Raw genomic sequence first — 56,347 nt, forward strand, 5'->3', positions numbered from 1 at the left:
AAACCAAAGGAGATTCTGGAAGTGAATGCGATAGGGACGATCATGGATCTTGTCCGGCAAAACGTCGGCGTTTCCATTATTCCGCAACTCAAACAGGTCGCATGGGATCGTGAAAAATCGCTGACAGTTCTGCCGCTATTGGGTTCGACCTCGGGACGCGTAATCGGCATCTATGAAAGCCTCAAACAGCCGAAGAATGTCGCTGCAGTGAAGCGGCAGATTCTTCATGAACTTGGTTGAGGCTTGACGTGAAGCTCCGCGTTGTAGCGGCGCTGTGACTGTCATTCGCGTCCTTTGCGCTGCGAAACGTCGCCATCCTTCAGACCGCTACTTCCCTGTTTGGCCGGATCTGACGATACCCTCAACACCGTCCTGAACCCGATGTGAATCGTACCGAGCGTCGGATCCTGAGGCTGTCGCGAGGAAGGCCGGTAGCGCACGCAGAAGTTCGGTGCGCACAGGAACGAGCCGCCTTTGATGACGCGAGCCGGATGACGTTCGTTATCGAAAGGCGCGGACACTCTGACGACAAGCGGGTTCTCGGCTTCCTCGGCAGGATGCCGATCCTTGTAGGCATCTTTCGTCCACTGCCACACGTTGCCCACCGGATCGAGCAACCCATAACCGTTCGCCGGATAACAGCCGACAGGTGCGCTGTCCTTGTGGCCATCGCTCGCTTCGTTATGCGCCGGAAAGTCGCCCTGCCATGTGTTGGCCATGTACCTGCCGTTGACCTTAAATGTATTGCCCCATGGATACGTCTCACTTTCCCTGCCGCCGCGCGCCGCGTATTCGTACTCGGCTTCGGTAGGAAGATCATGGCCAAGCCACTTCGCGTACGCCAGCGCATCGCGATACGTCACCTGCACGACGGGATGATTCGCCTTACCGGTGATGCTGCTCCCTGATCCGTACGGATGCCGCCAGTTTGCGCCGGGCTGGAAGCGCCACCATCGGTAAGATTCCTCGAACTGCTCGGCGCCGTTCGGCCATACGAAGACTACCGAGCCCGGCCGCAGCTGCTCCGCGGGCACGCCGGGAAAATCGGCGGGATCGCGCTGGCGCTCGGCTTCGGTGACGTAGCCGGTCGCCTGGACGAACATCGCGAACTGCGCGTTCGTCACTTCATAAGCGTCGATCAGAAAGCCGTCCAGCTTCACCGGCTGCACGTTGCGCTCTTCCGGATAGCCTTCGGTCGAGCCCATCCGAAAACGGCCCGCCGGAATAGCGATCATGCCCGCGCGATTGGGCACGTCGCCGCGCATTGCGCCGAAGCCGTCGGGCACACCGCGATAAGCTTCGCACAGCGGCTTGTCCGCCGATGCGAACGCAGGCGAGCAGGCCGCCGCGAGCCACAACGCAGCGAGCACGCAGCGATTACTGATTCGTGTCGAGTTCATCTTGATAGTAGTGCGTGCCGTTGCTGTAACCGGGGCGCTCCGCAAGACCGGGAATGTCCTGCACGCCGTTCGCTGTCTGATACTTCTCGTAATCGGCGACGAGTTCCTTCAGCTTCGCCGGGTACTGCGCGGCGAGATCGTGCATTTCGGACCGGTCGACGCTCACGTGATACAGCTCCCAGCGATCCTTGCCCCACGGCTTGTTCGCATACGCTATCTTCCAGTCGCCTTTACGCATCGCGCGTCGGCCGTTCAACTCCCAGCCTTCGACGAACTGCCCGTGAACCTTGGCGCTCTGCCCGGACAGGAAGCCCAGCATCGATGTGCCCTGCATGCGGAACACCGGTCGCCCGTCGTAGCTGCCGTTGGGCGGCGAAACGCCTGCGAGTTGCAGAATGGTTGGCGCCACGTCCGTGACGTGGGCAGGCACACGGCTAATCTGTCCGGCACGTGGAGAGCGCGGCATCACGACGATGTTCGGCACGGCGATGCCGCCCTCGTGTGCGAACGCCTTGTACAGATGTAAGGGCGTCGCGCTGACCTGCGCCCAACCGGGACCGTACTCGACGAACGAGCCCTTGCGTCCGGTGTTAGCGATGCTGTTGTCGGCGTGGCGCCTGATCCAGTCGCGGTCGGCGGCTTCGTCGAGAATGCTGTTGCCGTCCGCGCCGTTGTCCGACATGAAGAAGATCAGCGTGTTGTCGTACTGCCCCGTCTCCTTCAGATGCGCGACGATGCGCCCGATCTGCGCGTCCATCGCCTCGACCATCGCAGCGTAGACGGCCATGCGCTTCGCTTCGATGTGCTGCTGCACAGTCGTCAGCGAGCTCCACTTCGGCCAGGCATCGTTGCCTTCATAGGACTGCATGTCCTTGGGCACGATGCCGAGTGCCTTCATACGCGCGAGACGCTGTGCGCGGATCACGTCATAGCCGGCGTCATACTTGCCCTCGTATTTCGCGATGTATTCGTCGGGAGCCTGCAGCGGCCAGTGCGGCGCGGTGTACGCGACATAGGCGAAGAACGGCTTGCCGTCGTCCTTGTTGCTGTCGATGAAGGACAGCATCTTGTCCGTATAGAAGACGGTCGAATAGAAGTTGTCCGGCAGATCGACAAGCTTGCCGTTCTCGCGGTACATCGCCTTCGGCGTCTTGTCGGGGTCGGTCGTGATGATGCCCGTCTGGTCGAAGTGGCTTGCGCCACCTTGCACCATCGCATACGACTGTTCGAAGCCGCGTTGCGCGGGGCTGTACTCCTCCGTCAGCCCCAGATGCCACTTGCCCACCATGTAGGTGTGATAGCCCGCGTTCTGGAGCAGGGTTGGGAATGTGACCACCGAATGCGTCAGATAGCCTTCGTAGCCGGCCGCGCTGCGCTGCTTGGGTGTCAGCAGTTCGGCCATGCCGCCCAGCCCGACGCGATGATTGTCGACGCCCGACATCAGCATCGCACGTGTCGGCGAGCAGAACGGCGATGCATAGAAGTCGGTCATGCGCAGACCTTCTTTTGCGAGGCGGTCGAGATTCGGCGTATTGATCTCACCGCCGAACGCGCCGATATCCGAATAGCCGAGATCGTCCGCGACGATCAGCAGGACGTTCGGTCGCCTGTCGGCGCCGTGTGCGCCGGACGTCGCGAGCATTGTCCATGCGATCGCGCATGCGCTGATGAAGTGCTTCATCGTGTCTCCTTCAATGTCTTTTTAATCTGAAGCGTCGAAGCTCAAGTCTCTTCGTCTTCACGCTTTCCCGCATTCGCGTGGTACGGATGCATGCTCAATTGTGTAGCGATATGCGATACGATTCGATGAAAGATGAGTGCTGATCGATAACCCTGCGGTAATGGATGAGAAATAGCGATGGCTGCCACGAAAAGACCGTCCGTATTGCTTCCCGACGTGGTGCCGGCCGGGGCCGACCGCAGTCGTATCGAGCACTTGCCGCACGTGTTGCGCAGGCTGCGCATACGGGATCTGGAGACGCTCGACTGGCTGGGACGCCATCGCAGCTTTGCGCGTACGGCCGAGGAAGCGTCCATCACGCAGCCGGCGCTATCGAAATGGCTGCGCGAACTGGAGGACACGCTGGGCCTGCCGCTGTTCGAGCGCACCTCGCGACGGGTTGCGCCCACGGCATATGGCGAAGCGATGCTCGAATGCGTCGCGCGCATCCTCACCGACCTGCGCACGATTCAGCCCGCGTTCGATGCGTTGAAACGCGGCACCAGCCTGCCATTGAAGGTCGGCATGCTGCCGTATATTTCCATGCGCCTGCTGCCCGGCGTGATCGAGTATCTGGCCACACACGCGCCGACGCAGCAGATCAACTACACGGAAAACACGCTCGACCATTTACTGCCGCTAATGCAGCGCCGCGAGCTCGATATAGTCGTATGTCGGCTCGAATCGTCGGTGCTGACCGCAGGCTTTTCCGTCACCGAGCTGTATAGCGATGAGATTCTGGTCGTTGCGCCGAAAAATCATCCGCTGCATAGGCGTAGTCACGTCACCTGGCGCGACGCGGCCGCCTGGCCGTGGATCATGCCGTCGATGGGTTCTCCCATGCGAACCGCACTCGAAGTCGAGTTCGCAACTGCGGGCGTTGCCGCGCCTCAGGTGCTGATGGAGTCGACATCGCATCTGACCAACTGCGCTGTGGCACGGCGCGTGCCGTGCCTGTTCGTCTCGACTCGCTTGCGGCGCGGCGAAACGGATTTGAATGGAGAATTGCGGCAACTGCCGTTGAAGGTGTCGACCGCAGTGCAGCGCATCGGTGCGTTGACGGCTGGGCCGCAAAGTACGGCGGTGTCTGTGGTGCTAGCCGCGCTGCAAGCGGCCAGCCGGGAGTCGGTGTCCGCACAGGCGTCATGACAGGCTCGTGGCCTGGCAAGTTGCCGGTGTCGATCGTAGTGAGTCACCTGGTGAGATTGCCCACCGCGTTTGAATCGCCACCCGATAGCCAGGGTATTCCTCGATGCGCAATTGATCGAACCCGTCACCCGAACGAGGTCGCGCATTTCACCTTTTCATCAACTTCCATCGGCTGCGGGGCTTCGCGTCGTAACGCAACGCGTCGACTCGTGCGGCGAGGAACCGCGCTATCAGCACATTCACAGGACCCAGGTGCCTGCGCCCGAACCCGCAGAGCGAAACTGGCACATCAGTTGCCTTAAAGGTACCGAAGCGCCCAGATTGCACGAAACCGTTGATTGACCGGGTTTCGCAAGAATGGCGCAGAGGCGGCGACGCGCCCGCGATCGCGCGACTGAACGCAGTTGGAGTGAATCATGAATCCCGGTGTGATGTCCTTGCGTATGTTGGTCGAAAAATGGTTTGCGCCCACGTCGACCAAGCCAGCTCGGCTCGTGCGTTTTGGTCGCATGACATCGGATCAAAGGCGCTACGTGTGCGTGGAATCTGCCCGGCCCGATGGAACGCTCGTGATTTTCTTCTTCCGGCACGACGACGGCGCGTGGCGCGTGTTTCCACCTGCTGCCCGGTGCGCAACCATGAGGGCCTAAACCCGCAACCCCCGGCTCTTCAGGCGGTAAACCAACTGCGGCCTCGTAATGCCTAGCGTACGCGCCGCCGCAGACAGATTGCCGTCGGCACGTTGCACCGCGCTCTTGAGTAGCGCGGTTTCGATGTCGTCGAGTGAAGTCAGTTGCGCTTCGTCGCCCGCAATGCCGAGCAGCAGGCTGTTCACCTTGCGCGTGACCCGATGTACCTCGTCGCCTTCCATATCGCCCGTCTGTGTCAGCAACGCACTCGATGCCGTGAGCGAACCATCGCCGCCGATGCCGAAGCTCCCCGTTTCGATGCTCTCGCCGCTCGTGAAGAGATGGCCGATATCGATCGCGCCGCCGTCGTTGGCGAGAATCACACCGCGCTCGACGATGTTCTCCATCTCGCGGATATTGCCCGGCCAGCCGTAGTTGAGCAACGCGTCCAGCGCACGCGGCGTGAAGCCGGTCACGTCGCGCTGGTGGCGCTCGCGATACTTGCGCAGCATGTGATTGAGCAGCACTGGCAAGTCCTCGCGGCGCTCGCGCAGCGATGGAACGCGAATCGGAAACACGTTCAGGCGGAAGTACAGGTCCTCGCGAAATCGGCCCGCGCGGATTTCATCGCGCAGATCGAGGTTGGTCGCGGCAACCACGCGCACGTCGATACGCTTCGTCTCCGTGCCGCCGACACGCTCGATCTCGCCTTCCTGCAGCGCGCGCAGGAGCTTGCCTTGCGCGGTCATGCTGAGAATACCGATCTCATCCAGAAAGAGCGTGCCGCCGTGCGCACGCTCGAAGCGTCCGGGACGGCTTTGTGTAGCGTCCGTGTAGCCGCCTTTCTCCACGCCGAAGAGTTCGGATTCGACCAGCGCTTCGGGAATCGCAGCGCAATTGACTGCGACAAAGGGACCGGCACTGCGCGTACTGATCCTATGCAGCGTTCGCGCGCACACTTCCTTGCCGACACCGCTTTCGCCGAGAAACAGCACGGTCGCACGCGTGCTCGCAACGCGCTTGATCATGTGACACACCGCATTGAAACCCGGCGATGCACCGACCATGTTCGCGTCGCCGAATGCGCCTTCGCTGCCTTGATCGACTTTGCCCGCTGCAGATAAGCCTTGTGTGAAGGCCTGCGCCTGCATGAAGCGCAGATCGTCGGCAGCTTCTTCGCCCCATTCCTCGACCGGCTTGCCGATGATGCGGCAGTGCGACTGACCCAGCGCGCGGCACTCCACTTCGCGATAGAGAATCGGGCGGCCCATGAAGACGCTCGTATAACCGGCCGCATAGCCGAGCTGTGTCCAGCACACCGGCTCCGCGCCAATGCCATAGATGCGCACGTGTTCTTCATCTTCCGCGCAGTTCTTCCAGATGAACTCGCCGTAGTACTTGCCGCGCTCGACATCGATTTCAAGGCGCACCGGCTCCACCACCGTCATGCCTTCGAGCATATGCAGTTGCGGACCGACCGCGAACATCTCGGTGATGCTGTTCTCCGGGCGCACGCGACGCGCAAGCTCGGCATCGCGTGCGCCGGAGTTGTAGCCCATGCGTGTCAGCAGGCCACGCGCGGCATCGATCCCGAGGCTTTCGATCAGCTCGCGGCGCATCGAGCCCACCGCGCCCGTGTGCACGAGCAGCATGCGCTGCTCGTCGAGCCAGATGCGGCCATCGCCCGGGGAAAAGTGCAGCCGCGACATCAGATCCGCGATGTCGGGATAGCGAAGGCTGTCAACGGGAGCGCCCTTGGGCGCGACCATCGACATGCCGTCCTGCGCGTTCGTGGGCGCTTTCTCGCGGCGTGGCATTGCTCGTGTCTCCTGCTGTCTGGTCATATCGTTGCGCCCACGATAGGCGATCTCCGTGCGTGGCGCAATGCATCGCCGCATGGTTCGTGGATGGCGTCGGTGGCGCTATCGGTGCGTTCCCTGATACGGATTTGATCGATGCGCGGCGCGCTTGATCACACGCTTTTCGAGCATTTCATCAAACCGATTGTGCGCGTATCCGGGCCGCGTTGCATGCGTCGGGAAACGAATCGATGTCGTCCTGGCCTCGTGGCGTAACGGTCTCGCGGCTTCGCGCCACTGCAATGGTTTCGCTCGCAACCGTGCGTTGGCATAGGTGTTGCCTTATAGGGTACGCAGGCCGGTTCCCGATCAAATCATTCAATGACAACGCCGGCCATGAAAGCAAAACCCAAGGAGACAGCGATGCAACTGCCCGCTTACGTGCAGCCCCCACGCGCGTTCGACATCACCCGGCGCTATGTGCGCTTCAAGGAACAGAGGGACGACGGCTTCGTCGAATTCGATTTCTCCATTGGCGATCCGGCTCTGAGCGTCGAACTCGTCATGCCGTTGCGCGCTTTCCAGTCGTTCTGCCGCGCGAATCGTGTGACCTATCTGACGCGCGACGAAGGCAGCCAGCTCGACATCGATCAGGCCAAGTGGCGCTACGGCCAGCCCGGACTCTCTGAATGACCACCCAGACAAAGGAGTGACGAATGCAGATCGACATCAAGACTACGGCAGTCGAGCAGGTGCGGCAGACCTTCTCGCATGTCGCACGACGGCTCGGCGCGGACAAGCCCGCGTCGCGCTATCAGGAAGCGACCTTCGACCTGCAGCCCGAGGTCAATTTTCACTATCGGCCGCTGTGGCAGCCGGAGTTCGAACTCTACGACAAGGGACGCACCGCCATCGTGATGAACGACTGGTATGCGTTCAAGGATCCGCGCCAGTACTACTACGGCGCTTACACGACTGCCCGCGCGAAGCAGCAGGACGCAATGGAGAAGAACTTCGAGTTCGTCGCGAAACGCCGTCTGCTCACTGATCTTCCCGACGAAGCGAAGGCGCATATCGCCGCGCTGATGGTGCCGCTGCGTCACGTCGAGTGGGCCGCCAACACGAATAACTGCTTCGTGACGGGCTATGGCTGGGGCACGGCCATCACGCAGGCGACGATGTTCCATTGCATGGATCGACTCGGTATTGCGCAGTACCTGTCGCGCATCGGGCTCGCGCTGGATGGCAATCAGGGCACGTCGCTTGTCGAAGGCAAGGAGCGCTGGTTGAGCGATCCGATGTGGCAAGGGTTGCGTCGCGTAGTGGAGGACACGATGGTCGTGAAGGACTGGTTCGAGACTTACGTCGCGCAGAACCTGGTGCTCGACGGACTGCTTTATCCGCTCGTGTACCGGCATATCGACGAACGCATCGCGCGTCTGCATGGTCCTGGCCTCGGCATGCTTAACGAGTTTGCCAGCAGCTGGTTCGATGAAACAAGCCGTTGGGTCGACGCGACCGTCAAGACGGCGGCAGCGGAATCGCCTGAAAACAAGGCATTACTTGCGCAGCGGGTCACGAAGTGGCGCATGGCCGTGCTCGACGCACTGAAGCCGCTTGCACTCGAAGGGCTCGGCGACGATGCGCATCACGCGCTTGAAGACATTGCGCAGGCCTTCGACGCACGCATCGCAAAGCAGGGCGTGGAGGTGAGCCATGGCTGATTCCGTGTTCATCGCGTTTCAGGCCAACGACGACTCGCGTCCGATCATCGAGGCTATCGAAGCGGACAACCCGCACGCGGTCGTCAACGCGTTTCCCGCGATGGTCAAGATCGATGCCGTGGGCAGGCTCGTGATCCGGCGTGCGTCGATCGAAGCGCTGATCGGCCGTGAGTTCGATTTGCGCGAGTTGCAACTGAACCTGATTTCACTCGGCGGCAACATCGACGAGACCGACGACGAATTCATCCTCGAATGGAAAGCCTGAGCGGCGAGACAAAGGAGACAGGACAATGAGCACACAGCAGGCAACGCCGAAGAAGCTGAGCATCAAGGAAAACTACGCGATGCTCACACGCGGACTCGGCTGGGAAACCACCTATCAGCCGATGGACGAAGTCTTTCCCTACGACCGCTTCGAAGGCATCAAGGTACACGATTGGGACAAATGGGAAGACCCGTTCCGTCTCACGATGGACGCGTACTGGAAGTATCAGGGTGAGAAGGAGCGCAAGCTCTACGCGATTATCGATGCGTTCCAGCAGAACAACGGCCAGTTCAACGTCACCGATCCGCGCTACATCAATGCGCTCAAGCTCTTCCTGACCGGCGTGAGCCCGCTCGAATACGCGGCACATCGCGGCTTCGCGCTTGCCGGACGCAACTTTCGCGGCGCTGGCGCACGCATCGCGTGCCAGATGCAGGCGATCGACGAATTGCGTCATGCGCAGACGCAGGTGCATACGATCAGCCACTACAACAAGTACTTCAACGGCTTTCACGACTTCCGGCATATGCATGACCGCGTGTGGTACCTGTCGGTGCCGAAGTCGTACTTCGAGGACGCGATGAGCGCCGGCCCGTTCGAGTTCGTGACGGCTATCTCGTTCTCATTCGAATACGTGCTGACCAACCTGCTGTTCATGCCGTTCATGTCGGGTGCCGCTTTCAACGGCGACATGGCGACGGTCACGTTCGGCTTCTCTGCGCAGTCCGACGAATCGCGGCACATGACGCTCGGTCTCGAAGTCGTGAAATTTTTGCTGGAGCAGGATCCGGGCAACGTGCCGATCATCCAGAAGTGGATCGACAAATGGTTCTGGCGCGGCTACCGGCTGCTGACGCTGGTCGCGATGATGATGGACTACATGTTGCCCAAGCGCATCATGTCGTGGCAGGAAGCATGGGAAACGTACTTCGAGAAAAATGGCGGCGCGCTTTTTCACGACCTCGAGCGTTACGGCATCCGCATGCCGAAGTATCACGAAGTCGCAATGAAGGAGAAGGACCGTCTCTCGCATCAGGCGTGGGGCATCTTCTACAACTACACGCACGCGGCCGCGATGCATACGTGGGTTCCGTCCGACGATGAAATGCAGTGGCTCGCGCAGAAGTATCCGGCCACGTTCGACACGCTCTATCGGCCGCGCCTCGAATACTGGCGCGAAGAACAGCAGGCGGGCCGCCGCTTCTACAACATGACGCTGCCGATGCTGTGCCAGATCTGCCAGATCCCGATGGCCTTCACCGAGCCCGACGATCCGACGAAGATCTGCTATCGCGAGAGCGATTATCTGGGCAACAAGTTCCACTTCTGTTCGGACGGCTGCAAGGACATCTTCGACAACGAACCGGAAAAGTATGTGCAGGCGTGGATGCCCGTGCAGCAGATCTTTCAGGGTAACTGCTTTCCAGAAGACGCTGATCCCGCCTCGCCCGATTTCGATCCGATGCAGGAAGTACTGCGCTATTACCACATCAAAGTGGGCCAGGACGGGCACGAGTTCGAGGACTCGCCCGACCGCAAGAACTGGCTGCGCTGGACGGGCAAACCAAGCCATGGCGGCGAGGAAGCCCCCGAAGCGAATCAGAAAGCCGCTTAAGTACAAGACATAAGCAACCCACTTTCATGGGACCGGAGTTACGCGCTAAAGCGCCAGCTCCGGTCGACACAGGAGACGAACCATGTCAGTCATCGCGCTCAAGGAAGGCTATACGGGTGAGATAAAGGACCGTGTAGAGAATTACCACGGCAAGCAGTTGCTCTTCGTCGGCTGGGAGGACCATCTGATGTTCTGCGCGCCGCATTGCATTCCCGTTGAAGCGGCCATGCTGTTTGGAGCACTCGTCGAGACGCTGCTGCCAGCGATGTACGCATCGCATCCCGACTGGCAGAAGGTCGATATTCGCGCCGCGGAGTGGTTCCGGTCGGGACAGCCGTTCACGCCCGACTTCGATGCAAGCCTCGGCGAGAACGGGCTCGGTCACAAGGCGGTCATCCGGTTTCGCACGCCGGGCCTGAACGGTATCGACGGATCGCGCAACTAGAAGGGAGACGATGCAATGAGCTACCAACTGACCATCGAGCCGATCGGACAGACGATCGAGATCGAGGAAGATCAGACCCTGCTCGATGCGTGCATGCGCGCGGGCGTGTGGTTGCCGCACGCGTGCTGTCACGGCCTCTGCGCAACCTGCAAGGTGCAGGTGCTGGATGGCGAGATCGAGCACGGGCAGGCATCGCCGTTCGCGTTGATGGACTTCGAGCGCGACGAGCGCAAGTGCCTCGCGTGCTGTGCAACGGCGCAATCGGACCTGACGATCGAAGCGGACATCGACGAGGATGAGGATGCGCGTCATTTTCCGGTGCGCGACTACACCGGCCGCGTGAAGGAGATGGTGGACCTGACGCCCACAATCAAAGGCATCTTCGTTGAACTGGCGGGCGACGGCATCGAATTTCAGGCGGGCCAGTACGTGAACGTGCATATTCCGGGTGAGAGCATGCCGCGCGCGTTCTCGCTCGCGGACAAACCGGCGTCGCGCACGCTGATCGAGTTGAACGTGCGACGTGTGCCGGGCGGCAAGGGCACAGGCTATCTCCACGAAGGCATCAGGTCGGGTGACGAAATCCGTTTCAGCGGCCCATATGGGCGCTTTTTCGTGCGCAAGTCGGACCCGCAGCCAGTCATTCTGATCGCAGGCGGATCAGGTCTGTCGAGCCCCAAGTCGATGCTGATCGATATGCTGGAAGAGAACGACGCGCGGAAAATCACACTCGTGTATGGCGCGCGCAATCGCGCAGAGCTCTATTACCACGATCTCTTTCTGCAGCTGAAAAGCGGGCACGCGAACTTCACCTATGTCCCCGCGCTGTCCGACGAGCCGGCTGATTCATCATGGGAAGGCGTTCGCGGCTATGTGCATGATGCGGCAAAGGCGCACTTCGACGGCGTCTTTCGTGGGCACAAGGCGTATCTGTGCGGGCCACCCGTGATGATCGAAGCGGCGATCCGTACGCTCATGCAAGGCCAGCTCTTCGAACGCGACATCTACACGGAAAAGTTTCTCACCAGCGCAGACGGCGCTGAGGCGCTCGCGAAGAGTCCGCTATTCAAGTCGATCTGAATCGTCTTTCTCAAGCGGTAGGTGCTGGTGAGTGTCGTCGCGGGCGCTGTCCTGGCGTCCGATGGCGACGTGCCAGGCTCGAACTCTGGTCCGATGGTCGGTTGTCTAACGAAATGCACGCATCTGCGAATGCATGAGCTGGAGTAGCCGGTTCGAGGCGACCGACAGCTTTCGTCCGACGCGCGTGACGAGTTGCGCTTCCGCGTTGGTAAGCAGCGGGTGATCGATCGGAATCGCGAAGAGTTCTCCTGCGTCCAGTTCGGTCGAGACGGAAAACGCCGGCAAACATGCAATGCCCAGCCCCGATTTGACGAACTGCTTGAGGATGGCAATCGAGTTGGTCGTGACGATCGGATCGAGGCGTATTTTCTCGGCATATTCGACGGCCTCGAGCATCTGTCTGGTACCGAAGGAGGGATGCGCCGCTGCCAGCGGAAAGGACCCGAGTTCCTGCACCGTCATGGCTTTTTCACGGCGCGCGCGAGGGAAGCCGGGGCCCACGATCGCCATCAGCGGCTGCATGCGCGACGCCCGCGTGACAATCTTGGGCTCGGGCGGCGGGTTGTAGACCAGCCCGATGTCGCCCTCGTCCTCGGTAATCTTGCGCATGACCTCGTTTGTCCCGGCGAGGTCGAGGTTGACCTTGATGCCAGGGTACTGTTTGCAAAACTGCTGCATCGGGCCCGACAGCATGTCGGACACGAAACCCTCGCCGAGCACGACGTTGACCTGCCCCGTACGCAAGCCGCGCAGTTCCTGCAAGCGGCTGATGAGGTCGTCTTTGTGCGCCATCTGCTCGCGGTAGTACTCGATCACGTACTGTCCGGCCTCCGTAGGTTTCACCCCGCGGGCATGCCGCTCCACCAGCGCGGCATCGAGTTCACGCTCCAGCAACCCTATCTGTCTGCTCACTGCCGACGGCGCGACGTTCAGCCAGTCAGCCGCCGCGCGAATGCTGCCGAATCGTACGGCTTCGTAAAAATAGACAATCCTGCTCTCCGTCAGACTCTCTGCCATGAGACCTCACCGTTCGAATTATTAGAACGCTTCGCAAATTGGCGTTTATTGATTATAGGTTTTCGAAAGTCCAGTATGGAAGCCAGGCAGTCGAAAACGTGGAGCGGCAGCCACGGGTATGGACTGCGAAATCAAGAGACCTGGAGCTAGAAACATGAAGACGGTTGGTGTAATCGGTCTGGGCAATATGGGGCGCGGGATGGCGCTCTCGCTCAAGCGCGGCGGTTTCAACGTGCTCGGCTATGACGCCGCGCCCGGCGTTGCGGACAAATTGCAGGAAGAAGGCGTTCAGGCGCGCGCTTCGATCGCTGACATCGCGCGTGATTCCGACGTGCTGATTCTTTCGCTTCCGACTTCTGATATCGTCGAGCAGGTCGTGCTCGGTGAAGCTGGCGTGGCCGCGAGCGCGAAGCCGGGGCTGATCGTGGTGGACACGACGACGGCGGAGCCGGGCAGCACGCGCAAGGTTGCTGCCGCGCTTGCTGAACGCAAGGTTGGCTTCGTCGATGGTCCCGTCAGCGGTGGACCTAAAGGTGCAGCGACGGCCACGATGACGATGGTGCTAGGCGGCTCCGACGAAGACGTCGCAGCCGTCGAACCGATCCTCGCCGTGATGAGCGCGAAACGCGTCCACGTTGGCCCCGTCGGCGCGGGTCACGTGACCAAGATCATCAACAACATGTTGACGGGCGTTCACCTGCTGGCCGCGAGCGAAGCCGTGCGCGCCGCCGAAGCGAACGGCGTCGACCCGGAAAAGCTGGTCGAGGCGCTCAACGGCGGCTCGGGCAAGAACAGTGCAACGCTGACGAACTATCCGACGTGGATCTTCAATGGCAAGTTCGACTCCGGATTCACGATGAAGCTCATGCGAAAGGACGTGCGCCTTGCGATGGCGCTGCTCGATAGCGCGCACGCTACCGCGCCGATCGCGAAGGAAGCGGGCCGTCTGTGGGCGGCGAGCGCGGACAGCATCGGCGATGCGGAGGACTTCAACCGCATCGTCCAGTTCATCGACAAACAGTAGTCGCCAGATATCCGGAGCCATTTTCAGATGAGCAAGAACGCAGAAGACCTTCTCGTAGCGTTTCAGCATTTCTTCCCGCACGCACAGACCATCGGTTCGTATGTCGGTGGCGAACTGATTGAAGGCGCGGGTGAGACGATTCAACTCTTCGATGCCGCGACGGGCGAGAAGAGCATCGCCTACAAAGACGGCGGCACGGCCGTGGTCGAACAGGCTGCCGCCGCAGCCGTGCGCGCGCAGAAACAGTGGTGGGCGCTCACGCATGCGGCACGCGGCCGGGTGATGTTCGAGATCGCCCGCCAGGTGCGCGCGGAAGCGGAAGCCCTCGCGCGGCTCGAATCGCTTGGCTCGGGCAAGCCGATCCGCGATTGCCGCGGCGAAGTCGCGAAGGTCGCAGAGATGTTCGAGTACTACGGCGGCTGGGCCGACAAGTTCTACGGCGAAGTGATTCCCGTGCCGACCTCGCACCTGAACTACACGCGCCGCGAGCCGGCTGGCACCGTGCTGCAGATCACGCCGTGGAATGCGCCCGTGTTCACGTGCGGCTGGCAGGTCGCGCCTGCGATTTCGATGGGTAACGCGGTGCTGCTCAAGCCGTCCGAACTCACGCCGACCAGCTCTATCGTCATCGGCCTGCTGTGCGAGCGCGCGGGTGCGCCGAAGGGCCTCGTGAACGTGCTGGCAGGTCTTGGACAGACGGTCGCGCAGTCGGCCATCGCGCACAAGGCGATCAAGAAAGTGGTGTTCGTCGGCTCGCCGGCGACGGGCGCGCGGATCGCCGAAGCGGCTGCGAAGCGTGTGCTGCCGTGCGTGCTCGAACTGGGCGGCAAGTCGGCCAACATCATCTTCGGCGACGCGGACCTGAAGCGCGCGGCGCTGACCGCGCAGGCAGCCATCTTCGCCGGCGCTGGTCAAAGCTGTGTGGCAGGTTCGCGTCTGCTGGTGCAGCGTAGCGTCTACGACGAATTCGTCGCGATGGTCGCCACGGGCGCCAGGAAAATCAAGGTTGGCCAGCCGCTCGACGACAGCACCGAGGTGGGCCCGATCAACAACCGCAGGCAGTACGAGCACGTCATGTCGATGATCGACAAGGGCGTGGCGGCGGGCGCAACGCTGGCATCGGGTTCGCAGGAGCGTTCGAACGCGGGCTACTTTGTTTCGCCGACCGTGCTGTCGAACGTCACCAACGAGATGGCCGTCGCGCGCGAAGAGATTTTCGGGCCGGTGGTGGCAGCCATTCCGTTCGACACGGAAGAAGAAGCCATCGCGATTGCCAACGATACCGAGTTCGGCCTTGCCGGCGCAGTATGGACCACCGACGTCGCGCGCTCGCATCGCGTGGCAGCGCAAGTCGATGCCGGCACCTTCTGGGTGAATGGCTACAAGACCATCAACGTGGCGTCGCCGTTCGGCGGCTTTGGTTTGAGCGGTTACGGTCGCTCGAGCGGTGTCGAAGCGCTCTACGAGTACACGCAGACGAAGAGCGTGTGGGTCGAGACCGCCAAGGAACCGCCCACGGCCTTCGGCTACCTTTAATCGGCAAGGTGTCCTCCCCGCGTTATCGGGGAGAACCATCAATCTGGGGAGACCTGACCAATGAACAGCATAACAATGCACTCGTCCGGCGGCCAAGGCGTTCGCACGGCCAAGCTACTCGTCTTCGCTGCGGGCGTGATCCTGCTTGCCGAACTGATCGGCTCCTTCACGTTCAAGATCGGTCCGGGCAAGGTAGTTCTGTTGCCGATGATCTGGGCGTTGCTGCTCGGTGCGGCAATCGGCGTGGCCAGTGCGCGATCGAATAGCGCCGCGCGCCTCGATGTGAAAACGCAGTTTTACGCTGCGGCCATCCTGCAGCCAGCGTTGCTGCTGTTCATTGCCAAGCTCGGGTTGATGATCGGCAGTGCGCTTCCCAAGCTTGCGTCCGCAGGCTGGGCGCTCGCCTTCCAGGAACTGGGCCATTTTGTCGGCACGATCCTGCTGGGCTTGCCGCTCGCGCTGCTGCTCGGTATCAAGCGCGAAGCGATCGGCGCTACGTTCTCGGTCGGCCGTGAGCCGAGTCTCGCGATCATCGGCGAGAAGTACGGGATGGATTCGGCGGAAGGGCGCGGCGTGCTGGCGGAATACCTCACTGGAACCATCTTCGGCGCGGTCTTTATCGCCATATTTGCGGGCTTCGTCGCGAGTCTGAATATCTTCGACCCGCTCGCACTCGCGATGGGTTCGGGCGTCGGTTCGGGCAGCATGATGGCAGCGGCGTCGGGCGCAATCGCCGCGCAGCAAACGCCGGAGGTTGCCAAGTCGGTGCTGACGTTTGCGGCCGCGAGCAATCTGATCACGACGACGGTCGGCACGTACTTCACGTTGTTCATCTCGCTGCCGATGGCACTGTTCGGCTATCGCATTCTAGAGCCGCTGATCGGCCGCACGACGAGTGCATCGAACGCGTCTGAAGCGGCAGAAGCCAGCCGGCCGAAACTCGGCGACGTACAGACGGAAGCGCCGCATCTCAGCTATGGCGGCAAAGTGTTGGCGTGGGTCGTCACCGCCGTGTTCGCGCTGGTATGCGACTGGATGGCGCACGGCACGACGCCGCTCGCAGGACTGCCGGGCATGTTGATCATGCTGCTTGCTGTCGTTGTCGGCGACGCGCTTTCCACGCTGACTGGCCGCAAGATTCCGGCAGTGTGCTGGGTTTCGTTTGCGGCGATGTACGCGACGTCTCCGTGGTGCCCCTGGGGCACACAGCTGGCTGAACTGAGCGCGCGCAACGATTTTCTGGGCGTGACCACGCCGATGCTCGCCTTCGCCGGACTCTCGATTGCGAAGGACCTTCCCGCTTTCCGCCGGCTGGGCTGGCGCATCGTGCTGGTCTCGTTCGTTGCAAACGCGGGCACGTTCCTCGGTGCGACCGTCGTCGCGCAACTGTTCCACATCTAGGCGGCCGGCACCGCCCGCGCAAACGCGGCGGTGCAACGCGCGCTACGGGCTGTGCAATCTGATGTTGACGTCGATTGCCAGCAAGAAAATCTTATCAAGTGACTATGAACGCTATTGCCGAAATCCAGGCATTCTCGGAGGAGATGACTGCCGTCCGTCGTGACATCCATGCACACCCGGAACTGGGATACAACGTGAACCGGACGGCGGATCTTGTCGCCAGCAAGCTGGAAGAGTGGGGCTTGCCTGTTGTTCGCGGAGTTGGCAAAACTGGCCTGGTCGCGACGTTGAAGCGTGGCAACAGTACGCGCGCAATCGGACTTCGCGCGGACATGGACGCGTTGCCGATGCAGGAAGCAAATGGGTTCGCGCATCGCTCTACGGTGCCGGGCGCCATGCACGCATGCGGGCACGACGGTCACACGACGATGCTGCTCGGCGCAGCACGATATCTCGCGACGTCAGGCGATTTCGACGGCACGGTGCATTTCATTTTTCAGCCTGCCGAGGAAGAAGGTGCCGGCGCGAAGGCGATGATCGACGACGGTCTGTTCGAGCGCTTTCCTGTCGATGCCGTGTTCGGTGTGCACAACTGGCCGGGCATTCCGGAGGGACACTTCGGCGTGCGGGCCGGTGCGATCATGGCATCGACGAGTCTCTTCAGGATTACCGTAACGGGCGCGGGATGCCATGGCGCGATGCCGCATCTGGGAGAAGACCCGGTATTTGCAGTCGCGCAGATCGTCAGCGCATTACAGAGCATCCTGACGCGCAACAAGAATCCGATCGATGCGGCCGCCTTGTCGGTGACGCAGATTCATGCGGGCGAAGCGCAGAACGTCGTGCCGACCGATGCCTGGCTGGGCGGCACGGTGCGCACGTTTTCGGACGAGACGCTTGACCTCATCGAGAGCCGTATGCGGGCCATCGTCTCGGCGATTGCGTCTGGTCTTGGCTGTCGCAGTGAGATCGAATTCAGCCGGAACTATCCGCCGACTATCAACGATCCTGAACAAACCGCGCTGGCGGTTGAAGTCATGCGTGAAGTCGTTGGCTATCAGGCTGTCGATGCGGCGATTCAGCCCACAATGGCCGCCGAAGACTTTTCGTTCATGTTGCGTGCAAAGCCGGGTTGCTACGCGTTCATTGGCAACGGCAGCGGCGATCATCGCGTTATCGGGCATGGAGCGGGGCCGTGCCTGTTGCACAATGCGAGTTACGACTTCAACGACCGTTTGCTTCCCGTGGGGTCGACGTATTTCGTGCGACTCGTGGAGCGGTTTTTGAAGCGCGCCTGAACCCATGCAATAGAAACAGCTGGCGATAAAGGCTCATAACGCAGAGCCTTTATCGCCTCGCGAAGCCCGGCGCAAGTCACTTTGACCGGGATCTGAAAGAGTCGATCGCGCGCTCCAGGCGTGCCAAGCCTTCGTCAAGACATTCGTACGGAATGTTGAGCGGCGGCGCGAAGCGCAGCACGTTCGGACCCGCATTCAGAATCATGACACCGTGTTCGAGCGCGGCCGTCATGATGTCTTTCGAGCGTCCCTGATACGCATCGCTTAACTCCGCGCCAATCAGCAAACCTGCACCCCGAAGCTCGCGGAACACTCCGGTGCGCGAATTGATCGAGCGCAGGCTGGCGAGGATGTGGGCGCTACGCTCGCGTACGCCGTCGAGAATGTGCGGGGTGTTGATGAGTTCGACCACGCGATCCGCAACGGCCGTCGCCAACGGATTCCCGCCGTACGTCGAACCATGTGTTCCAACGGAGAAGTGTTTGCCGATGTCCGCGGTGGTGAGCAGCGCGCCGATCGGGAAACCGTTGCCGAGCGCTTTGGCTGTCGTGAGGATATCGGGCGTGACACCTGTGTCCATGTACGCGAAAAGCGAACCGGTTCGACCGATGCCCGTCTGCACTTCATCAAAGATAAGAAGCGCGTTGTGCCTGGTGCAGGCATCGCGCAGACATTGCAGGAAATCGGCCGTTGCCGGAATCACGCCACCTTCGCCCTGGACCGGCTCCACGATCACCGCGCAGGTTCGATCGTCGATGGTGGCCAGTGCTGCGTCGATATCGTTGAAGCGGATATGCGAGATGTCGCCCGGCAGCGGGCCAAACCCGTCCGAGTATTTCTGCTGGCCGCCGACGCTGACTGTGAATAGCGTACGTCCGTGGAACGATTGCTCGAAGGAAATGATCTTTGTCTTCCGGGCATTGACACCGAAGCGGTCGATCGCTACGCGTCGCGCGAGCTTGAGTGCGGCCTCGTTCGCTTCCGCGCCGGAGTTCGCGAAAAAGGCATTCTCCGCAAAGGTCGCGTCGGTCAGGCGCACGGCTAGCTTGAGCGCAGGAATGTTGGTGAAGACGTTGCTCACATGCCATAGCTGTTCAGCCTGCTTCGTGAGCGTTTCGACCAGCGCCGGATGCGCGTGACCGAGCGCGCAAACGGCGATGCCGCTTGTCAGGTCCACGTAGTCGCGGTCCTCTTCATCCCAGACGCGAGAGCCCTGCGCGCGCACGGGTATCACCGACGCGGGCGCGTAGACGGGGGCCATGACAGTATCGAACGTGTTGCGTGATGGATGTGGTGTAGTCACTGGAGAGCTTCGCTGCAACCGGATAAGGGAATTGCGGAACGAGGGTAATGCCACCGGAGAGATGGCGGACCCAGGAGTCCGACTGTTATAGCGAGAGTGTGCCGGTGACGGGGCTGCTTGCGGCTAACTCAAAGTTGGAAGTTTGTTCGAAAAAACCGAACGCAGTGTGAGGGGTTGCGTGGGTTTTGTGGGGATGAGGGCGGGTATCTTAGTCAGAGATAGCCACTCGATCGTCCGGTAGCCGTTGGTACCCACCCAGTCAACGATCACCGTTCGACTGTCAACGCTGCGACAGCCGTGGATCTCATGGAACTCGCGCCGCTACGGCCAGCCGGCCTTGGAAAGCAATTGAGCGCGTAGCTGTCGCTCTCCACCATCCTGGTCCGCTGGAACTCAGAACAAAGCGGGCCGCTGCTGGCGCCCGCCGCCGCGTTGGCCCTGCGCGAGCTTACGCGCCTGCTCGATCTTGCGCGCGGTTTGAGTGAGTTCCGTGGTCGCCTTCGTGTTCAATTCGAAGATGAACTTGCCCTTGTCGATGTCGGCGAAATCAATCATGACGATGTTGGGCATGAAGACCTTCAGCGCGACACCGTTCGTGTAGTCGGTCGATGAGACGTAGGTCGGCAGCCGCGATTCGATCGCCTCGCCGAACCCGGCCATCCACAGCTCGGTGAGCGCAGTCGGACGGTTGTCCGGTCCCCACATGGTCGAGTCGCGCTCCCGGATGCTCCGCTTCAGGCCGGTGGTGGTCCAGTACATCATCCCCATCACCTCAGGGTCGGAGTTGAGGGCGCCGATCTTCATCAGCCCACTCTGCTTCTCGATGTTGGACGCGATCTTGCCCATGTCGCTGTCGCCGTTGAACGCGTTGGTGCCGCCCTTGCCGACGAATTGCAGGCCGTCGTAGCCGCTGTTGTAGCCGGTGCCGTCCTCGAGGCGCTTGCAACCCCAGATCCCGTTCGACGAAAGGTAGCCCTGGCCGGTGACTTCGTCGATACCCTTCTGGGTGAACAGCACGACGACGTGCTTCTTCAGCTGGTCGAGCGTCTTCTCGTTGAGGCTGCCCGTGCCCGTGAAGAGAGCGGTGCCGAGCTCCCTCACGCAGATCTCCGCGATGATGCTCCAGTTCGTGCACTTGTCGAACTTCAGGAGCAGGAATTCGCTGGTGTTGTATTTGACGAACTCTTTCGCCTGTTTCAGCATGTCCACGAGCCGCATGCCGAACGCGCCGTCCAGCGGCAGCTTCGTGGTGGTGACGTCGGCCTTCCTGCCGCCCAGGTCGAAAACGATCTTGTCCTTCTTCTCCTTCAGGTGCGTCAGCTTCGGGTCGGCATGGAAGGCCTTCAACAACACCGGCGAGGCGGAAATAGTCGAGCTCTTGGTTGCCGCGATCCGCAGGTCGAACAGGCGCACGCCGGCTTTGGCCTGCTCGAAGATTTCGAGGTCCTGGGTCTGGACGTTGGCGTCGCCGCTCGTGATGCCCGCGTCGTGGCTGCCGGCGAAGACGATGTCGCAGAGCCGCTTGCCGCCACCCAACCTGTAGTAAGTGATCATGGCCGTCGTACCTCCGATAGAGAGTGCGTGTTCGACGAAAACCGAACGCTCATTCCACGTGTAAGTGAACGCTGCGGACTTGGCGATGCGGCTCTGAATGTTTTTACTCCGACGCTTCCTTGCTGGTCAAACCATTTCGGCGGTACCGGGAACTTCTGCAATGAGGCCCGGTTGATACCGCGCGTACGTTCCGCGAGCATCGTTGCGCGATGGCACGGCCGGAGTTCGCACATCAGGGATACAAAGCCCACCTTCAGCCAAACGTTTGCGCGCGTGCGGTTCAGCTATTCCTGCGTCGCCGTGAAGTAATCTGTAAAAAATAGAAACAAATTTGTCAACGAACGGGGCGCAGTTCGCGTTATTGCAATGAATTTTCCGATCCTGCCGTTCGCGGGAGGCCGCCCAGAAGGGCGGCTCGCGATGTGTGACGCTCAAATGGATCGGTACGATAAAAATATTACCAATAATTTCACCCCCCCCACGTTCCATCGATTCAACTTTGCCAGGGAGGCAGGCGGTACATGAAGGCATTGAGTATTCTCCACAGCGAGTCGTCGCGTGGGTGGGGCGGTCAGGAAGTCCGTACGCTGAAGGAGATGATCGCGCTGCGCGCGCTCGGTCATCACATCGAACTCGTTTGTCCGGGCGATGCCGTGCTCGGCGAGCGCTCGCGGTCTGAAGGGTTTGCCGTTCATCACGCGCGTATCCGCTCGGGCGCCGATGTGCGTTCGATGCTGCAGATCCGCGCGATTCTTGCGCGTGGTCAGTTCGATATCCTGAATACGCACAGCGGCCACGACAGCCTCGTGGCGGGCATGGCGGGGCGTCTCGCACGCACGCCGCTCATCGTGCGTACGCGCCATCTCGCGTTGCCGATCACATCGCTGGCCACGTATAACGTGTTTCCGCACCGGGTGGTGGCGGTGAGCCGTTACGTGCGCGATTACCTCGTGTCCGCAGGCGTGAAAGAAGACCGCGTCGAGATGATCTATGACGGCATTGTCAAGCCAGAGCCGCTTGCGCACTCCACGCTGCGCGACGAGCTCGGACTAGGGCCGGATGCCATGATCGCAGGCATCGTCGCAATTCTGCGCGGCAAGAAAGGCCACGATGAGCTGATCGCCGCCGTGGGCCCGCTGATGATCGAGCGGCCGAATTTACACGTTGTGATCGTGGGCAACGGCGCGGAGTTCGGCCGGCTTCAAACGACGATCACTGAACTCGGCCTCGCGCATCGTATCCATATGCTCGGTTTCCGCAAGGACGTGTACAACGTTCTGCGTGGCTGCGATCTGTTCGTGCTGCCGACACATCAGGAAGCACTAGGGCAGGCGTTTATCGAAGCGATGGCGATCGGATTGCCGGTGATCGGGACGTGTGTCGACGGCGTGCCCGAGCTTATCGAGGATGGCGTGAACGGCTTGCTCGTGCCGCCGAAGGACGTCGAAGCCTTGCGTGGAGCGATCGCGCGACTGGTCGACGACGCACCGCTACGCGCGCGTTTCGGCGCAGCGGGCCTCATCAAGACGGACGGCCGGTTCACGGTCGAGAACATGGCGAACGAAACGGTCGAATTTTACCGGCGTGGGCTCGAAGCGCGGCGGGCGTCTGCGGGCCGCTGGCGTCGGGCGGCGACATGAGCCGCAGCGCCAAAGTTGTGCCGGTACTGATGTATCACCACGTCAGCACATCGCCGGGCATGATCACCGTATCGCCCGCGCACTTTGCCGAACAGATGGCGTGGCTTGTGAAGTCCGGCTACCGGACAATCGGCAGCGAGCAGCTCGTCGCGTGGTTCGCGGGCGAGCCGCTGCCCAAGAAGTCCGTCATGCTGACCTTCGATGATGGCTACCTCGACAACTGGGTGCACGCGCATCCCGTGCTGGAGAAGTACGGACTCACCGCGCTGTGTTTTCTCGTGACGGGCTGGCCCGGCGACGGGCCACCGCGCGCCCATGCCGGCACGGGCGGGGCGCTGCCGCCGCTGCTGGATCATCATGCGGGCGAGGTGGCGATCGAGAACGGCGAGGCTGACGGCGCGATCCTGCGCTGGTCGGAAATCGACGCGATGCGCGCAGCGGGCACGTTCGAGTTTCACAGCCATACGCACACGCACGTCAGATGGGATCGGGTCGCTGCCAACGCGCAAGAAAAGCGCGAAAGTCTCATGCGCGATCTGATCGAATCGCGTGCGATGCTGCAAGCGCGGCTGGGTGAAGGTTCCGACCACCTGTGCTGGCCTCAAGGCTATTACGACGACGACTATTTGAACGCTGCGCAGCAGGCGGGTTTCCGTCATCTCTACACGTGCGAGACGGGCCCAACCTATCCGCGAAAGGATGCAGGCGTCGTGCGTTCGATCTCCCGGCTGGAAGTGCGGGACCGACCCGCATCGTGGCTGGCATCACGGCTCTGGGTGCATACGCGCCCTGCAATCAGTCGGGCTTACTTGCGTATCAAGCGGTAGCGATATTCCAGCGTTGGACGCCGCGCTCGCCTCGCATTCGTATCGCGTGTTTGCATGAGTCCGACTCCCTTGGGGTAGTCGGACGTCTGCTGCTAAAGCTCGTTGGCTCCGTTCTCCATGTTCACAACATCTGCTCGCGAAACGACGGCTTCGGGCCTTGCCCAGTGAGAGCGAGCGGCCAGATTGCCTCCGCTGTCATCTGTTCCCTCCCAGCGACTCTCGAACAGCTTGATGTCCATGTGTTTTGCTAGCGTGTCGACGTGTTCTCAAATTCCCGCTAGCAAGCCGCTCCAGGAAGGCAAGACGATCTCTCCCGCACTGAGAGAACTGATAACGCTTGTGCATCAATCGCGACGAAATATGCGATATTTCGGAGCGGGCTCGTCTTGCGTGCGAGCTTAGGGCAATCCGCACAGAGGCCCTTACCCCTGAAAGAATGAGACACCGCATTTCTCAATGATCCGAAATTCACTGACCAGCAACACGGAGGATGGCTCGTGGGCGTCAACTTCGACCTGAATGACTTGCAGGCCTTCCGTGCGGTCGTGGAACTCGGCAGCTTTCGCAAGGCCGCTGAGTCGGTCAACATCTCCCAGCCGGCGCTGAGCCGCCGTATCGACAAGCTGGAGGAAGCCCTTGGCGTGCGGCTTTTCGACCGTACGACGCGCAGCGTGACATTGACCACGATCGGTCGCGTCTTCGCACCGAGTGCGGAGCAACTGCTCGACGATCTCGACGTTGCTCTGCTCGGCATCCGCGACGTGTCGTCGAGTCGCCTGGGTCACGTGACGATCGCTTGCGTGCCATCGGTCGCCTACTACTTTTTGCCGAACGTGGTCGCGAGCTATCACCGCCGTTTTCCGCGCATCCGGGTCAAGCTGCTCGACACCAGCGCCAATGAAGTGCTTGGCGCCGTCATCAGCGGCGAAGCGGACTTCGGCGTGAGCTTTCTGGGAAGCCAGGAGTCCGAGGTCGAGTTCAAGGTCCTGTTGCAGGAGCGCTTCGTTGTTGCGTGCCGGCGCGACCATCCGCTGGCGCGCAAAAAGCGTGTCACATGGAACGAGCTCTACGAACACGAGTATGTGTCCGTCGACAAGACTTCTGGCAATCGAATGTTGCTCGATCAGGCGCTTTCCGCCGTGTCGGTTCGTGCGCCAAGCGTGGTCGAGACGCGCCATGTGACGACGATGTTGGGTCTGATCGAGGCGGGGCTCGGTGTCGCCGCGGTGCCTTCGATGGCCATGCCGGGTCGCGAACATCATGTGCTGACGAGCGTCCCGCTGGTCGATCCCGTGGTAAAGCGGCGAGTGGGGATCGTGACGCGGCGCGGCAGGTCACTCACGCCGGCCGCGCAGCAGTTCTACGACATGATCATGGCGATGAAGCGCGGAGGCATGGGGACGGGCGAAGCCGAGGCCGGTGACGCCGGAAGAAAGCCGACCACCAGAAGGAAAACTGCATCGTGACCTTCGCGTGGCCGCTCCGGCTGCTCTATGTGCAGGTCTTGCTAGGTATGGTGCTTGGCATGATGCTCGGCCACTACTGGCCGCAAGCGGGAACGCAACTCAAGCCTCTGAGCGACGCATTCGTCGGGTTGGTGCGGATGATGATCGCGCCCGTCGTCTTCTGCACGATCGTCTCTGGCATCACGTCGCTCGCAGATGGAACGACGGTTGGACGTACCATCCTGAAGGCACTCGCACTCTTCTATTTTCTGACTACTCTTGCGCTTGCACTCGGCCTCGCGACCGCCTGGCTACTGCGCCCCGGTGCGGGCATGCATATCGATGTGCATCATCTGGACACGAGTGCCCTGTCACTCTACGTCAAGCACACCCAGCCGCACGGCCTCGTGGATTTTGCGCTCAGCGTGATCCCCGACACGATGTATGGTGCTTTCGACAGCGGCGAAGTGCTGCCTGTACTCCTGCTCTCGGTGCTTTTCGCCTTCGCGCTGAACGCCTGTCCGCAAGCGGGACGGCCGGTGCTGGCGTTTATCGAAAGCATTGCGTATGTGCTCTTCCGCATCCTCGCGATGATCATGCGGCTCGCCCCATTCGGCGCGTTCGGCGCAATGGCGTTCACCGTGGGGCGCTTCGGCATCCGCTCGGTCGGTTCGCTCGGCATGCTGATGGTGTCGTTCTACGTGGCGTGCACGTTGTTCGTCGTGCTGGTTCTCGCGCCGCTCGCGCGGTTGCACGGCTTCGCGCTGTGGCGGTTGCTGCGCTACCTGCGTGAAGAGCTGGTGATCGTGCTTGCGACCTCGTCGACTGAACCGGTCCTTCCGCGCCTGATCGTAAAGCTCGAGGCGCTTGGGTGCGATAGAGGAATTGTGGGACTCGTGCTGCCCGCAGGTTACTCCTTCAATCTCGACGGCACCGCGATCTATCTGACGCTTGCGTCGGTGTTCATTGCGCAGGCGTGCGATGTACCGCTTTCCGGCACGCAGATCGCGTTGTTACTCGCCGTCATGCTGATCACGTCCAAGGGCGCGGCTGGCGTGTCGGGCAGCGGGCTCGTGGCGCTCGTCGCGACCTTGACGGTGATTCCCGATCTGCCCGTTGCGGGGGTGGCGCTGCTGGTCGGGATCGACCGGTTCATGTCGGAGGCGCGTGCGTTGACGAGTGTGATCAGCAACGCATGCGCGGTGATTTTGGTCGCAATGTGGGAGGGCGCGTGCGACCGGACGCGTCTCTCGGCGATGTTGCGCGCCCCCGCGCCGCCCAATGTCGACGACCCTGCAACGAATACTTCGGGCTGAGACAGGAAAGCGGCGCGCGGCGCGCCGTCCGTCTCGCGAGTCAATGCGACGTCACGGAGTCGAGGCCAGTCGATTTCACTTCGGGCTGTGCTTCTGGCGACGCAAGATAGTCGAGCAGGGCTTTCGCTTCCTTCGGATGTTGTGCTCCAACCGGAATGCCGGCGGCGTAGCGCGTCACGGATTGCAGGGACTCGGGAATCTTGCCGACGAAGGCCGCGCCCTTTACCGGCAACAGTTCGCTGACCTGCTGAAAGCCGATTTCGTAGTCGCCGTTTGCCACCACCGACGCGACGGGAATCCGAGGAATCATCTTCGCTTTCTGCCCGACCTGCTCCTCGATGCCAAGCCGTTTGAACAGTTCGCGCTCGATATAAACACCGCTCGCGCTGTCAGAGTAGGCAATCGACTTCGCGTGCAACAGGGTCTGTCGGAGTCCCTCGATCGAGCTGATGTCGGGTTTCGGTGCGCCATCACGCACAACCATGCCGATTCGCGAGTCCGCGAGTTCAACGCGCGATCCGGGAACGACCTTGCCTTGCCTGATGAGATCGTCCAGTGCGTAGCCGACCATGATCACGACATCGGCGGGCTCGCCCCGTTCGAGGCGATTGGGTATCGCCTCAGGCGATTTGCCCATCGAAGGACCGAGTATGGTGTCGAGCGTATTGCCGGTCGCCGACGTGAAGCGGGGGCCGAGCAGCTTGTACGCAGCGGTAAAGCCGCCGGAACTCATGACCTGAAGTTCAGCAGCCTGCACGTTCGCTGCCAGAGCCGAGAGCGCGATCAGCGCTGCGGCGGACAGCTTGCCAAGGAGATTTTTCATGGATCAGGGTCGTTCGGATACGTAGGTAGAGGAAGTGAGTTATCAGGCGTCTCACTGTGCCGCGTTCAGCGTCACCGCGTGGCGGCGATAGAGCGCGAGCGTGGCGCACAGCGCGCACACGGCGGCGAAACTCATCCAGATGCCGGGCGCGGCCTTGTCGCCGGTCATATGAATCAACCCCGTCGCGATGGCGGGTGTGAAGCCGCCGAACACCGCCGTCGCGAGACTGTAGGCGAGCGAGAAACCCGCGACACGCACTTCGACAGGCATCACTTCGGTCAGCGCGACGACCATCGCGCCGTTGTACATGCCGTACATGAACGAAAGCCACAGCAGCACGAGCAGCATATTCACGAAGCTCGGCGCGTGAGCAAGAAAGGACAGCGCCGGATACGCGGTCGCGATGGCGAGCGTGGTCATCCCGAGCAATAGCGGGCGGCGGCCGATACGGTCGGAGAGTGCACCGCCGATCGGCAGCCACACGAAGTTCGACACGCCGATGCACAGCGTCACAAGCAGGCTGTCTGCGGTGCTCAGATGCAGAACCGTCTTGCCGAAGGTCGGCGCATAGACCGTGATGAGATAGAAGCTCGTGGTGGTCATCGCGACCAGCATCACGCCGGCGATCACGACGCCCCAGTTCCGCGCGAGCGTGCGAAAGACTTCCTTCATCGTCGGGCGATGCTTGCGCGCCTTGAATTCCTGCGTTTCTTCCAGATTCCGACGCAGCATGAAGATGAACGGCACGATCATGCAGCCGACGAAGAATGGCACGCGCCATCCCCAGGCGGCGATGGTTGCCGAATCCAGCGACTGGTTGAGCGCGAAGCCGAGGCCCGCGGCGACCACGATCGCTACCTGCTGGCTGGCCGATTGCCAGCTTGTGAAGAAACCCTTGCGGCCGGGCGTGGCCATCTCGGCAAGATAAACCGACACGCCACCCAGTTCCGCGCCGGCGGAGAAGCCTTGCAACAGGCGCCCGATCAGCACGAGCGCGGGAGCCAGCACGCCGATCGTGGCATAGCCCGGCACGAATGCGATCAGGATCGTGCCGCTTGCCATGATGGACAGCGTGATGATGAGCCCCTTGCGGCGGCCGACATCATCGATATACGCACCGAGAATGATTGCACCGAGCGGGCGCATCAGGAATCCGGCGCCGAAGACTGCGAAGGTCATCATCAGCGAGGCGAATTCGCTGGCGGAAGGGAAGAAGACGTTGGCGATCTGCGTGGCGTAGAAGCCGAACAGGAAGAAGTCGAACTGCTCCAGGAAATTCCCGGCCGTGACGCGAAATACCGCGGCAGCCTTCGATTGTCCGGGCGATCGGGTAGGGGATGAGGGGTGCATCAAAGTGTCTCCTGAATCCTTGAAATACGCGGAGCTTCCGCGGATTGTCGTTTCAGGAATGTTCGCCCGGATCGTGCAAAACAATAAGTGCAATTTTTAGAACGATTGATGCACGATGGTTATCAATCGGAGACGCTGGGGCTATTGCGTTTTACGTCAGCAACAAGGCGGATTGGTAGACGGTCCGCTTCACTCCGCAGCAAGCTGCGTTGCCGTCGTTTGACGTCGAATGAACGGAGCGGTAGGGTTGGTGGTCGGGAGATGATCAAACACGCCGACTGTTAGAATAGCGCCCTTTTTCCTGGGAGAAGCAAATGTCGTGGTTCATCTATGAAGTGCCCGAATACAACGAAGACGGGGCGCGCATCGAACCCTTCAGCGATCTGCGTATCCGGGTCGTGCAAGTGAGTGGGCAGGCAATGGCGGACGAGCTCGAAAGCGTGCGCGACAACGCCGTGAAGGCGGTGGACACGTCCGCGCACCCACTGCGCGCGACAGACAATCCGAACGTTTTCCCGATCCCTTACGCTGATTCCATGATTCTGGTCGGATTCATCTTCGATTTGAAGCGCGAATCCCGACAACTGGTGGTGTCACCCGTGGAAATGCCGTGGCTGAAAGACGCATAGCCTACGAGGCAATCAACTTTCCGGTTGTCTTCGACAGCCGAATGTGGCCGATTTCCGCATGGGTGGGTGTCGCCTTCGACTGAATGCGAGATTGATTGCCCGTCATACGAGCTAGAGGGTCAACTTCTTTGACCGCCTGCCTCACTCACGTACCGCTGGCTATTCCGTCCGGGAATGACAGATATCGCCCGGTGCTGTCTTCTGCAGATTCGCGCTTGCGCTGAAGATCCGGAGGTCTCTCCTCCTTTTTCAGGCAGCGCACAATGAACGCACTCTTCACCCGGACCCACGTTGGTCCCTATCCAGTCAGCCACCGTGTGGTGATGGCGCCACTCACCCGGATGCGTACCGAAGCGCAGAACGTTCCCGGCACGTTGATGGTCGATTACTACGCGCAGCGGGCATCGGCAGGAGGTTTGCTGATCTCCGACGCGACATCCGTGTCGCCGCTCGGCTTCGCTTACGTCGGCGCACCGGGGATCTACACGGAAGCGCAGGCACGCGGCTGGCGACGCGTGACCGACGCCGTCCACGCAAAGGGCGGACGCATTTTTCTGCAACTGTGGCACGCGGGACGACAGGCCCACCCCGCCAACATCGGCGGAGAAGTGCCGGTCGCGCCTTCTGCTCTGCGCTCCTACGAGCACTCGGCGATCCACGACCCGGACGGTGAGGTGACGGAAGTCGAACAGGTGCTGCCGCGTGCTCTCGAGCTAGAGGAGATTCCGCGCGTCGTCGAAGAATTCCGTCACGCCGCAGCGCTTGCAAGGCAGGCCGGGTTCGATGGCGTTGAACTGCACGCGGCCAATGGCTATCTGCCTGACCAGTTTCTGCAGGACGGCACGAATCAACGCACGGATGCATATGGCGGCTCGCTCGAGAACCGCGCGCGCTTTCTGTTCGAGGTGCTCGATGCGATTGCCTCGGAATGGGACGCCAACAGGATCGCGGTTCGTCTTTCGCCCGGAAGCTCATACGGCACGATGTCCGATAGCGATCCGCATGCGACGTTCAGCTATGTTGCGCGTCGCCTGGATGGCTACGGGCTGGCTTATCTGCATGTGGTCGAGCCACGTGTGCGCGGTAATGAAGACGTCGATGCAGCGGCGTCGGCGGTGACGGCGAAAGACTTGCGGCGCGTGTTTGCGGGCACGCTCATCGCGGCGGGCGGCTTCACGCCGGACAGCGCGCATCGGATCATCGAAGCAGGCGATGCCGATCTCGTAGCATTCGGCCGCCTCTTCATCTCCAATCCAGACCTGCCCGAGCGACTGCGCGTCGGGGCGCCTTTGAACCGTTACGACCGGTCGACGTTCTATGGCGGCGACGCGCGAGGCTACACCGACTATGCGTTCTACGGCGCAGCGCCGGTTATCTGAACCGGACGCGCGTGCAGTAAGCCGGCCCGCTGCAGGATTGCCTGCAGCGGGCCGATCTGTTTCTGCACAGGGTGGCGATGGCGAAAACCGATAGACTTGCTGCCGGGTATATCCTCGCTACAACCGTGGACTTCGCGTCCTTCATGGAGAAACATCGGCATGGACCGGATGGCGGCAATGGAAACATACGTGAGTGTCGTGGAGGCCGGGTCATTCTCGGCGGCCGCAAAGCGGCTCAAACTCGGCCAGCCGGCAGTCTCGAAGTCGATTGCGCAACTCGAAGAGCGGCTCGGCGTGCGACTCCTGTTGCGTTCGACACGTGGCCTGACACCCACCGACGCGGGTCAGCGGTTTTACGAGCACGCGAGGCGCGCAATCGAAGAAGTGGATCTTGCAGAGCAGGTTGCGCGCGACGCGTCCACTGGACTGTCCGGCGTGCTGCGCGTCAGCGCGGCGGTGACGTTTGCACGTCTGCATATCCTGCCGGCACTGAAGACCTTTCTGGATCGACATCCTGATCTGCAGATCGACATCGTGCTGGACGATCGCACCATTGATCTACTCGAAAAAGGCGTGGATGTCGCTTTTCGCATGGGCTCGCTCGACGATTCGACCATGACTGCACGCCGCATCGCGCAGAGCCGTCGACGGGTGATCGGCACGCCCGCCTACCTTGCCGAAGCGGGTGTTCCAAAGACGCCTGCGGACCTGAGTCAGCACCAGGTCGTCGTGTATTCGTTGCGAGGCGGCGGTGAGTCGTGGGCGTTCAGCCAGGATGGCAAGGAGGTGGCCGTGGTCGTGTCCGGGCGCGTCAGCGTGAGCGCAGCCGAGGGGGTGCGCACAACGGTGCTTGGCGGTGTGGGCCTCGCGATCGCATCGGAGTGGATGTTTTCTCCTGAGCTTGCGAATGGCACGGTTCAGGCCGTCCTGACCGACTGGGAATTGCCCTCGATCGACCTGTGGGCGGTCTTTCCTGCTGGACGTCTGGTGAGTGCGAAGGCGCGCGCATTCGTCGCCTTCGTGGAGGAAATACTAGGCGTCTCTGCTGGCAGCAGGGGCGGTACGCCTTCAGAAACCCAGCTTGCCGATTGACGCACCACCGTCGACGTACAGTGTCTGACCGGTCATGAAAGCAGCCGCATCAGATAACAGAAACGCAATCGTCGCGGCAATTTCATGGGGCTGGCCGAAGCGGCCCATGGGTACGGCGGACAGATAGCGCTGCTCGCCCTCGCTTCCCGGTGGATTGTTGGCCCGAAACAGCTCGGTCTCGGTCGGTCCCGGCGCGACGGCATTGACGGTAATGCCGGTATCGGCCAGTTCCAGTGCCCATGAGCGCGCGAAACTGACCATTGCCGCTTTCGCTGCGGCATAAGCTGTGCGCTGTGTCATGCCGAGTATCGTCAGGCTGGAAATATTGACGACCCGTCCCCAGCCGCGTGCCCGCATACCGGGAAGCAACGCCTGCACGGTTTGCACGGCCGGATGGAGATTCAGTGCGAGGACGTCGTCGAACGAATGACGACGCGTAAGCTCGTCGAGCACCGCGCCTGTCGCCACGCGGTCGGCCAGGTCGACGCGGACCAGTTCGCCCGGAAAATCGCTTGCTTCGCGCGCGAGGCCGACGACATGGTGGCCGTCGGAGAGTAACCGTTCTGTCAGCGCGAGGCCGATGCCTTTGGTCGCACCCGTCACGAGAAATGTACGCTGTGTCATGGAAAGTCCTTGTCAATTGAAACGCCGCGCCCACGGGGTGGGCGCGGCGCGGCAGGCAGTGAAGCTCAGGCGTTCGCCGCCGCTTTTTCGAGCACAGGGAACATGTCCGACGGGTCCGGGCGGCGCGTGTAATCCGGGTTGACCTCGGAATACAGCACGATGCCATCCTGCCCAATGACGTAGCGCGCGGGCATCGGCAGGGTCCAGCTCGGATCATTGTTGAAGGCCGGCAGATCGTTTTTCAGGTTCCTGTACAGTTCGACCAGATAGTCGGGTAGTGCAAAGCGCAGTCCGAAGTCGGCGCCCGTCTGGCCATTCACGTCGCTCAGCACCGGAAAGCCCAGTTCGTTGGTTCGCACCGACTTCCGGCTATTGACGGGCGTCTGCGGCGAGATCGCCACGACGTTCGCGCCATAGGCCTGAATCTGCGGCAGCACTTCGTTGATCGCCTGCAATTCGATATTGCAGTACGGGCACCACACGCCGCGATAGAACGTCACGACCAGCGGTCCTTTCACGAGCAACGCCGCCGACGATACGTCATTGCCATCCTGATCCTTGAGGTTGAAATGAGGTGCGCGATCACCCGCCTTGATTGCGCGGCGCGCCTGTCCGCTTGCGACCAGTTCGGCAGTGGCACGCTCCATCACGGGATGGATTTCCGGCGGAGCGTGATACGGCGGTTTGCCTGCCTTGAAGTCGGCACGGAATGCGTCGAGTTTGTCTTGCAGTGACATGAGCGTTCTTCCTTGAGATGGTTTGATGAATATCAGTTTGCGGACGCTGCCGTTTGTGAAGCGGCAGTGATGCCGTGGACATCGCGGTGGCTGCGTCGGCGCAGAAATGCGAGGGGAATCCGCTGGACTCCCGAGGATGGCTCAGACGGCTTCAGCAACCGGCCTCGTCCACTCGTTACCGGCCATGAAGGCGTCGAGTTCGGTGTGGACGATGTGATTCGTATAGTTGCTCATTACCTTGGTCGCCACGCCCAGGATTACTTCGAGCACGTTCTGACGGGTATAGCCCGCAGCGAGAAACGCGTCGACCTCAGCATCCGGGACAAAACCCCGTTCACGCACGACCAACGTCGTGAACCGATGCAGCGCTTCGAGCTTTGCGTCCGGTAGCGGCGTGCCCGCCCTCAGTGCAGCGATCACGCCCGCATCCATCTTGATCATCTTTGCAAGCGTGCTGTGACCGGCCATGCAGTAGTGGCAGTTGTTCTCGAAGTTGGAAGTCAGGTAGACGACTTGCTGTTCGTGCGCGGTGAGCGTGCTTTTCGAGAACAGGTCCCACAAGGCGGAGTAACCGGCCAGCAGCGCGGGCGACTCCGCCATATGCGCCTGCAGGTTGGGAACAAAACCAAAGGCGCGCTTCGTGTCTTCGAGGCTCGTCTTCGATGCGGCCGGTGCATTGTCGATCGTGTATGTCGGGAAGGTGCTCATCGTTTAACTCCTGCTGGTTGACGGTGAGCAAATGATGAAGGTCGGGTCCCGTGCGAAGAAGACAGGTGACGTCGATAACAGTCATTCCTGGCAGGCATAAAGCGAGGGGCGGATCGACGAACTGGCGATGTCGACCCATAGCACCCGTTTCAGCGGAGAGAGTCGCCGATCCGCTGGCTGAGACTCAGGCAGCGCTTACGAATAATGGCGTTGGAGAGCAACGCCGCGTGACTCATCGGGCGGGCGTGACATGTGCATCGACAACCCGTGCGGCGCCTACAATTGCACCGTCGTTGTCCTCAAGCAGCACCACTTGCCGCTCTCCGGCGACGGCGTCGGCACGCAAGGTTAGCGCGGCGCCAGACCACTGCCCGATGACAACCATGCTACGCACGACGTTCGATTCGGTGAGCGTATGGCCTGCGTTCTCGCCCCGTCCGATCGCGGTGACGTGACGGGTGTCGTAACCGATCAGCAGCACGTGCGCGTGTCCGGTGCCCGCGCCAACGGAGATCGAAACTCCGCCATCTCCAAGTGTTGCGGCGAGCGGAGCGGCCGTCACACCGGCGGACCTGGCGTGGTCGATGGCCGCGCTGGCTGCGCTACGATTTGATCCCACCACCTCGGCCTTGCCGTCGATCACCATTTCCGGCGTGTACTCGAAGTCGCGAAACCGTTGGGCGTAGCGGGCCTGACGTGCATCGGCACCATCGAAAGAAAACGGATCTTTCCAGCCGAGCTGATTCCAGTATGTGACGTGAAACGCTAGCGGCAGGACGTCGGTCCGTGTATCGCTCAGTTCGGACAGAAAGCGATCGGCCGGCGGGCACGACGAACAGCCCTGCGACGTGAACAGTTCGACAACGACTGGGCGCGACCCGGCGGCGAATGCATGTGAGGCAAGCAGCGACGCAGCAGTTGCAATGATGGCAATGAGAGAACGGGGCAGCATGTCTTGACTCCAGATACAGATGTGCTGGCTATTTCGCTCGCCAGTACGAGTGGGTTACGGTTGAAGCGGACCCGAGGCGGCCGGTGAGTTCCATTGATCGCTGTCGCCGATGTCATCGTCAAAGAAGCCCAGGTATCCCGGGGTGTGCGCCGGGTCGGACGAGCTTTTTTCCTGCCTGGCGCTAGCGCCGATCGACTGCAGCGTCGCGAGTGTCGTCGAGCGATTCGTCATGAAGTGCCACGGGTGCGATGAGCGTGGTTGCACGTCGTTGAGCGACGCACCCGCCTCCTGCACCTCACGAAGTGCAGCGACGAGGCGAAGACGTGTGGGCGCATAGACCGCAAAACCTTCATTGGCGAGGGCGGCGGTGTCGTATCCGAGCAGTGCACAAAGATGCGTTTTGGCGACACGGTCTCGTTCGTCGGCCTCATGCGACTGGGCAACCAGTGCCGCTGTGTCCGCATTCGCGATCCGGCCCCCATGCATGAGCACCGGATTCGCGTCGGACCACGCGTCGGAAGGACAGGCCTTTGCGGCCGGGTCTAGCGGCACGAACGGATTGACCTCGGCGGGATAGATGCGGCACACGCGTGGGCGCCGGTCATAAGCACCGCAAGACATGTCCGGGCGAAGGTTTGGGCACGGCCCTGCGAACGCGGCAACCAGTGTCACCGTGACGCGTACTGGCAACGTCCCGCTGTACGCGGCGAATGAGCGGCGCCGTCGGTGCTGGGCGAGCATGTCTGCTTGTGGCGGATCTTCAGGCCAGACGATCGCGTCGCAAAACAGTTGCACGTCGCCGCCGCGCTCCATCCAGTCGAGCGCTTCATCAATGGCGAGCGGGAGGCGCAGATCATGGCAGCAACGGCCGCACATGGTGCAAGCAAAGTGAATGGGCATTGACAGGCTCGGCGAACGGAAGTTGGCTTGTCAAGTTAGTTCGCCGGCCAGGTTGCGACGGTTACACGTCAGTAGAGAGATTTTGCGTTTCGCGGCGCCGCCAGTCATTGGAGAAGGGCAGCACGCCGGGTACACGCGGCCAGAATGCGTGCCTCACGCCATCGCCGCAATCGCTTCGAACAGTGCGAGATTCAGAAGCTTGGTTTCGTCATTGGTCGGTTGAGGTTGTGACGAGAACTTGGCGATGACCGTTTCGTGTAGCGGATCGACATAGAGCCACTGGCCATGAATGCCGATCGCAAAGCACGCGCCGCTGGCATTGCCCACCTGGTACCACTTGTTGCGATACTTGCCGTTCGGCAACCACGTCGAGAAGGTGCCTTGTCGCCATGCCTCGACGCTGCCGCCTGTCAGCGTATCGGTCATCCAGTCGGCCGGAATCAGCCTGCGTTCGCCAACCTTGCCGCCCAGACGCACCAGTTCGCCGATTCTCGCCAGATCCCGCACGGTCATGCATAAGCCGCCGCCGGAGCGCGCCGTGCCCGCGATGTCCACCGTGACGCATCCGTCGTGCCGTAATCCCAGCGGCCGCCACAGGCGCGTGGACGCGAAGTCGGCGTAACGCTGGCCCGACGCGCGCTCGATCACGAGGCCGAGCACATCCGAGTTGGGCGAACAGTAATGGAACGGGCCGCCATGCTCGCCGTCGCCTTTGGGCAACGACGCGAGCAGATCGATCACCGTCTCCGGCTGCTCGCCATCGCGCCGTGGGTCCAGCAGGCCTGCCCGTCGATAGCGCGCATAGATGCCATTCGGATCGAGGTAGTCCTCGTTGAACGCGAGGCTTGTCCGCATGTCCAGCACGTGCCTGACGCGAGCGTCGCCGAAGGCAGAACGCGCAAGCTCCGGCACGTAGTGCGCGACAGGGGCGTCAGGGTCCAGAAGACCGTCACCGACCAGCACGCCGGCGAGCAGGCCAGCGACCGACTTGCTGGCTGAGAACAGGATGTGGCGGCTTTGCAGCGTAAAGTGCGGCGCATGAAAATCGGCGACGAAACGCCCGCCTCGCATCACGGCAATGGCATCGGTCGAGGTCTGCTGCAGGATCTGCGCGACCGTGCGACGTTCGCCGTTCACCACGAACTGGCGTTCCGTCAGCGCGTCGGCACTGACTTCAGGCTCTTCGGCAAGACCCGGCGTCGCGGCAATGCGCGCGGTCGGAATGATCTCGTGGACATGGCGGAAGGCCCAGACATTCCACGGAGCTTCGCGCCAGTTGTCGTGCCGGACACTGTCGCGGCGAAAGCCGTAGTCGTTCTCAAAACGTGACGGGTTCATCTTGACTGCAGACTCCTCTTGTTGCGAGCGTGAATTGCACGAGGTCAGTGAACGTGTTGAAGGAACTCGCGAAAGCGCTCGCCGGGCGGCGCGGACAGCATCTCGGCGGGCTTGCCGTCATGCACGACACGGCCGGCTTCCATGAACAGCAGGCGGGAACCCACGCGCTGTGCAAAGCCCATTTCGTGCGTGACGACGACCATCGTCATGCCCTCGCAAGCGAGCGTCTGCATGACCTTGAGAACCTCCTGGCGCAATTCGGGGTCGAGTGCCGAAGTGGGTTCATCGAAGAGCATCAGCTTGGGCTGCACAGCAAGCGCACGCGCGATGGCCACGCGTTGCTGCTGGCCGCCGGATAGCTGCGACGGATAGTGATGCATCCGCTGCGAGAGGCCGACTTTTTCCAGCAGCGCGCTGGCGATGTCGCGTGCTTCGGCCTTTGTCTGGTGGCGTGCGCGGATCGGCCCGAACATCACGTTCTGCATTGCCGTCAGGTTCGGAAACAGATTGAACTGCTGGAACACCATGCCGGCTTCGAGCCTGATACGCCTGACGTCGCGGGCCGAACCCAGCACGCTGATGTTGTCGACGCGCAGATCGCCGGAACTGATGGTCTCCAGCCCGTTGATACAGCGAAGCAGCGTCGATTTGCCGGAACCGGATGGGCCGACAATGACTGCGACTTCGCCCCGTTCGATCGTGAGGTCGAGCGGATGCAGCACGACGTGCTGGCCGAAACGCTTCGAGGCTTGCTGAAATTCGATCATGCTCATGGCAGGCGTACTCTCCGTTCGAGCACTCGCAGACCCAGCGCGAGCAGGCTGATGACGAGCAGGTAGATGATCGCGACGGCGGTCCAGATTTCCACCGCCCGAAAATTCTCGGCCATGATTTCCTGTCCTCTGCGCGTCAGTTCGCCGACGCCGATGACGAGAAAGATCGAGGTGTCCTTGACCAGATTGACGAACTGGTTGCCCATCGCCGGCAGCGCACGTCGGAAAGCGATCGGCGCGATGACGTGAGCCAGCGTGGTATGAAATGGCAGCCCCATCGCCATGCCAGCATCGCGCAATCCGCCCGGTACGCCCTGCAGCGCGCCGCGGATGATCTCCGCGTTATACGCGCCGGAATTGACGATCAGCGTGATGATGGCGGCGCTGGTCGCGCTGATGCGGATGTTCATCATGATGGGCAGCGCGAAGTAGACGAACATCACCTGAACCACGATGGGCGTGCCGCGAATCAAGGCGACATACATCTGCGCCGGAAACGCTGCGGCCTGACTGCCGTAGGTCAGCGTCACGCCCGCGATGACGCCGAGCACGACGCCGCCCGCCAGTCCTGTCAGCGCAATCAGCAAGGTCAACCGAAGTCCTTGCAGCAGGTCCGGCAATGCGGCAATGAGCGCCGCCCAGTCAAAGTTCATGACGACGCCTCGCCGAACCATTTCCGGTTGAGCGCATCGAGCCGGCCATCGGCTTTCATGGCGGCGAGCTGGACGTTAGCGGCTGCGACCAGCGGGCTGCCTTTCTGGAAGCCCATGCCGACGTCGAGACCCTCAAGCGCGGGCAGAATCACCCGGACCTTGTTTTTCCCGGTCGTGTTGGCGTAGTAGAGCAATTGCGGCTTGTCATAGACGACGACATCGGTGCGGCCCGCTTCCAGGGCCAGTAACGCGTTGTTGATGCTAGGCAACTGTTCCAGCGTCGCGTCCTTGATGTGATCCTTGATGTAGTTGACCGCGACCGTGCCCGTCTCGGTGCCGATGCGCTTTCCCGCAAGGTCGGCGGGCGTGCGGATACTGGTGTTGTCGATACGCGTCAACGCGATCAGACCGCTCTTGTAATACGGCGTCGAAAAATCGATAACCTGCTGACGCTCCGGCTTGATAAAGAGCTGCGAGACGATCACGTCGAGGTTGTGGGTCTGAAGTGCCGGAATCAGGGCGCCGAACTCCATGGGTTGCAGGCGCCATTTCCGGTTCAGTCCCTTCGCCACTTCGCTCCAGACCTCGACGTCGAAGCCGGAATAGCTGTCGCCCTGTTTGAACGCGAACGGCGGGGCGCCCACGTTGGAGCCGACCACCAGTTCGGCATCGGCTGCCCGGACTGAGCGGGACAGCAGGATGGCGGGCCCGGCTGCGAGGCCCAGTTGCAGCAATTGACGGCGATTCATGGTTTTCTCCACGTTGAATGATCGTGCTGGATCCGCCGCTTCCGGGGCTATCCGGCGTCCTGGTTTGGCATTGCGCTACGTTGCGTGCATACCCACTTGTGTCAGCGACACAGTGAGTTCGATTTCGAGCAAGCCGCCGCCAGGCAGGCTGGCAACGCCGATTGCCGATCTCGCGTGCCGCCCTTCGTCGCCGAAGATTTCATGCAGCAGCGACGAGGCTTCATCCATCGCCTGGCTGTGGTTCGCGAAGTCCGGCACGGCGTTGATGAAGCCGCGCAGAAAGAGAACGCGTTCGATTGACGTAGTGGGCGGCAGCGCCGCCGCGAGTGCGCTCAACGCGCGCAGCACACAGGTCTGAGCGGCGTGCCGGATCACCTCTGGTGGCGTTGCGTTATCGACGGGACCAGCGATCACCTGTTCGCCGACCCGGCTAACCTGGCCGCTCACGTAAGCAATGTCGCGATGAATCACCACGCCTGTGTAGGCTCCGCGCGGCGACGGCGCAGGCGGCAATGTCATACCCAGTTGCGACAGGCGCTGCGCGACCGGAATCTTCATGACGGCGCCCCGACGTGTGTTTCAAAACAGACCGGTCCGCCGAGCCAGCAGCCGTCTACGCGACCGGACTCGATACAGAATCGCACCGAGATCTGCGATGGACGTTTCATCGCGCGGCCCTGACGGATCGTGATGGTGCGCGCGGACGCTTCCACCTGGCCATTGGCGAGCAGGCCGAACGACAGCGCGGAGGCCGCGATACCGGTGGCTGCGTCTTCCGGATAACCTGACGCGCGCGGGAACTGGCGGGCGTCGAAGATCTGCCGGCCGGCATCGAAGGTCGCGTACGGGTAGAGGCCGGTGGAGCCGATCCGCTCGCACACTGCCTCGATCTTGTCGAAGCGCGGCTGAAGGGCGTCGAGCACGCTGGGGCTGGCAAGCGGAATCAGCGTTTTGACCCGGCTGGTGCAGGCGTTCTGGATCGGCAAGGGCGCGAGTTGCGCGCTGTCGATGCCGAGCGCGTCGAGAATCTCGTGCTGGTGGAGCTGCGGCTGCGGCAGTGGCTCGACGCGGCCCATGGGCTGCGAGATTTCGACGGCAGCGCCCTGATCGGTGAATCCAGTGATACGCACCGCGACCCGGCCGCTGCGCGTCTGAAGGGTCAGCCGGTCATGCTGCAGACGTTCCCGTTGATGGAGCAGCCAGACGGCGCCGACGGTGGCGTGGCCGCACATCGACATCTCGTGGTTCGGGACCCAGAAGCGGAATTCGTAATCGCAGCCGGAACCGGGCGGGGCCGGCAGGACGAAGCCGCTTTCGTGGCCGTAGTGCTGCGCGACGGCCTGCATTTCGGTGTCGGACATGCCGGCGGCGTCGATGACGATGGGCGCCGGGTTGCCGCCGCCGGGACCGGCGGCAAACACGCTGACGAGTTCGACTGGGTGGCGCAAAGACATGGCGGCGTGAGCCCCGCTGACCGGGGATGTGTTCCTGTCCGGTCAGATTACGGGGAGCGGCGCCGCGCCGCGCGTTCGAACGGGCCCTACGTTTTGACCGAACGGGCCATCCTTGCGCGCATGCCGGAAGGCGAATCACCGCCGACGCGGCGCATCGCGCGCGCGAGGGCCGCGCCGCTTTCGAAGCCGACGCGGAACGCGACCTCGCCGATCGGCAGATCCGTTTCGGCGAGCAGGCGGCAGGCATTGTCGTAACGCGCGCGCTGCTGGAACTCGCCGATCGAGCGTCCCGACTTTTCGCGGAACAGACGTGTGATGTGACGCCGGGACACGCCGAAGCGCTCTTCCAGCATGTCGAGCGGGATCTCTTGGTCGGCGTGGCGGGCCACGAAGGCTTCAATGTCGGCGACCAGCGCCATGCCGTGCTCGCGCGGCGAGGTTCCCGGTTCGGTCTTCCCGGCGATGACCTCGCCGATGCACTGCATCAACAAGGCCGACGACAAGGCCTGGCGGGTTGCCGCGCTGCCATAGGCAGCCATGTCGTTACGTTGCGAGAGTTCCTGCAGCGCGCGAATCGCGGCCGTCCTTCGCACGAGGATCGGCGTGCGCGTGCGTCGGCGGAATTCGCTGAGCGAGCCGACCCCGGTGTCGAGCTTGTGCAGCGCATCGCCCGTTACGTAGACGGCTACGTGCGTATGGGTGGCGCATCCGGCACGGGTCTGATGAGCGCGCCCTGGCGGCACCACCGCGAAGCGATCCTGAGACAGCCACGTGCCCGCGCGCCGGTCTTCGTGGCGGAGTTCGACGGCGCCCTGACCGGGCAGAATGAACATCAGGCAGTCGTGCCAGTGCCATGGCATCGCGTAGGTGCCGCTGCCGGTGAGCGTCGCGTGGCCTTCGTCGGCGGCCACCAGCAGTGCCTTGTTGGCTGGCTGGCAGAGCTGGGTGAACGTTCGTAGCATGGCGATACTCCACGCGCTTCAGAAGAGGATCATGCTGCGACCGGCTTGCGATTGAAACCCCTTGCGGCATGGAGCGGGCGACAGACGGGCACAGCATGGATGGCATCCGGGAAGGATACCAGCGCAAAATACCGACGCCACGTTCAGGCTGTTCCAAGCCGTGTGTTTCGGGAGCAAATGTCTCTGCTGGCGGCGAACCACTTGATCCCTATTTACCCGTCGACAGCTAATTTTCACGTAATTTTGCTGGCGTACGCTGAAGCACGTCCAGGCGAATCCTGGCGCCTGCGGCCGATCGGTGCTGGAAGAGATGGAGCGACGATCCGTTGCCAAACACCGGGCGAACTGAGGATGCCGGGGTATGCCACCGATCGTCGCTAGCTATTGGGGCAATGCAAACGAGTGGATCAGAAGGGCCGAGATGCCCGGCATAAATGGGAGCCTACGGCATGAGATCGCTAAAGAGTCGAATAATCAGAACACTGATCGTGCTGTTCGCTGTCGTCGGCGCCGCCGATGCCTGCGCCTCGTACTGGTTTTCGATGAGGCATATCGACGAATTGCTCGACCAGCATCTGCAAGGCGCAGCGGTCTGGCTCTCGGCTGGCAAGGTGGGTACGATCGGCACGAAGGGTCCGCCACAGCATTCGATCGATGGGTTTGTCGGGCAAATATGGAAGCAGGGGCTGTCTGTGCCGACCGATAATACCGACCCCGAGGTAACTTTTGATCGGGACGCGTCGAGCGGGTTTTCAGTGGAGCGGATCAATGGTCATCGCTACCGGCTATACACGCTTAGAAAAGATGCAGACGGCTTGACGTATCAGGTCGGCCAGCCTGTTTCGTTTCGAGAGCAGACCGCAGGGCGCGCGGCGCTCGAAAGTCTGGTGCCGACCGTTTGCCTGATATTGCTCGTATGGATCGCGATCCCGCTGGTCGTCAATGCTGCATTCGCTTCGTTGAGACGTGCAAGCGCTGATGCGGAAACGGTTGGCATTGGTTGCCTGGCGCGACTCGATGTATCGCACGTACCGGCTGAGGTCAGGCCCTTCGCCGATTCGATCAACCGCATGATTGCGCGCTTGCAGGCGGGCATCGATGGAGAAAAACGTTTCATCGCCGACGCTGCGCATGAACTGCGAACTCCGATCGCCGCTTTGCAGTTGGGTATCGATAATCTCGCGAACGCGCACGATCCGCGTTCGCGCGGCGAGCGTTTGCGTGAACTGCGCGAGGTGGCGGCCCGCGCGGCTTCGATGATCCGGCAACTTCTTGAGCTTGCCCGCGCCGATGCACAACGCAGCCCGGACGTGGCAGTCCAGGTGCTTGACGTGCGGGATACCGTTCGCAAGCTCGTCGCCGATCTGCTTCCAGTCGCTGACCAGCGTTCGATCGACATGGGCGTCAAGCGGTTCGACGCCGCGCTCGTGGACGCGAACGCAGAGGAATTGAGCATTGCGGTGAGAAATCTCATTGAGAATGCACTGCGCTATACGCCCTCGAATGGATGGGTCGATATCGATGTATTTGTGGATGAGACAAATGCGGTCATCCGTATCACCGATACCGGGCCGGGCATTCCGGCAGACGCGATCGACCGCGTATTCAATCGCTTCTTTCGGGTGAGTGCCGCAACCGTCGAAGGCAGTGGCCTGGGTTTGTCGATCGCAAAGTCGGTCGTTACGAAACACGGCGGTTCGATTTCACTTGAAAACCGGCGCGACGGCCGAAGCGGGTTGATCGCGACCATCGCTTTGCCCTCGTGCTCGACGGTCAGTGTCGACGTTTGATCAGATGGGAATGACCGCCCTTGTATGTGCCTGTACGGCCCCGCAGGTCCATTTCAACCTAAACTGAAGAGGCGAGCTTCGTTGTATGTCATAAGCGCTGAACGGGAAACAGGTTCCAGTGATGACGATGGATATCGAACTGTGGCTGCGTGGGGTCGGGCTCGACCAGTACGCGCAGGCATTTGCCGAGAACGATATCGACGCGACAACGCTTCGCGAGCTCACTGATGCAGATCTGAAGGAACTCGGCGTGCGCTCGTTGGGGCATCGCAAGCGGCTGCTGGCGTCGATCGCAACGATGTCGTCCAAGCCACAGGCGTCTGATGACCGGCCTGTCGCACCAGCGGACGAGCGCAGGCAGGTCGCGGTACTCTTCGCCGACATCTGCGGCTATACAGACCTGAGCCGGACACTCGATCCGGAAGAGTTGCTTGTCGTACTCGGCGGCTTCTTCGATCGGGTCGACGATATCGTGGTGCGGCATGGCGGACACATCGACAAGCATGTTGGCGATTGCGTGATGGCGGTGTTCGGCGCGCCGCGTTCACGGGGAAACGATACGGAGCGCGCGGTGCGGGCGGCATTGGCGATCATCGACGAGATGCCGGATCTGTCACGGACGCTCGCCCGCCCTCTGTCGATTCACATCGGCATTGCGGTTGGGCAGGTCGTCGCAAGCGGCACGGGCAGTGCGGTACATCGTGAGTACACCGTGACGGGCGAGACGGTCAACCTCGCGTCGCGTCTGACCGACGCGGCTGCAGCGGGCGAAATCCTCGTATCGGAATCGGTGTGGCGCCCGCTTGCCGGGCGCATCGTGTGCGAAGCACGGGGTGTGCTTGCCGTGAAAGGCTTCGCCGAGCCCGTCCCTGTGTGGCGCCTCACCGGCCTTCAGCGTGCATGTGCCAACCGGGCGCTGGTCGGTCGTCGCGACGAACTGCGTCAGTTTCGGGCGACACTCGAATCCTGCTGCGAGACCGGACGCGGCAGCGTGGTTCTCGTGCGGGGCGAGCCCGGTATCGGAAAAACGCGTCTTGTCGAGGAGTTCCAGCGTGAGGCGAGCGGGCTGGGCTTTGCGAGTCACACGGCGTTCGTGCTGGATTTTGGTTCGAGAGGCGGCCGCGACGCGATCCGGTCAATCGTGCGCGGGCTCCTCGCGTTCGACGATACGAGTGGCGAGGAAGCCGCGTCCGTTTTACTGAAGCGCATCGCCGACGGTCTCGCGGATGCTGATGACGGGCTATTCCTCAACGACCTGCTCGACGTGCCGCAGCCGCCTGAACATCGCGTGGTCAATGAAGCCATGAACAACGCGATGCGCGTCCGAGGGCGGCAGGATGCGATGGCCCGGCTAGTGCAGCGCGCGAGTCACGTGCGGCCTCGATTGCTTATCGTTGAGGACATTCATTGGGCAGACCGGTCGACGCTGCAGGACCTGAGCGAACTCGGCGAGGCTGCGGCACATTGCGCGACTGTGCTGGTGATGACAACGCGCCCGCAGAGCGATGCCCCCGACCTGGCATTGGCCGCAGCGCACAACGCGTCGTGCTCGCTGTTCGATCTTGGTCCTTTGAGCGACTCCGACGCCTGTCTCATGGCGGAGTCGTTTTCCTGTGCAACCGATCTGGCGGCGCGTTGTGTCGAGCGGGCCGCGGGTAATCCGCTCTTTCTCGAACAGCTTCTCAGCAATACCGGAAGAAGCGCTGAAACGGGCGTGCCGGGTTCAGTGCAGAGTCTGGTGCAGGCGCGGCTGGATGGACTCGATCCTGTCGACAAGACGGTCTTGCGTGCGGCGTCCGTGTTCGGCCAGTTCTTCGAGCAGGAGGCGATCAGCGATATTCTGGAATGCGCGGACGTGCAGCTGGAGCCGATGGTGACGGCTGGCCTGCTGCGTCGACAGGACAGCGGATTTGTCTTCCATCATGCGCTCATTCGCGACGCCATCTATGACGGGCTGTTGAAGAGCCAACGCCGCGAGTTGCATCGACGTGCCGCGCAGTGGTTTGCACCACGCGATGCCGTCCTGCGCGCCGAACATCTCGATCGGGCCGTCGACCGTGACGCGGCTCGCGCCTATTGCGACGCGGCGCGTTTGCAGGTCGCTCGCTATCGCTACGAGTTTGCACTTCGGCTTGTCGAACGGGGGCTGGAATTGACTGATGTCCGTGCCGACCGGGTCGAACTCGAACTACTCCGGGGCAACATCCGGCATGACATGGGTGAGATGACGTTAGCACTCGAAGCGTTTGAAACGGCGCTCGCCGCCGCAACAACCGATGCAGAACGCTGTCACGCATGGATTGGACGCGCCACGGTGAAGCGGGTCATCGACGATCTCGACGGTGCGTGGGCCGATCTCGACTGCGCGATGGCCGTGGCCGCAGCAGGGCGCCTGTTGCAAGAACAGGCACGCATTCACTTTCTGCGCGGCAATCTTTGTTTTCCGCGAGGCGACAGCGATGGCTGCGTGCGAGAGCATGAACGCAGCCTCGCTTGTTCGCGGGAGGCGCATGATTACGAACAGGAGGCGGCAGCGCTCGGAGGCCTCGGGGATGGTGAATACCTGCGTGGCAGGATGATCAGCGCGCACAATGCGTTTAGCCTCTGTATCGAGCTGTGTCAGCGGCATGGCTTTGGACGGATCGAGGTCGCCAATCTGCCGATGCGTGCGATTACTGCGTGGTTCGCCGGCAAGACGAGTACGGGTCTCGACGCGGCGCTGGCGAGCATTGCTGCGGCGGAGAAGGTCGGGCATCTGCGGGCGCTGGCGGTTTCTCATCATGCCGCGTGGCATTGTCTGCACGATCTCGCGCAGTGGGATCGCGCGTGGGAGCACGTCGGGCCAGCGTTACACTGTGCACGCGAACTGAAATCGCGGCGCTTCGAAGGCGAGGCGCTTGCGCTTCGTGCAGAACTGCATCGGGTCGCCGGGCGCAGGCGAGAGGCGCTCGACGATATTACACAGGCACTGGCGATCAGCGCTGAGACGGGCATGGCCTACCTCGGTGCGTCCTATCTGGCCACGCTTGCACGCGTGACCGATGACGCCGCCGTCTTCGAGCGCGCTTTCGAAGAAGGAGAAGCGCTGCTCGCCGCGGGCGCGGTGAGCCACAATCACCTGCTCTTTCGACGCGACGCAATCGAGGCCTGTATCGAGCGTGGACTCTGGGACATGGCTGCAGAACATGCTGCTGCACTTGAAGCGTACGCCTGTCGCGAGCCATCGCCGTTTTCCGCGTTCATTGTGGCACGGGCGCGCGCGCTCGTTGCGCTCGGAAGGGGTAACCGGGATCCCGAAGCGTTTGGGAGACTGCGGCGCCTCAAGGAAGAGGGCCGCACACTGGGATTTCTTCATCTGATTCCGGCGATCGATGCTGCGATCGCGGGCGACACAAACCGGGCTTGACGGCGTGTTCGTGATGACGGCATCGTACGTGACGCATGGATAGGGAGCGCATCATGTCAAGTGAGTGGAGACGCCGGATGAGCCTGTTTGTCCAGCGTTTCTGGCAGCCCACCAGTGCGTGCATGACCTGCATGCCGGGTAGTTGGGGCAACGTCCTGAGCCTTGTGCACTGGACGATCGCACTCCAGACGGGACTGCTCACCGGGGTCCTCGCGGTACTGTTGACTTTCACGCCAGCCGCGAAACTGTACACGCATCGATACGGCAATGCGCTGATCGTCGGCTGTCTGACAACTTTGGGCGACGCTTTCGCGCATACGAGTCACTACCGCATACCGGTTGTGGAGCACGTGGCGACAGGTGTTGTTTCGGGGCTGCTGGCGCTTGCCGCCTCATATCTCTTCGCAGACCGTGCGCGGCGAATTCGAGCGGTTTGGGCACGCGTTTTCGGATAGTTTCCACCTCCGCTGACTTTGGCGGCCATCTCGACCATTTGCGCCGCCTGATCGATCGCCGGGCTGGTGCCTTCGCGATTGATTCATCCCCACGACTTCGGGCCTTCCCGTCGATGATCATTTCCGGCGAGCATTTCCTGATTATCTGGTTCCGGCAACGTGGCTGGGTATACCGATGCCCATCTATCCGATGCCCATCTGTCCGCTGACCGGCTACCCGCGCCGCTACGCATAAAAATTTTCACAGGCTGTAACCAACACCGCGTTCGCAACGAATTCACATGTATCCGATCGTCACGGTGATCGACATGGAAACGATGAAAGCGGAACTTGCCCCGGCGCTTACGCCCTCCCTGCGCATCCCCCCAATTCACCCGCTATGGCTGAGGGTTACGCATTGGCTTAACGCATTCGCGGCGCTGATCATGATGTTTTCCGGCTGGCGCATCTACGATGCGTCACCCGTGTTTCGCGGCATCGTGATTCCGCCTTCGATCACCCTCGGCGGTTGGCTCGGCGGCGCGCTGCAATGGCATTTCGCAGCGATGTGGCTGCTGGTTTTCAACGGGCTTTTCTATCTCGCGCTCAATATCGGGAGCGGGCGTCTGATCGCGAAGTTCTTTCCGCTTTCGCCGCGCGCCGTGCTGCACGACTTCATCGCCGCGTTGAGTGGCAAGCTCTCGCACGCGGATCTGCGTCAGTACAACGCGGTCCAGAAGTTCGCGTATCTGTTCGTCATCGTCGATCTCGTGGTGTTGGTGCTGTCGGGTCTCGCCATCTGGAAGTCGGTCCAGTTTCCGCTGTTGCGCGAACTGATGGGCGGCTACGACAACGCACGCGTCGTGCACTTCTGCGCGATGGCGCTCATGGCGGCGTTCGTTGTCGTGCACGTCGCGATGGTCGCGCTCGTGCCGCGTTCTCTTTTGATCATGCTGCGCGGACGTTGAACCCGCCCCGAGAACACCACATGAAACCCAACGACACATCCCTCACCAGGCGCGATCAGGCAACGATCCTCGCGGATGCACGCCGCGAACTGGACATGCCATCGCGTCGTCTGTTCGGCAAGCGCCTGCTGACGCTGGGCGGCCTCTCGCTGCTGACGGGCTGCTCGATCACCGACGATCAATCGGTCAACACATTTCTGAGCGCCGTCTCGCGCCTGAACGATCGCGCGCAGGCGTTCCTGTTCGATCCGAAACAGCTCGCGCCGACTTACACCGAGGCGCAAATCACGCGTCCGTTTCCGTTCAACGCGTTCTACGGCATCGACGACGTGCCCGATGTGGACGGTAGCGACTATCGGCTGAAAGTGAGCGGCCTCGTGACGGGGCAACACGTGTGGACGCTGCCCGAGCTCTATGCACTGCCGCATGCGGAGCAGATCACGCGGCATATCTGCGTGGAAGGATGGAGCGCAATCGGACGTTGGGGCGGTACGCCCTTTTCGGAGTTCCTGCGCCGCGTGGGTGCCGACACGACCGCGAAGTACGTCGGCTTTCGCTGCGCGGACGACTACTACGAAAGCATCGACATGCCGACCGCGTTGCATCCGCAGACCTTGCTCACGTTCGAGTACGACGGCCAGCGTTTGCCCGCGAAATACGGCTATCCAATGAAGCTGCGCATGCCGACCAAGCTTGGCTACAAGAACCCGAAGCATATCGTCGAGATTTTCGTCACCAATACGTATCCCGGCGGCTACTGGGTCGATCAGGGCTACAACTGGTTCGGCGGTTCCTGAACGTAGTTCGTATTCCGGTGCCGGCATGGCCGGACGCCACTTTCAACCCACGAAGGAGATGAGCAATGAAACGACTGATGACGGCTGTATTCGCTGCTGCAATGGCAATGGCCACGACGGCTGCGTTCGCGCAGGCGAGCGGCGCAATGTCGAACGACGCGATGAGCAAGGACGCCATGTCACATGACGCCATGAAGAAGAACGGCATGTCGCACGATCAGATGAAGAAGTCCAGCAAGATGAAGAAGCACGACGCGATGGGAATGGATCATCCCGCGTCGGGTGCGATGTCGCAGTAAACGGGCTTGCCTGAGAAGGCCGGGTCTGCGCCCTGCCTTCTCAGGTGCTTCAGGCCTGCGCCTGAAAAACCAGATTGAACGGCGTTTGTGTAGCGCGCCGGAAACGGGTGAAACCACCCGCCATCACGACTTCCCTGAGCCGCGCTTCGCCCGCCTGCGCGCCGAGCGCGCGCCTGCCTTCCTGCGACAACGACGCACCCGTGCAGATCATCGTCGACGCCGAATAGAACACACGCCCCACAGGATTGAGATTGTCCTCGAGCCGGTCGTTCGCAAATGGTTCGACGATCATCCACGATCCATCGGGCTTTAACGACTGCAACACGTGGGCCGCCGCGCCCGTCGGGTCGCCCATATCATGCAGGCAATCGAAGAAGGCAACGAGGTCGTAGTCGTTCCCCGGATACTCCAGCGCGCTCGCGATTTCGAACGATACACGTTCGCTGAGACCAGACTCTTCCGCGAGTTCTCGCGCGCGTTGCACCGACGGCTCGTGATAGTCGAAACCGACGAAGGTGGCCTCAGGATAAGACTGCGCCATCAGCATTGTCGAAATGCCGTGGCCGCAGCCGACGTCTGCAACTCTCGCGCCGTGCCCCTTCAGTTTCGCTTCGACGCCATTGAGAGCCGGTATCCATTCGTCGACCAGGTGCGCCGCGTAGCCGGGCCTGAAGAACCGCTCGGTGCCCTTGAACAGCGACGGATGATGCTGATGCCATCCCACGCCCAGGCCCGTGCGGAATGCGGCTTCGAGCTTCGGCAGGCTGCGGAACATGGCTTCGGCGCAGTCGCAAAAGCCCGGGATGAAAGTGGGGCTGGTTTCCTCCGCGAAGCACATCGCCATTTCGTTTTCGAGCTGATAGCACCCGCTTGACGGATCGTAGAGAACGAAACCCGATGCAGCCTGGGCAGCAAGCCATTCACGCACATAGCGCTCGGCGAGTCCCGCGCGTTCTGCAACCTGTTCCGACGTCATCCAGCCCTGTTCGGTCATCGCCTTGTAAAGGCCGAGGCGGTCACCGAGCGCGATCAACGGCGCCGACGCGACCGCGCCGAACTCCCCGACCATGCGACCCATGAAGTCCTGCACTCTCTGCTCGTCGTATTCCATACGCCACCTCCTTGCCGAGGGCAGAATTGATCAGACGAAACGGCGAACGCCCTTGCACCGGGTTTCATCCGTTTCGTCCAAACAAAGTATAGGTAGTGGAAAGACGGATGAAAGGCGAAGTGCATATCGCGGCGGGCGCTTCGATCGTGTGTATGATCCGCGAACATCGCCGTCGATCATCCATTCACAGGATTTCCAATGCGCTCAGGCAGGCAACCCAAACGCGATCTTCCCAACAAGCAGGATCTGGAAGCCATGTCGGTATTCCGCTACGAGCTGCGCAAGTTCTTGCGCGTGTCCGAAGAGATCGCGAACGCGGCGGGCATTACAACGCTCCAGTATCAGTTGCTGTTGCATGTGCGCGGGTTCGAGGGCCGGCAATGGGCCACGGTTGGTGAACTCGCGGAGCGCCTTCAGGCCGCACCGAATGGCACGGCTGCACTCGTGTCGCGCTGCGAATCGGCGGGTCTGGTGACGCGCAAGCCTGACCCGGACGATCGACGCCAGGTTCAGGTTCATCTGACCTCCAAAGGAGAGCGCTGCCTGCTCGAACTCGCTGCCGAGCACAAGGCACACTACGGCTCGTTTGGTTGGGTGTTTGACAACACGGGCGGATAGCCGTTTCTTTTCAGAGACCGCGCATCGAAAATGGATGAAAGTCCATTTATGGCACAATGTGCCTTAAATTACCTTTCGCCACGTGATCTCCCGATGCGCATTCCCGCACTTCTCGATCGACGCACGTTGCTGCGCGCTCGACGACTCTGGCTGCACTACGGTGTGTTCTGGCTAGGCGCCATCGCAACCGGACTGATCGCCGTCATGTACGCGCGCCTGATCGACTTCGGCTACGACACCTTTCTACGCTACGCGACTATGTACTGGTGGCTGCCGCTCGTGCTCACGCCGGCCGTCGGGGCAGCCGGCGTCTGGATCACGCGGCGCTGGTTTGCGGGTGCGGAGGGCAGCGGCATTCCCCAGGTAATTGCCACGCTGCACGAGGGGGGCGACCTTGGACCGCGTCTGCTGAACCTGCGTATTCTGATTGGCAAGATCGCCGTGTCGTTTCTGTCGATACTCGGCGGCTTCACGATTGGGCGGGAAGGCCCGACGATACACGTCGGCGCCGCGCTGATGTTCAGTTTGAGGCGTTTCTATCCAGCGCGCCTGCGAAACATTCGCGGCGCGGGACTTGAGCGCAACCTCGCGCTGGCGGGCGCTGCTGCGGGACTTTCCGCGGCATTCAATGCGCCGCTTGCAGGAGTCGTGTTCGCAATCGAGGAATTGACGCGCAGCTTCGAACAGCGAACCAGCGGGGTGCTGATCACGGCGATCATCTTTGCGGGTGTCGTCTCGTTGGGATTGCAGGGGAACTACACGTACTTCGGCACGATCGACGTCGACGGACATTTTTCCGAACTGCTTGCCGTTGCCGTCGTGATGCTAGGCGGTGTCACGGGCTGCGCCGGCGGCGCGTTTTGCTGGCTTCTGCTGAATACTGAACGGTGGATGCCGGCCCGGCTCATCGCGTGGAGAAAAGCGCGTCCGGTAGCGTTCGGCGCGGCGTGTGGCCTCGTCATCGCCGTAATCGGTGTGGCTGCTGGTGGACACACGTTCGGCAGCGGTTACGCCGAAGCGCGCGGCATGCTGGATGGCAATTCGCATCTCGGCGTGAGTTATCCGCTGCTCAAGATGGCATCGATGATCGGCTCGTATCTGCCGGGCGCTCCGGGCGGTCTCTTTGCACCTTCGCTCGCGATCGGCGCCGGAATTGGTAACGCTCTGCACCTCGTGTTCGGACAGATGCAGTTGCCTATGCTGATCGCGCTCGGGATGGTCGGTTATCTCGCTGCCGTCACGCAAAGTCCGATCACTGCGTTTGTCATCGTGATCGAGATGATCAACGGGCACGCGCTGGTGCTTTCGCTGATGGCGACGGCGTTGATCGCGAGTCAGGTGTCGAAGCTTTTTGCGCCGCCGTTGTATGAGGCGTTGGCGCAGCGGTACGTGGCGCGTTGAGGTGACGAGGCTGTTTCCGGGGCAAAGCAGGGAGGGTGCGGAGTTCAGTGCCTGGAAGGCGGGACCATCGAAGTCGACGTTCACTTTGTGATGGCATCCACAGGGATGCGCCGTTTGGTCGACCGGCTTTAACGCCAGCATGCGAGCCATGATGCGCAGGCTGCGCATGGCGACTGTATTTAATCTAATCTTCGATGGTAGAGAGGGCTTGACGCACGCCACTCGTCTGCACACTGGACGGTATGCGCAGGCGGGCTCCCTCGGCCGCCTTACCCGGGCGCTCTGATGAACGTTCAGGCGGCGACTCTGCCCGCGAACGAAGAAGGCAAATGCGCCGTCCGCGTTTTTTTGACGCCGCCTGTCCATTAGCAGGCAGTCCCCGCGTCATTGTGATGGCGGCCCGATGTAATCGACCCGCTTCAACCTCATGACGGAGACTCATATGCAATACCTGTTAATGATCTATTCGCAAGAAAACAGCTGGAGCCAGATGACCGATGGCGAGCGGCAGCAAGGCGTTGCCGCGTATCAGGCGTACACCGAGTCGTTGAAGAAGGCGGAGGCGCTGGCGGGCGCCAACCGGCTGCAGCCGACGAGTACAGCCACCACGGTGCGTCTCGTCGACGGTAAGCCGCAGGTGCTGGACGGACCGTATTCCGATTCGAAGGAGCAGCTCGCTGGCTACTATCTGATCGACGTGCCCAACCTGGACGCGGCGATCGCGTGGGCGTCGCGTTGTCCCGGCGCGGGGCACGGCATCATGGAAGTGCGCCCGGTCTGGACCGCACCTTACGATGCGCCTTCTGCATGAATCCTTCCGATGGCGAGCGCGACGCTGACGGCGCCGCGCACGCGATTGCCGAAGCGGTCGCCCGCCGCAGTTACGGCAAGCTCGTCGCGTTGCTGGCAATGCGTACGCGCGACGTCGCCGCGGCCGAGGACGCGCTGGCCGACGCGTTCGCAGCTGCGCTCGCAGACTGGCCGGAGCGCGGCTGCCCCACGAATCCCGAGGCGTGGCTGATGACGGTTGCGCGGCGCCGGGCGATCGATGGTGCGCGGCATCGTCATGCCGGCGACGAAGTGTCGAATCAGCTCGCGATACTCGCCGACGAGATCGACGAGCATGAAGCGGGCGCGTTGCCCGACCGGCGGCTTGCACTGCTATTTGCGTGCACGCACCCCGCGCTCGAGGCGGCGATCCGGACGCCGCTGATGCTGCAGGTGGTGCTGGGACTCGAAGCAAAGACGATTGCGTCCGCCTTCCTGATGTCGCCCGCTGCGATGAGCAAGCGCCTCGTGCGGGCGAAGAACAAGATCCGGGAGGCGGGCATTCCGTTTAGCGTGCCCGAGCGTGAGGAGTTGCCCGGCCGGCTCGCTGCGGTGCTGGAAGCGGTCTATGCGGCGTATGCGGAAGGATGGACCGACCCGGTCGGTGGCGACGCCGGGCGGCGCGATCTCGCCGGTGAGGCGCTGTTTCTTGCACAACTGCTCGTCGAACTGTTGCCTGAGGAGCCAGAGACGCTTGGTTTGCTCGCGCTGATGCTGTACGCGCAGGCGCGGTGCGATGCGCGACGCGATGCGGCCGGCGACTATGTGCCGCTGTCGGCCCAGAATCCGGCGACATGGAACGCACCGATGATCGATGCGGCCGACGCGCTGTTGAGGCGCGCGAACGCATTCAATGCAATCGGACGCTTTCAGCTCGAAGCCGCACTTCAATCGGCACATGTGTATCGCTGCCGGACGCATAGTCCGAACTGGAATGAGATCGTGCAGCTTTACGATGCGCTGTTCGCGATCGTAGCGTCGCCGGTGATCGCGGTGAACCGCGCGCTCGCGCTGGCGGAGCGGGACGGTCCGCAGGCGGCGCTCGACGCGCTCGCGCCGTATGCGGACGATCCGAGGCTGGCCGACTATCAGCCGTACTGGGCCGCGCGCGCCGATCTGCTCGCGCGGGCTGGCGCGACGGCAGAAGCGCTTCGCGCCTATGATCTCGCGATCGGCCTCGAACGTGACCCTGCTGTGCGCCTGTTCCTGCAGCGTAAGCGCATGCAGTTGGCAACGGCTGGCAAGTAGGGGATTGTCTTGTGTTTGACCGGCGCGCTTGCCAGCTACGCGCCGCGCTGCACGAACAACATGCACTGTATTGGTCGTTTGGGATCTGCAGAGGGTCGGATGTTCGGTGCGATGCTGATTGCACCGACGCAGGCCGTCGACTTCGGCCATCACCAGTCATTCGCCACGAGGCCTGCGATGGACTTCGAGCGGCCGGTTTGCAATGGATCCCGGCCAATTGCCGCGTGCCGACTTCGTGAGTTTCGCTTCAAGGCTGTCGCGAAGATCGTCGATATTCCATGGGACATTGCGGTTGGTAACGACCTTCGTCATCCACGGGTCAAGGGAGCGCGCCCTGTCGGCTTCCTCGCTCGCAGTCGAAACCGCGCCGCGAAAGAGTGCATCGTCATGACCGGAAAGCATTGAGTGAAGAAAGAAGCTTTTATGATCCATACAACGGTTTGCAAATAAAGCTGTAACGGCCAAACTGCAAGATCATCTGTTTGCGGAGCGAAATTTTCTGCCACTGCGTTTCGACGCGGCCAAACGCACCGAAGCCGCGAAAGCGAATTTGCCCATCGGTCGTCCATTTCGCACTGGCAGCGGCGCGTCCGCGAGCGTCGGTCTTTCCATGGATAATCTCATCCGGATTTTGGGCTGAACGGATATCGTATTCAAAGACCAAAGGGTCGTCGGGGCCACTACCGGTAACCTTAATCAAGAATGAGGCCGGTAGCCGTGACTCTGCCTTACCGTGCTTGGCCGCGGCGGCGTTGCTCCGGTTCAAGGTCTCTTCTCCATAGAAATTACGCAACGGGAGAGCCTTTGCGTGACGGAGGTGATTCTCCGTGAAACGGCATCCGTCATAGGGTGGCAGGCCGACTGTCATCGCCTCTTCCCAATAAGACTCGATCCCGACTGCCTGAAAGACGCACCTGCCTGTCACCATTCGCCAACCGTGAATCAGTTCATGCGCCAACGCAATCCAGGCTGGGCGGTCCATCCAGGCAGCGCGTTTTTCATCTGGCAGATTATCGAGAACCCGATCCAGTGATGGATTCCACCAGACCTCAGCCGCCGTGCCCGAACCCGGTGTGAGCTCGTCCATGATGTGGTAGGCGATCAGGCCGCGCTGGAGAGAAGACACTGCCCTTGTGCTCGCGGCTTCCTCAGTCTCCCTCTGGTTCACCTCCTTGTGCGCGAGCGGAAACCCTTTCAGGTTCCGCGTATATTGGTACGCTTCCTTGTTCCCTCCCTTGTCTTGAGGCGCGTAGAATTTCATGAACTTCTTTATTGCGGGGTGCTGCGGAGTGATCCGGCCGGCGCTGGTAAGTTGATTGATCTTCCCCCACAGGCTCTGATAACTGAGCACCTCTGTGTAGCAAGCTGCCTCGGCGGCTATCTTTGAGGGATCCTGCTGCCCGCACTTATTGCCCGCAACTGGTGCGGCCCGCAAGATGAGCACTTCGTGACGGGCGTGTTGGATGTCGTCAAGCAAACTCGCCCCGACTTCCGTTGAGCGGATCTGCGCTAACGACTCATCGACGCTGCGTTGGAAATCGACTTTTTCTTCGTCGCTGGGGAGGACAACCGTACCCCCTACGCGCCCTGTTTCCGTTCTGAGCGTCATGGCAAACCTCGCGAGGATTGGGTTCATGCGCACAATCAAGCGCTGATCCATCAACTGACTCGCCCGGACAACTCAGTCTCTGCCGCCTTGGGCTGAGGCCGAGGGATTTGCTTGACGTCATACCCAGCGGCTTGCGCTCGCCCCGCCAGGCGAAGTCCAGGCTGTTCGTGATCAGGTGTGCAATACGCGTCCACACAGTCGCGTGCCGTGCGGTGGATTAGCGGCAAAGTGCACATCAACAGAACACCGCCACAGTTTGCTCGATCGCGAACCGGTGCTTATCAGGCTATGTCAAACGAATCCAAATTCAAGGTGAATTTGACGGCCGCGAGTTATATAGGCTTCGACGAAATGAAGGCTGAATACCGCGTTCCGGTCTTCCATTCGTACAGAACCCGAAGCGTCCTCTCACGTCAACCGAAACCGGTCATTCGAAGTTCCGGTTGGAATTCAACCACGCATCGCGGTCACCGATCCGACGTCGTATTTTCGGGTGCGGCCAGGCTCGATCGGTCGACATGCACATCT

54 protein-coding genes (1 of these 54 cut by a window edge) are annotated in these 56,347 nt (G+C 61.7%); 31 read left to right on the top strand and 23 right to left on the bottom strand.

The genetic code is table 11. The annotated features are described in order from the left end of the window. Window positions 1-240: the final stretch of a LysR family transcriptional regulator gene (locus G3O01_RS12670; RefSeq protein WP_205805015.1), read on the top strand. The gene continues 636 nt to the left of window position 1, outside the view; 240 of the gene's 876 nt are visible here — the last part of the coding sequence; its start codon lies off the left edge, out of view; it ends in the stop codon at window positions 238-240. A 41-nt stretch (window positions 241-281) separates the two neighbouring features. On the opposite strand, the gene G3O01_RS12675 is transcribed toward G3O01_RS12670, so the two are convergent. Both G3O01_RS12675 and G3O01_RS12680 read right to left on the bottom strand, forming a co-directional pair. Next, window positions 282-1,400 (bottom strand): formylglycine-generating enzyme family protein, encoded by a 1,119-nt coding sequence (locus G3O01_RS12675; protein ID WP_205805019.1) that lies wholly within the window; start codon window positions 1,398-1,400, stop codon window positions 282-284. Further along, on the bottom strand, window positions 1,378-3,081 hold the full coding sequence (locus G3O01_RS12680; RefSeq protein WP_205805022.1) for an arylsulfatase: 1,704 nt from the start codon (window positions 3,079-3,081) through the stop codon (window positions 1,378-1,380). The genes G3O01_RS12675 and G3O01_RS12680 overlap by 23 nt, the downstream gene beginning before the upstream one ends. 177 nt (window positions 3,082-3,258) lie before the next feature. On the opposite strand from G3O01_RS12680, the gene G3O01_RS12685 reads away from it, so the two are divergent. Together G3O01_RS12685 and G3O01_RS45300 are read left to right on the top strand one after the other, a co-directional pair. Then, on the top strand, window positions 3,259-4,269 hold the full coding sequence (locus G3O01_RS12685) for a LysR substrate-binding domain-containing protein (RefSeq protein WP_205805024.1): 1,011 nt from the start codon (window positions 3,259-3,261) through the stop codon (window positions 4,267-4,269). Between the two features lie 416 nt (window positions 4,270-4,685). Beyond that, window positions 4,686-4,919: a hypothetical protein gene (locus G3O01_RS45300; RefSeq protein ID WP_241023888.1), complete on the top strand. Its 234-nt coding sequence runs from the start codon at window positions 4,686-4,688 to the stop codon at window positions 4,917-4,919. Here the strand turns inward: G3O01_RS45300 and G3O01_RS12690 are convergent. Continuing rightward, window positions 4,916-6,715 (bottom strand): sigma-54-dependent Fis family transcriptional regulator, encoded by a 1,800-nt coding sequence (locus G3O01_RS12690; protein ID WP_241023889.1) that lies wholly within the window; start codon window positions 6,713-6,715, stop codon window positions 4,916-4,918. The two genes, G3O01_RS45300 and G3O01_RS12690, sit on opposite strands and share 4 nt — an antisense overlap. A 405-nt stretch (window positions 6,716-7,120) precedes the next feature. On the opposite strand from G3O01_RS12690, the gene G3O01_RS12695 reads away from it, so the two are divergent. From G3O01_RS12695 to G3O01_RS12720, 6 genes are all read left to right on the top strand, one after another. Beyond that, window positions 7,121-7,390 carry a phenol hydroxylase subunit gene (locus G3O01_RS12695; RefSeq protein WP_205805025.1) on the top strand — a complete coding sequence of 90 codons (270 nt, stop codon included), beginning with the start codon at window positions 7,121-7,123 and terminating at the stop codon, window positions 7,388-7,390. 23 nt (window positions 7,391-7,413) lie between these two features. Then, a complete protein-coding gene (locus tag G3O01_RS12700; protein ID WP_205805028.1) occupies window positions 7,414-8,421 on the top strand; it encodes an aromatic/alkene monooxygenase hydroxylase subunit beta in 1,008 nt (335 codons plus the stop codon). Beyond that, window positions 8,414-8,686: an MmoB/DmpM family protein gene (locus tag G3O01_RS12705; protein ID WP_205805029.1), complete on the top strand. Its 273-nt coding sequence runs from the start codon at window positions 8,414-8,416 to the stop codon at window positions 8,684-8,686. The genes G3O01_RS12700 and G3O01_RS12705 overlap by 8 nt, the downstream gene beginning before the upstream one ends. Before the next feature lie 25 nt (window positions 8,687-8,711). Beyond that, on the top strand, window positions 8,712-10,301 hold the full coding sequence (locus tag G3O01_RS12710; RefSeq protein ID WP_205805031.1) for an aromatic/alkene/methane monooxygenase hydroxylase/oxygenase subunit alpha: 1,590 nt from the start codon (window positions 8,712-8,714) through the stop codon (window positions 10,299-10,301). A gap of 82 nt (window positions 10,302-10,383) precedes the next feature. Beyond that, window positions 10,384-10,746, top strand: coding sequence for a phenol hydroxylase subunit P4 (locus G3O01_RS12715; protein WP_205805035.1), 363 nt, complete (start codon window positions 10,384-10,386; stop codon window positions 10,744-10,746). 15 nt (window positions 10,747-10,761) lie between these two features. Next, complete coding sequence (locus tag G3O01_RS12720) at window positions 10,762-11,826, top strand: phenol 2-monooxygenase domain-containing protein (protein WP_205805036.1); 1,065 nt, start codon at window positions 10,762-10,764, stop codon at window positions 11,824-11,826. A 105-nt stretch (window positions 11,827-11,931) separates the two neighbouring features. Here the strand turns inward: G3O01_RS12720 and G3O01_RS12725 are convergent, their stop codons facing one another. After that, window positions 11,932-12,843, bottom strand: coding sequence for a LysR family transcriptional regulator (locus G3O01_RS12725; protein WP_205805038.1), 912 nt, complete (start codon window positions 12,841-12,843; stop codon window positions 11,932-11,934). A 154-nt stretch (window positions 12,844-12,997) separates the two neighbouring features. Here G3O01_RS12725 and G3O01_RS12730 point away from each other — a divergent pair, with 154 nt between their 5' ends. From G3O01_RS12730 to G3O01_RS12745, 4 genes are all read left to right on the top strand, one after another. Further along, window positions 12,998-13,867: an NAD(P)-dependent oxidoreductase gene (locus tag G3O01_RS12730; protein WP_205805039.1), complete on the top strand. Its 870-nt coding sequence runs from the start codon at window positions 12,998-13,000 to the stop codon at window positions 13,865-13,867. Between the two features lie 27 nt (window positions 13,868-13,894). Then, window positions 13,895-15,403, top strand: coding sequence for an aldehyde dehydrogenase family protein (locus tag G3O01_RS12735; RefSeq protein ID WP_205805040.1), 1,509 nt, complete (start codon window positions 13,895-13,897; stop codon window positions 15,401-15,403). Between the two features lie 60 nt (window positions 15,404-15,463). Then, window positions 15,464-16,804, top strand: coding sequence for a DUF3100 domain-containing protein (locus G3O01_RS12740; RefSeq protein ID WP_205805042.1), 1,341 nt, complete (start codon window positions 15,464-15,466; stop codon window positions 16,802-16,804). A 104-nt stretch (window positions 16,805-16,908) separates the two neighbouring features. Then, window positions 16,909-18,102 (top strand): M20 aminoacylase family protein, encoded by a 1,194-nt coding sequence (locus tag G3O01_RS12745; RefSeq protein ID WP_205805043.1) that lies wholly within the window; start codon window positions 16,909-16,911, stop codon window positions 18,100-18,102. Window positions 18,103-18,178: 76 nt separating this feature from the next. Here G3O01_RS12745 and G3O01_RS12750 read toward each other — a convergent pair whose 3' ends face one another. The 3 genes from G3O01_RS12750 to G3O01_RS12760 all read right to left on the bottom strand — a co-directional run bounded on the left by G3O01_RS12750 (window position 18,179) and on the right by G3O01_RS12760 (window position 21,490). After that, window positions 18,179-19,405, bottom strand: a complete 1,227-nt coding sequence (locus G3O01_RS12750) for an aspartate aminotransferase family protein (RefSeq protein ID WP_205805048.1) — start codon at window positions 19,403-19,405, stop codon at window positions 18,179-18,181. Window positions 19,406-19,798: 393 nt separating this feature from the next. Then, window positions 19,799-20,959, bottom strand: coding sequence for a hypothetical protein (locus G3O01_RS12755; RefSeq protein WP_205805053.1), 1,161 nt, complete (start codon window positions 20,957-20,959; stop codon window positions 19,799-19,801). Between the two features lie 126 nt (window positions 20,960-21,085). Next, on the bottom strand, window positions 21,086-21,490 hold the full coding sequence (locus G3O01_RS12760) for a hypothetical protein (RefSeq protein ID WP_205805057.1): 405 nt from the start codon (window positions 21,488-21,490) through the stop codon (window positions 21,086-21,088). On the opposite strand from G3O01_RS12760, the gene G3O01_RS12765 reads away from it, so the two are divergent. The 4 genes from G3O01_RS12765 (at window position 21,481) to dctA (ending at window position 26,187) form a co-directional block, all read left to right on the top strand. Further along, window positions 21,481-22,599: a glycosyltransferase family 4 protein gene (locus G3O01_RS12765; protein ID WP_205805061.1), complete on the top strand. Its 1,119-nt coding sequence runs from the start codon at window positions 21,481-21,483 to the stop codon at window positions 22,597-22,599. The genes G3O01_RS12760 and G3O01_RS12765 overlap by 10 nt on opposite strands. Then, window positions 22,596-23,426 carry a polysaccharide deacetylase family protein gene (locus G3O01_RS12770; protein WP_205805062.1) on the top strand — a complete coding sequence of 277 codons (831 nt, stop codon included), beginning with the start codon at window positions 22,596-22,598 and terminating at the stop codon, window positions 23,424-23,426. Before G3O01_RS12765 ends, G3O01_RS12770 begins: the two co-directional genes overlap by 4 nt. Before the next feature lie 497 nt (window positions 23,427-23,923). Continuing rightward, complete coding sequence (locus G3O01_RS12775) at window positions 23,924-24,892, top strand: LysR family transcriptional regulator (protein WP_205805065.1); 969 nt, start codon at window positions 23,924-23,926, stop codon at window positions 24,890-24,892. Then, the gene (gene dctA / locus G3O01_RS12780) at window positions 24,889-26,187 is read left to right on the top strand and encodes a C4-dicarboxylate transporter DctA (RefSeq protein ID WP_205805073.1); all 1,299 of its coding nucleotides are present in this window, start codon (window positions 24,889-24,891) and stop codon (window positions 26,185-26,187) included. Before G3O01_RS12775 ends, dctA begins: the two co-directional genes overlap by 4 nt. 40 nt (window positions 26,188-26,227) lie before the next feature. Here the strand turns inward: dctA and G3O01_RS12785 are convergent, their stop codons facing one another. Both G3O01_RS12785 and G3O01_RS12790 read right to left on the bottom strand, forming a co-directional pair. Continuing rightward, complete coding sequence (locus tag G3O01_RS12785) at window positions 26,228-27,010, bottom strand: substrate-binding domain-containing protein (RefSeq protein WP_205805075.1); 783 nt, start codon at window positions 27,008-27,010, stop codon at window positions 26,228-26,230. Window positions 27,011-27,061: 51 nt separating this feature from the next. After that, window positions 27,062-28,360: an MFS transporter gene (locus G3O01_RS12790; RefSeq protein ID WP_205805079.1), complete on the bottom strand. Its 1,299-nt coding sequence runs from the start codon at window positions 28,358-28,360 to the stop codon at window positions 27,062-27,064. A gap of 314 nt (window positions 28,361-28,674) precedes the next feature. On the opposite strand from G3O01_RS12790, the gene G3O01_RS12795 reads away from it, so the two are divergent. From G3O01_RS12795 to G3O01_RS12805, 3 genes are all read left to right on the top strand, one after another. Next, window positions 28,675-28,989 (top strand): helicase, encoded by a 315-nt coding sequence (locus tag G3O01_RS12795; protein ID WP_205805083.1) that lies wholly within the window; start codon window positions 28,675-28,677, stop codon window positions 28,987-28,989. Window positions 28,990-29,252: 263 nt separating this feature from the next. After that, on the top strand, window positions 29,253-30,368 hold the full coding sequence (locus G3O01_RS12800) for an alkene reductase (RefSeq protein WP_205805085.1): 1,116 nt from the start codon (window positions 29,253-29,255) through the stop codon (window positions 30,366-30,368). Window positions 30,369-30,527: 159 nt separating this feature from the next. Further along, complete coding sequence (locus tag G3O01_RS12805; RefSeq protein ID WP_205805086.1) at window positions 30,528-31,460, top strand: LysR family transcriptional regulator; 933 nt, start codon at window positions 30,528-30,530, stop codon at window positions 31,458-31,460. Here G3O01_RS12805 and G3O01_RS12810 read toward each other — a convergent pair. From G3O01_RS12810 to G3O01_RS12865, 12 genes are all read right to left on the bottom strand, one after another. Then, entirely contained in the window at window positions 31,437-32,084 is a 648-nt protein-coding gene (locus G3O01_RS12810) for an SDR family oxidoreductase (RefSeq protein ID WP_205805089.1), read from the bottom strand. The genes G3O01_RS12805 and G3O01_RS12810 overlap by 24 nt on opposite strands. A 65-nt stretch (window positions 32,085-32,149) precedes the next feature. Further along, complete coding sequence (locus G3O01_RS12815; protein WP_205805091.1) at window positions 32,150-32,821, bottom strand: peroxiredoxin-like family protein; 672 nt, start codon at window positions 32,819-32,821, stop codon at window positions 32,150-32,152. A gap of 141 nt (window positions 32,822-32,962) precedes the next feature. Further along, on the bottom strand, window positions 32,963-33,529 hold the full coding sequence (locus G3O01_RS12820) for a carboxymuconolactone decarboxylase family protein (protein WP_205805092.1): 567 nt from the start codon (window positions 33,527-33,529) through the stop codon (window positions 32,963-32,965). A 232-nt stretch (window positions 33,530-33,761) separates the two neighbouring features. Continuing rightward, on the bottom strand, window positions 33,762-34,481 hold the full coding sequence (locus G3O01_RS12825) for a DUF1223 domain-containing protein (protein ID WP_205805094.1): 720 nt from the start codon (window positions 34,479-34,481) through the stop codon (window positions 33,762-33,764). 54 nt (window positions 34,482-34,535) lie between these two features. Next, window positions 34,536-35,381: a YkgJ family cysteine cluster protein gene (locus G3O01_RS12830; protein WP_205805099.1), complete on the bottom strand. Its 846-nt coding sequence runs from the start codon at window positions 35,379-35,381 to the stop codon at window positions 34,536-34,538. Window positions 35,382-35,534: 153 nt separating this feature from the next. Then, entirely contained in the window at window positions 35,535-36,719 is a 1,185-nt protein-coding gene (locus G3O01_RS12835) for a serine hydrolase (protein WP_205805101.1), read from the bottom strand. Window positions 36,720-36,763: 44 nt separating this feature from the next. Next, the gene (glnQ, locus tag G3O01_RS12840) at window positions 36,764-37,492 is read right to left on the bottom strand and encodes a glutamine ABC transporter ATP-binding protein GlnQ (protein ID WP_277403026.1); all 729 of its coding nucleotides are present in this window, start codon (window positions 37,490-37,492) and stop codon (window positions 36,764-36,766) included. Next, window positions 37,489-38,145 (bottom strand): glutamine ABC transporter permease GlnP, encoded by a 657-nt coding sequence (gene glnP / locus G3O01_RS12845; protein WP_205805103.1) that lies wholly within the window; start codon window positions 38,143-38,145, stop codon window positions 37,489-37,491. The genes glnQ and glnP overlap by 4 nt, the downstream gene beginning before the upstream one ends. Continuing rightward, entirely contained in the window at window positions 38,142-38,894 is a 753-nt protein-coding gene (locus G3O01_RS12850) for a transporter substrate-binding domain-containing protein (RefSeq protein ID WP_241023893.1), read from the bottom strand. The genes glnP and G3O01_RS12850 overlap by 4 nt, the downstream gene beginning before the upstream one ends. A gap of 75 nt (window positions 38,895-38,969) precedes the next feature. Beyond that, window positions 38,970-39,452, bottom strand: coding sequence for a RidA family protein (locus tag G3O01_RS12855; protein ID WP_205805105.1), 483 nt, complete (start codon window positions 39,450-39,452; stop codon window positions 38,970-38,972). Further along, window positions 39,449-40,348, bottom strand: coding sequence for a PhzF family phenazine biosynthesis protein (locus tag G3O01_RS12860; protein ID WP_205805106.1), 900 nt, complete (start codon window positions 40,346-40,348; stop codon window positions 39,449-39,451). Before G3O01_RS12860 ends, G3O01_RS12855 begins: the two co-directional genes overlap by 4 nt. A gap of 86 nt (window positions 40,349-40,434) precedes the next feature. Beyond that, window positions 40,435-41,310: an AraC family transcriptional regulator gene (locus G3O01_RS12865; RefSeq protein ID WP_205805107.1), complete on the bottom strand. Its 876-nt coding sequence runs from the start codon at window positions 41,308-41,310 to the stop codon at window positions 40,435-40,437. Window positions 41,311-41,759: 449 nt separating this feature from the next. Here G3O01_RS12865 and G3O01_RS12870 point away from each other — a divergent pair, with 449 nt between their 5' ends. The 6 genes from G3O01_RS12870 (at window position 41,760) to G3O01_RS12895 (ending at window position 49,004) form a co-directional block, all read left to right on the top strand. Continuing rightward, window positions 41,760-43,100: a HAMP domain-containing sensor histidine kinase gene (locus tag G3O01_RS12870; RefSeq protein WP_205805108.1), complete on the top strand. Its 1,341-nt coding sequence runs from the start codon at window positions 41,760-41,762 to the stop codon at window positions 43,098-43,100. Between the two features lie 121 nt (window positions 43,101-43,221). Beyond that, window positions 43,222-46,506 (top strand): adenylate/guanylate cyclase domain-containing protein, encoded by a 3,285-nt coding sequence (locus tag G3O01_RS12875; RefSeq protein WP_346779177.1) that lies wholly within the window; start codon window positions 43,222-43,224, stop codon window positions 46,504-46,506. Between the two features lie 53 nt (window positions 46,507-46,559). Next, entirely contained in the window at window positions 46,560-46,961 is a 402-nt protein-coding gene (locus G3O01_RS12880; RefSeq protein WP_205805109.1) for a hypothetical protein, read from the top strand. A gap of 308 nt (window positions 46,962-47,269) precedes the next feature. Further along, entirely contained in the window at window positions 47,270-47,908 is a 639-nt protein-coding gene (locus G3O01_RS12885; protein ID WP_205805185.1) for a cytochrome b/b6 domain-containing protein, read from the top strand. A gap of 20 nt (window positions 47,909-47,928) precedes the next feature. Next, window positions 47,929-48,705, top strand: coding sequence for a molybdopterin-dependent oxidoreductase (locus G3O01_RS12890; RefSeq protein ID WP_205805116.1), 777 nt, complete (start codon window positions 47,929-47,931; stop codon window positions 48,703-48,705). A 65-nt stretch (window positions 48,706-48,770) separates the two neighbouring features. After that, a complete protein-coding gene (locus tag G3O01_RS12895; RefSeq protein WP_205805118.1) occupies window positions 48,771-49,004 on the top strand; it encodes a pentapeptide MXKDX repeat protein in 234 nt (77 codons plus the stop codon). A 49-nt stretch (window positions 49,005-49,053) separates the two neighbouring features. Here the strand turns inward: G3O01_RS12895 and G3O01_RS12900 are convergent, their stop codons facing one another. Beyond that, complete coding sequence (locus G3O01_RS12900; RefSeq protein ID WP_205805119.1) at window positions 49,054-50,115, bottom strand: class I SAM-dependent methyltransferase; 1,062 nt, start codon at window positions 50,113-50,115, stop codon at window positions 49,054-49,056. Between the two features lie 198 nt (window positions 50,116-50,313). Between G3O01_RS12900 and G3O01_RS12905 the strand changes: the two genes are divergently transcribed. The 5 genes from G3O01_RS12905 to G3O01_RS12925 all read left to right on the top strand — a co-directional run bounded on the left by G3O01_RS12905 (window position 50,314) and on the right by G3O01_RS12925 (window position 54,615). Beyond that, the gene (locus G3O01_RS12905; protein WP_205805124.1) at window positions 50,314-50,733 is read left to right on the top strand and encodes a MarR family winged helix-turn-helix transcriptional regulator; all 420 of its coding nucleotides are present in this window, start codon (window positions 50,314-50,316) and stop codon (window positions 50,731-50,733) included. A 93-nt stretch (window positions 50,734-50,826) separates the two neighbouring features. Next, the gene (locus tag G3O01_RS12910) at window positions 50,827-52,134 is read left to right on the top strand and encodes a chloride channel protein (RefSeq protein ID WP_205805129.1); all 1,308 of its coding nucleotides are present in this window, start codon (window positions 50,827-50,829) and stop codon (window positions 52,132-52,134) included. Between the two features lie 442 nt (window positions 52,135-52,576). Further along, a complete protein-coding gene (locus G3O01_RS12915; protein WP_205805131.1) occupies window positions 52,577-52,945 on the top strand; it encodes a YciI family protein in 369 nt (122 codons plus the stop codon). After that, window positions 52,942-54,210, top strand: coding sequence for a DUF6596 domain-containing protein (locus G3O01_RS12920; RefSeq protein WP_205805132.1), 1,269 nt, complete (start codon window positions 52,942-52,944; stop codon window positions 54,208-54,210). The genes G3O01_RS12915 and G3O01_RS12920 overlap by 4 nt, the downstream gene beginning before the upstream one ends. 15 nt (window positions 54,211-54,225) lie before the next feature. Continuing rightward, on the top strand, window positions 54,226-54,615 hold the full coding sequence (locus tag G3O01_RS12925; RefSeq protein WP_205805186.1) for a hypothetical protein: 390 nt from the start codon (window positions 54,226-54,228) through the stop codon (window positions 54,613-54,615). 16 nt (window positions 54,616-54,631) lie between these two features. Here the strand turns inward: G3O01_RS12925 and G3O01_RS12930 are convergent, their stop codons facing one another. Continuing rightward, a complete protein-coding gene (locus G3O01_RS12930) occupies window positions 54,632-55,870 on the bottom strand; it encodes a M91 family zinc metallopeptidase (protein ID WP_205805133.1) in 1,239 nt (412 codons plus the stop codon). Window positions 55,871-56,347: the final 477 nt, after the last annotated feature.

The sequence above is a fragment of the Burkholderia sp. Ac-20365 genome, from assembly GCF_017104715.1.
GTDB lineage: Bacteria > Pseudomonadota > Gammaproteobacteria > Burkholderiales > Burkholderiaceae > Paraburkholderia.

What these genes read in the sequence shown, in the direction of transcription:
- G3O01_RS12675 (WP_205805019.1), bottom strand. Translation starts at nt 1,400, where the DNA reads ATGAACTCGACACGAATCAGTAATCGCTGCGTGCTCGCTGCGTTGTGG.
- G3O01_RS12680 (WP_205805022.1), bottom strand. Translation starts at nt 3,081, where the DNA reads ATGAAGCACTTCATCAGCGCATGCGCGATCGCATGGACAATGCTCGCG.
- G3O01_RS12685 (WP_205805024.1), top strand. Translation starts at nt 3,259, where the DNA reads ATGGCTGCCACGAAAAGACCGTCCGTATTGCTTCCCGACGTGGTGCCG.
- G3O01_RS45300 (WP_241023888.1), top strand. Translation starts at nt 4,686, where the DNA reads ATGAATCCCGGTGTGATGTCCTTGCGTATGTTGGTCGAAAAATGGTTT.
- G3O01_RS12690 (WP_241023889.1), bottom strand. Translation starts at nt 6,715, where the DNA reads ATGCCACGCCGCGAGAAAGCGCCCACGAACGCGCAGGACGGCATGTCG.
- G3O01_RS12695 (WP_205805025.1), top strand. Translation starts at nt 7,121, where the DNA reads ATGCAACTGCCCGCTTACGTGCAGCCCCCACGCGCGTTCGACATCACC.
- G3O01_RS12700 (WP_205805028.1), top strand. Translation starts at nt 7,414, where the DNA reads ATGCAGATCGACATCAAGACTACGGCAGTCGAGCAGGTGCGGCAGACC.
- G3O01_RS12705 (WP_205805029.1), top strand. Translation starts at nt 8,414, where the DNA reads ATGGCTGATTCCGTGTTCATCGCGTTTCAGGCCAACGACGACTCGCGT.
- G3O01_RS12710 (WP_205805031.1), top strand. Translation starts at nt 8,712, where the DNA reads ATGAGCACACAGCAGGCAACGCCGAAGAAGCTGAGCATCAAGGAAAAC.
- G3O01_RS12715 (WP_205805035.1), top strand. Translation starts at nt 10,384, where the DNA reads ATGTCAGTCATCGCGCTCAAGGAAGGCTATACGGGTGAGATAAAGGAC.
- G3O01_RS12720 (WP_205805036.1), top strand. Translation starts at nt 10,762, where the DNA reads ATGAGCTACCAACTGACCATCGAGCCGATCGGACAGACGATCGAGATC.
- G3O01_RS12725 (WP_205805038.1), bottom strand. Translation starts at nt 12,843, where the DNA reads ATGGCAGAGAGTCTGACGGAGAGCAGGATTGTCTATTTTTACGAAGCC.
- G3O01_RS12730 (WP_205805039.1), top strand. Translation starts at nt 12,998, where the DNA reads ATGAAGACGGTTGGTGTAATCGGTCTGGGCAATATGGGGCGCGGGATG.
- G3O01_RS12735 (WP_205805040.1), top strand. Translation starts at nt 13,895, where the DNA reads ATGAGCAAGAACGCAGAAGACCTTCTCGTAGCGTTTCAGCATTTCTTC.
- G3O01_RS12740 (WP_205805042.1), top strand. Translation starts at nt 15,464, where the DNA reads ATGAACAGCATAACAATGCACTCGTCCGGCGGCCAAGGCGTTCGCACG.
- G3O01_RS12745 (WP_205805043.1), top strand. Translation starts at nt 16,909, where the DNA reads ATGAACGCTATTGCCGAAATCCAGGCATTCTCGGAGGAGATGACTGCC.
- G3O01_RS12755 (WP_205805053.1), bottom strand. Translation starts at nt 20,959, where the DNA reads ATGATCACTTACTACAGGTTGGGTGGCGGCAAGCGGCTCTGCGACATC.
- G3O01_RS12765 (WP_205805061.1), top strand. Translation starts at nt 21,481, where the DNA reads ATGAAGGCATTGAGTATTCTCCACAGCGAGTCGTCGCGTGGGTGGGGC.
- G3O01_RS12760 (WP_205805057.1), bottom strand. Translation starts at nt 21,490, where the DNA reads ATGCCTTCATGTACCGCCTGCCTCCCTGGCAAAGTTGAATCGATGGAA.
- G3O01_RS12770 (WP_205805062.1), top strand. Translation starts at nt 22,596, where the DNA reads ATGAGCCGCAGCGCCAAAGTTGTGCCGGTACTGATGTATCACCACGTC.
- G3O01_RS12785 (WP_205805075.1), bottom strand. Translation starts at nt 27,010, where the DNA reads ATGAAAAATCTCCTTGGCAAGCTGTCCGCCGCAGCGCTGATCGCGCTC.
- G3O01_RS12790 (WP_205805079.1), bottom strand. Translation starts at nt 28,360, where the DNA reads ATGCACCCCTCATCCCCTACCCGATCGCCCGGACAATCGAAGGCTGCC.
- G3O01_RS12795 (WP_205805083.1), top strand. Translation starts at nt 28,675, where the DNA reads ATGTCGTGGTTCATCTATGAAGTGCCCGAATACAACGAAGACGGGGCG.
- G3O01_RS12800 (WP_205805085.1), top strand. Translation starts at nt 29,253, where the DNA reads ATGAACGCACTCTTCACCCGGACCCACGTTGGTCCCTATCCAGTCAGC.
- G3O01_RS12805 (WP_205805086.1), top strand. Translation starts at nt 30,528, where the DNA reads ATGGACCGGATGGCGGCAATGGAAACATACGTGAGTGTCGTGGAGGCC.
- G3O01_RS12810 (WP_205805089.1), bottom strand. Translation starts at nt 32,084, where the DNA reads ATGACACAGCGTACATTTCTCGTGACGGGTGCGACCAAAGGCATCGGC.
- G3O01_RS12815 (WP_205805091.1), bottom strand. Translation starts at nt 32,821, where the DNA reads ATGTCACTGCAAGACAAACTCGACGCATTCCGTGCCGACTTCAAGGCA.
- G3O01_RS12820 (WP_205805092.1), bottom strand. Translation starts at nt 33,529, where the DNA reads ATGAGCACCTTCCCGACATACACGATCGACAATGCACCGGCCGCATCG.
- G3O01_RS12825 (WP_205805094.1), bottom strand. Translation starts at nt 34,481, where the DNA reads ATGCTGCCCCGTTCTCTCATTGCCATCATTGCAACTGCTGCGTCGCTG.
- G3O01_RS12830 (WP_205805099.1), bottom strand. Translation starts at nt 35,381, where the DNA reads ATGCCCATTCACTTTGCTTGCACCATGTGCGGCCGTTGCTGCCATGAT.
- G3O01_RS12835 (WP_205805101.1), bottom strand. Translation starts at nt 36,719, where the DNA reads ATGAACCCGTCACGTTTTGAGAACGACTACGGCTTTCGCCGCGACAGT.
- glnQ (WP_277403026.1), bottom strand. Translation starts at nt 37,492, where the DNA reads ATGAGCATGATCGAATTTCAGCAAGCCTCGAAGCGTTTCGGCCAGCAC.
- glnP (WP_205805103.1), bottom strand. Translation starts at nt 38,145, where the DNA reads ATGAACTTTGACTGGGCGGCGCTCATTGCCGCATTGCCGGACCTGCTG.
- G3O01_RS12850 (WP_241023893.1), bottom strand. Translation starts at nt 38,894, where the DNA reads ATGAATCGCCGTCAATTGCTGCAACTGGGCCTCGCAGCCGGGCCCGCC.
- G3O01_RS12855 (WP_205805105.1), bottom strand. Translation starts at nt 39,452, where the DNA reads ATGAAGATTCCGGTCGCGCAGCGCCTGTCGCAACTGGGTATGACATTG.
- G3O01_RS12860 (WP_205805106.1), bottom strand. Translation starts at nt 40,348, where the DNA reads ATGTCTTTGCGCCACCCAGTCGAACTCGTCAGCGTGTTTGCCGCCGGT.
- G3O01_RS12865 (WP_205805107.1), bottom strand. Translation starts at nt 41,310, where the DNA reads ATGCTACGAACGTTCACCCAGCTCTGCCAGCCAGCCAACAAGGCACTG.
- G3O01_RS12870 (WP_205805108.1), top strand. Translation starts at nt 41,760, where the DNA reads ATGAGATCGCTAAAGAGTCGAATAATCAGAACACTGATCGTGCTGTTC.
- G3O01_RS12875 (WP_346779177.1), top strand. Translation starts at nt 43,222, where the DNA reads ATGACGATGGATATCGAACTGTGGCTGCGTGGGGTCGGGCTCGACCAG.
- G3O01_RS12880 (WP_205805109.1), top strand. Translation starts at nt 46,560, where the DNA reads ATGTCAAGTGAGTGGAGACGCCGGATGAGCCTGTTTGTCCAGCGTTTC.
- G3O01_RS12885 (WP_205805185.1), top strand. Translation starts at nt 47,270, where the DNA reads ATGGAAACGATGAAAGCGGAACTTGCCCCGGCGCTTACGCCCTCCCTG.
- G3O01_RS12890 (WP_205805116.1), top strand. Translation starts at nt 47,929, where the DNA reads ATGAAACCCAACGACACATCCCTCACCAGGCGCGATCAGGCAACGATC.
- G3O01_RS12895 (WP_205805118.1), top strand. Translation starts at nt 48,771, where the DNA reads ATGAAACGACTGATGACGGCTGTATTCGCTGCTGCAATGGCAATGGCC.
- G3O01_RS12900 (WP_205805119.1), bottom strand. Translation starts at nt 50,115, where the DNA reads ATGGAATACGACGAGCAGAGAGTGCAGGACTTCATGGGTCGCATGGTC.
- G3O01_RS12905 (WP_205805124.1), top strand. Translation starts at nt 50,314, where the DNA reads ATGCGCTCAGGCAGGCAACCCAAACGCGATCTTCCCAACAAGCAGGAT.
- G3O01_RS12910 (WP_205805129.1), top strand. Translation starts at nt 50,827, where the DNA reads ATGCGCATTCCCGCACTTCTCGATCGACGCACGTTGCTGCGCGCTCGA.
- G3O01_RS12915 (WP_205805131.1), top strand. Translation starts at nt 52,577, where the DNA reads ATGCAATACCTGTTAATGATCTATTCGCAAGAAAACAGCTGGAGCCAG.
- G3O01_RS12920 (WP_205805132.1), top strand. Translation starts at nt 52,942, where the DNA reads ATGAATCCTTCCGATGGCGAGCGCGACGCTGACGGCGCCGCGCACGCG.
- G3O01_RS12930 (WP_205805133.1), bottom strand. Translation starts at nt 55,870, where the DNA reads ATGGATCAGCGCTTGATTGTGCGCATGAACCCAATCCTCGCGAGGTTT.